The organism is uncultured Vagococcus sp. (genome assembly GCF_963518325.1).
GTDB lineage: Bacteria > Bacillota > Bacilli > Lactobacillales > Vagococcaceae > Vagococcus_D.
Map to the genome: position 1 here is coordinate 1 of NZ_CAUQJB010000036.1, position 46,110 is coordinate 46,110.

47 protein-coding genes and 1 pseudogene are annotated in these 46,110 nt (G+C 38.8%); 32 read left to right on the forward strand and 16 right to left on the reverse strand.

Annotated features, from left to right (window positions below):
• Positions 1-125 precede the first annotated feature (125 nt).
• The 9 genes from RWN13_RS20080 to RWN13_RS20120 form a co-directional block, all read right to left on the reverse strand.
• A complete protein-coding gene (locus tag RWN13_RS20080; RefSeq protein ID WP_314067431.1) occupies positions 126-1,016 on the reverse strand; it encodes a hypothetical protein in 891 nt (296 codons plus the stop codon).
• Positions 1,009-1,566, reverse strand: a complete 558-nt coding sequence (locus tag RWN13_RS20085; RefSeq protein WP_314067434.1) for a DUF6932 family protein — start codon at positions 1,564-1,566, stop codon at positions 1,009-1,011. Before RWN13_RS20085 ends, RWN13_RS20080 begins: the two co-directional genes overlap by 8 nt.
• A 314-nt stretch (positions 1,567-1,880) precedes the next feature.
• On the reverse strand, positions 1,881-2,594 hold the full coding sequence (locus tag RWN13_RS20090; protein ID WP_314067436.1) for a hypothetical protein: 714 nt from the start codon (positions 2,592-2,594) through the stop codon (positions 1,881-1,883).
• Between the two features lie 90 nt (positions 2,595-2,684).
• Entirely contained in the window at positions 2,685-2,945 is a 261-nt protein-coding gene (locus RWN13_RS20095) for a hypothetical protein (RefSeq protein ID WP_314067439.1), read from the reverse strand.
• 10 nt (positions 2,946-2,955) lie between these two features.
• Positions 2,956-3,513 (reverse strand): hypothetical protein, encoded by a 558-nt coding sequence (locus RWN13_RS20100; protein ID WP_314067442.1) that lies wholly within the window; start codon positions 3,511-3,513, stop codon positions 2,956-2,958.
• Between the two features lie 247 nt (positions 3,514-3,760).
• Positions 3,761-4,141: a hypothetical protein gene (locus RWN13_RS20105; protein ID WP_314067444.1), complete on the reverse strand. Its 381-nt coding sequence runs from the start codon at positions 4,139-4,141 to the stop codon at positions 3,761-3,763.
• A gap of 2 nt (positions 4,142-4,143) precedes the next feature.
• The gene (locus RWN13_RS20110) at positions 4,144-5,436 is read right to left on the reverse strand and encodes a Y-family DNA polymerase (protein ID WP_314067446.1); all 1,293 of its coding nucleotides are present in this window, start codon (positions 5,434-5,436) and stop codon (positions 4,144-4,146) included.
• 8 nt (positions 5,437-5,444) lie between these two features.
• Positions 5,445-5,717 (reverse strand): hypothetical protein, encoded by a 273-nt coding sequence (locus RWN13_RS20115; protein WP_314067448.1) that lies wholly within the window; start codon positions 5,715-5,717, stop codon positions 5,445-5,447.
• A 769-nt stretch (positions 5,718-6,486) separates the two neighbouring features.
• On the reverse strand, positions 6,487-7,065 hold the full coding sequence (locus tag RWN13_RS20120; protein WP_314067451.1) for a flavodoxin family protein: 579 nt from the start codon (positions 7,063-7,065) through the stop codon (positions 6,487-6,489).
• 231 nt (positions 7,066-7,296) lie between these two features.
• Between RWN13_RS20120 and RWN13_RS20125 the strand changes: the two genes are divergently transcribed.
• The 17 genes and pseudogenes from RWN13_RS20125 (at position 7,297) to RWN13_RS20210 (ending at position 27,469) form a co-directional block, all read left to right on the forward strand.
• The gene (locus RWN13_RS20125) at positions 7,297-8,163 is read left to right on the forward strand and encodes a metallophosphoesterase family protein (RefSeq protein WP_314067453.1); all 867 of its coding nucleotides are present in this window, start codon (positions 7,297-7,299) and stop codon (positions 8,161-8,163) included.
• 29 nt (positions 8,164-8,192) lie between these two features.
• A complete protein-coding gene (locus RWN13_RS20130; RefSeq protein WP_314067456.1) occupies positions 8,193-11,030 on the forward strand; it encodes a glycoside hydrolase family 2 TIM barrel-domain containing protein in 2,838 nt (945 codons plus the stop codon).
• 27 nt (positions 11,031-11,057) lie between these two features.
• On the forward strand, positions 11,058-11,447 hold the full coding sequence (locus tag RWN13_RS20135) for a hypothetical protein (protein WP_314067458.1): 390 nt from the start codon (positions 11,058-11,060) through the stop codon (positions 11,445-11,447).
• A 23-nt stretch (positions 11,448-11,470) separates the two neighbouring features.
• A pseudogene (locus tag RWN13_RS23720) lies at positions 11,471-12,576 on the forward strand (DUF4091 domain-containing protein).
• Positions 12,577-12,678: 102 nt separating this feature from the next.
• On the forward strand, positions 12,679-13,935 hold the full coding sequence (locus RWN13_RS20150) for an extracellular solute-binding protein (RefSeq protein ID WP_314067465.1): 1,257 nt from the start codon (positions 12,679-12,681) through the stop codon (positions 13,933-13,935).
• A gap of 92 nt (positions 13,936-14,027) precedes the next feature.
• Positions 14,028-14,939, forward strand: coding sequence for a sugar ABC transporter permease (locus RWN13_RS20155; protein WP_314067468.1), 912 nt, complete (start codon positions 14,028-14,030; stop codon positions 14,937-14,939).
• Positions 14,939-15,760 carry a carbohydrate ABC transporter permease gene (locus RWN13_RS20160; RefSeq protein WP_314067471.1) on the forward strand — a complete coding sequence of 274 codons (822 nt, stop codon included), beginning with the start codon at positions 14,939-14,941 and terminating at the stop codon, positions 15,758-15,760. Before RWN13_RS20155 ends, RWN13_RS20160 begins: the two co-directional genes overlap by 1 nt.
• 19 nt (positions 15,761-15,779) lie before the next feature.
• On the forward strand, positions 15,780-16,385 hold the full coding sequence (locus RWN13_RS20165) for a hypothetical protein (RefSeq protein ID WP_314067473.1): 606 nt from the start codon (positions 15,780-15,782) through the stop codon (positions 16,383-16,385).
• A 112-nt stretch (positions 16,386-16,497) separates the two neighbouring features.
• A complete protein-coding gene (locus RWN13_RS20170; protein WP_314067474.1) occupies positions 16,498-19,623 on the forward strand; it encodes an alpha-mannosidase in 3,126 nt (1,041 codons plus the stop codon).
• 28 nt (positions 19,624-19,651) lie between these two features.
• Positions 19,652-20,917, forward strand: a complete 1,266-nt coding sequence (locus RWN13_RS20175; RefSeq protein ID WP_314067476.1) for a glycoside hydrolase family 125 protein — start codon at positions 19,652-19,654, stop codon at positions 20,915-20,917.
• A gap of 225 nt (positions 20,918-21,142) precedes the next feature.
• Positions 21,143-23,176, forward strand: a complete 2,034-nt coding sequence (locus RWN13_RS20180) for a PTS sugar transporter subunit IIA (protein ID WP_314067477.1) — start codon at positions 21,143-21,145, stop codon at positions 23,174-23,176.
• A 12-nt stretch (positions 23,177-23,188) separates the two neighbouring features.
• Positions 23,189-23,506, forward strand: a complete 318-nt coding sequence (locus RWN13_RS20185; protein ID WP_314067478.1) for a PTS lactose/cellobiose transporter subunit IIA — start codon at positions 23,189-23,191, stop codon at positions 23,504-23,506.
• Between the two features lies 1 nt (position 23,507).
• Positions 23,508-23,846: a PTS sugar transporter subunit IIB gene (locus RWN13_RS20190; RefSeq protein WP_314067480.1), complete on the forward strand. Its 339-nt coding sequence runs from the start codon at positions 23,508-23,510 to the stop codon at positions 23,844-23,846.
• Between the two features lie 48 nt (positions 23,847-23,894).
• Complete coding sequence (locus RWN13_RS20195; protein WP_314067482.1) at positions 23,895-25,172, forward strand: PTS transporter subunit EIIC; 1,278 nt, start codon at positions 23,895-23,897, stop codon at positions 25,170-25,172.
• Between the two features lie 28 nt (positions 25,173-25,200).
• The gene (locus RWN13_RS20200) at positions 25,201-26,157 is read left to right on the forward strand and encodes an aldo/keto reductase (protein WP_314067484.1); all 957 of its coding nucleotides are present in this window, start codon (positions 25,201-25,203) and stop codon (positions 26,155-26,157) included.
• A 37-nt stretch (positions 26,158-26,194) separates the two neighbouring features.
• The gene (locus RWN13_RS20205) at positions 26,195-26,992 is read left to right on the forward strand and encodes a TIM barrel protein (RefSeq protein WP_314067486.1); all 798 of its coding nucleotides are present in this window, start codon (positions 26,195-26,197) and stop codon (positions 26,990-26,992) included.
• A gap of 276 nt (positions 26,993-27,268) precedes the next feature.
• Positions 27,269-27,469 (forward strand): cold-shock protein, encoded by a 201-nt coding sequence (locus RWN13_RS20210; protein WP_209530128.1) that lies wholly within the window; start codon positions 27,269-27,271, stop codon positions 27,467-27,469.
• Between the two features lie 331 nt (positions 27,470-27,800).
• On the opposite strand, the gene RWN13_RS20215 is transcribed toward RWN13_RS20210, so the two are convergent.
• Entirely contained in the window at positions 27,801-28,556 is a 756-nt protein-coding gene (locus RWN13_RS20215; RefSeq protein WP_314067487.1) for a MurR/RpiR family transcriptional regulator, read from the reverse strand.
• A 235-nt stretch (positions 28,557-28,791) separates the two neighbouring features.
• Between RWN13_RS20215 and RWN13_RS20220 the strand changes: the two genes are divergently transcribed.
• The 4 genes from RWN13_RS20220 (at position 28,792) to RWN13_RS20235 (ending at position 33,423) form a co-directional block, all read left to right on the forward strand.
• Complete coding sequence (locus tag RWN13_RS20220) at positions 28,792-30,111, forward strand: 6-phospho-beta-glucosidase (RefSeq protein ID WP_314067488.1); 1,320 nt, start codon at positions 28,792-28,794, stop codon at positions 30,109-30,111.
• Between the two features lie 17 nt (positions 30,112-30,128).
• Positions 30,129-30,854: a glucosamine-6-phosphate deaminase gene (locus RWN13_RS20225; protein ID WP_314067489.1), complete on the forward strand. Its 726-nt coding sequence runs from the start codon at positions 30,129-30,131 to the stop codon at positions 30,852-30,854.
• A gap of 76 nt (positions 30,855-30,930) precedes the next feature.
• Positions 30,931-32,202 (forward strand): PTS transporter subunit EIIC, encoded by a 1,272-nt coding sequence (locus RWN13_RS20230; protein ID WP_314067490.1) that lies wholly within the window; start codon positions 30,931-30,933, stop codon positions 32,200-32,202.
• A gap of 195 nt (positions 32,203-32,397) precedes the next feature.
• Positions 32,398-33,423, forward strand: coding sequence for a LacI family DNA-binding transcriptional regulator (locus RWN13_RS20235; protein ID WP_314067491.1), 1,026 nt, complete (start codon positions 32,398-32,400; stop codon positions 33,421-33,423).
• A 262-nt stretch (positions 33,424-33,685) separates the two neighbouring features.
• Here RWN13_RS20235 and RWN13_RS20240 read toward each other — a convergent pair whose 3' ends face one another.
• Complete coding sequence (locus tag RWN13_RS20240; RefSeq protein ID WP_314067492.1) at positions 33,686-33,997, reverse strand: hypothetical protein; 312 nt, start codon at positions 33,995-33,997, stop codon at positions 33,686-33,688.
• A gap of 306 nt (positions 33,998-34,303) precedes the next feature.
• Here RWN13_RS20240 and RWN13_RS20245 point away from each other — a divergent pair, with 306 nt between their 5' ends.
• Positions 34,304-35,452: an aminotransferase class I/II-fold pyridoxal phosphate-dependent enzyme gene (locus RWN13_RS20245; protein WP_314067494.1), complete on the forward strand. Its 1,149-nt coding sequence runs from the start codon at positions 34,304-34,306 to the stop codon at positions 35,450-35,452.
• 210 nt (positions 35,453-35,662) lie between these two features.
• Here the strand turns inward: RWN13_RS20245 and RWN13_RS20250 are convergent, their stop codons facing one another.
• Positions 35,663-36,418 (reverse strand): class I SAM-dependent methyltransferase, encoded by a 756-nt coding sequence (locus tag RWN13_RS20250; RefSeq protein WP_314067496.1) that lies wholly within the window; start codon positions 36,416-36,418, stop codon positions 35,663-35,665.
• A gap of 231 nt (positions 36,419-36,649) precedes the next feature.
• On the opposite strand from RWN13_RS20250, the gene RWN13_RS20255 reads away from it, so the two are divergent.
• Positions 36,650-36,976 (forward strand): helix-turn-helix domain-containing protein, encoded by a 327-nt coding sequence (locus tag RWN13_RS20255; protein ID WP_314067497.1) that lies wholly within the window; start codon positions 36,650-36,652, stop codon positions 36,974-36,976.
• A gap of 252 nt (positions 36,977-37,228) precedes the next feature.
• Here RWN13_RS20255 and RWN13_RS20260 read toward each other — a convergent pair whose 3' ends face one another.
• The 3 genes from RWN13_RS20260 to RWN13_RS20270 all read right to left on the reverse strand — a co-directional run bounded on the left by RWN13_RS20260 (position 37,229) and on the right by RWN13_RS20270 (position 39,807).
• Positions 37,229-38,371 carry a tyrosine-type recombinase/integrase gene (locus RWN13_RS20260; protein WP_314067498.1) on the reverse strand — a complete coding sequence of 381 codons (1,143 nt, stop codon included), beginning with the start codon at positions 38,369-38,371 and terminating at the stop codon, positions 37,229-37,231.
• Positions 38,372-38,423: 52 nt separating this feature from the next.
• Positions 38,424-39,218, reverse strand: coding sequence for a LysM peptidoglycan-binding domain-containing protein (locus RWN13_RS20265; RefSeq protein ID WP_314067499.1), 795 nt, complete (start codon positions 39,216-39,218; stop codon positions 38,424-38,426).
• Between the two features lie 121 nt (positions 39,219-39,339).
• Positions 39,340-39,807, reverse strand: coding sequence for a helix-turn-helix domain-containing protein (locus tag RWN13_RS20270; RefSeq protein WP_314067501.1), 468 nt, complete (start codon positions 39,805-39,807; stop codon positions 39,340-39,342).
• Positions 39,808-39,967: 160 nt separating this feature from the next.
• Between RWN13_RS20270 and RWN13_RS20275 the strand changes: the two genes are divergently transcribed.
• The 3 genes from RWN13_RS20275 (at position 39,968) to RWN13_RS20285 (ending at position 40,876) form a co-directional block, all read left to right on the forward strand.
• Positions 39,968-40,222, forward strand: a complete 255-nt coding sequence (locus RWN13_RS20275) for a DUF739 family protein (protein WP_314067502.1) — start codon at positions 39,968-39,970, stop codon at positions 40,220-40,222.
• Between the two features lie 31 nt (positions 40,223-40,253).
• Positions 40,254-40,547: a hypothetical protein gene (locus RWN13_RS20280; RefSeq protein ID WP_314067503.1), complete on the forward strand. Its 294-nt coding sequence runs from the start codon at positions 40,254-40,256 to the stop codon at positions 40,545-40,547.
• 83 nt (positions 40,548-40,630) lie between these two features.
• Positions 40,631-40,876 carry a hypothetical protein gene (locus tag RWN13_RS20285; RefSeq protein ID WP_314067504.1) on the forward strand — a complete coding sequence of 82 codons (246 nt, stop codon included), beginning with the start codon at positions 40,631-40,633 and terminating at the stop codon, positions 40,874-40,876.
• A 27-nt stretch (positions 40,877-40,903) separates the two neighbouring features.
• Here the strand turns inward: RWN13_RS20285 and RWN13_RS20290 are convergent, their stop codons facing one another.
• On the reverse strand, positions 40,904-41,329 hold the full coding sequence (locus RWN13_RS20290) for a hypothetical protein (protein WP_314067505.1): 426 nt from the start codon (positions 41,327-41,329) through the stop codon (positions 40,904-40,906).
• A 320-nt stretch (positions 41,330-41,649) separates the two neighbouring features.
• Here RWN13_RS20290 and RWN13_RS20295 point away from each other — a divergent pair, with 320 nt between their 5' ends.
• From RWN13_RS20295 to RWN13_RS20320, 6 genes are all read left to right on the forward strand, one after another.
• Positions 41,650-42,489: a tyrosine-type recombinase/integrase gene (locus RWN13_RS20295; RefSeq protein ID WP_314067506.1), complete on the forward strand. Its 840-nt coding sequence runs from the start codon at positions 41,650-41,652 to the stop codon at positions 42,487-42,489.
• Positions 42,490-42,498: 9 nt separating this feature from the next.
• The gene (locus RWN13_RS20300; RefSeq protein WP_314067508.1) at positions 42,499-43,245 is read left to right on the forward strand and encodes a helix-turn-helix domain-containing protein; all 747 of its coding nucleotides are present in this window, start codon (positions 42,499-42,501) and stop codon (positions 43,243-43,245) included.
• Between the two features lie 10 nt (positions 43,246-43,255).
• Positions 43,256-43,654 (forward strand): hypothetical protein, encoded by a 399-nt coding sequence (locus RWN13_RS20305; RefSeq protein ID WP_314067510.1) that lies wholly within the window; start codon positions 43,256-43,258, stop codon positions 43,652-43,654.
• Positions 43,651-44,907: a DnaB-like helicase C-terminal domain-containing protein gene (locus tag RWN13_RS20310; protein ID WP_314067512.1), complete on the forward strand. Its 1,257-nt coding sequence runs from the start codon at positions 43,651-43,653 to the stop codon at positions 44,905-44,907. Before RWN13_RS20305 ends, RWN13_RS20310 begins: the two co-directional genes overlap by 4 nt.
• A 2-nt stretch (positions 44,908-44,909) precedes the next feature.
• The gene (locus RWN13_RS20315; RefSeq protein WP_314067513.1) at positions 44,910-45,158 is read left to right on the forward strand and encodes a hypothetical protein; all 249 of its coding nucleotides are present in this window, start codon (positions 44,910-44,912) and stop codon (positions 45,156-45,158) included.
• A 66-nt stretch (positions 45,159-45,224) separates the two neighbouring features.
• On the forward strand, positions 45,225-46,043 hold the full coding sequence (locus tag RWN13_RS20320) for a site-specific integrase (protein WP_314067516.1): 819 nt from the start codon (positions 45,225-45,227) through the stop codon (positions 46,041-46,043).
• Positions 46,044-46,110 lie beyond the last annotated feature (67 nt).

Consider the following 46,110-nt stretch of genomic DNA (forward strand, 5'->3'; position numbering starts at 1 on the left):
TCCCTTTTTAGTTAATTGTATCACAAAAACACACTATTCTTTCTATTACTTTACAAAATAATAACCTTGACCTTTAGTAGCAAGGTCAAGGTTATTATCACAAATTCTAATAATTAAAAAATGTTCTAGTTATCATCATTTAGGACTAAAGGTGTATCTACTATAGTTGGGATAATATATGAAATATATTCAGTGTAGTTGCTTATCCTTTTTATTTCTCGGATAGATACTTCATATTCTTTATTTATTACTACTTTGTTATGAGATAAAGAATCATTAGAAACGTGTACATCAATTTCGTTGAGATCTTCTAACAGAAATGTTAATGTTTTTTTTATGACGTTAACGCCAGTCAAACGACCTTTAATAGTTACATCAGACTCTTTCTCCTCAGTAATATTAACCGACAATTTCCTTGAAACATCCTTAATTCGAGCTGTTTCAAAATATTGAAATGTATTTTGATCTGCTGGCTTATACTTAAATGAAACCTCATTTGTCGACATATTAGTAAACCATTCTTTTGTGTATTTTAAAGTTCTCAATCCGTAATGTTCTTTTATATATTTAGAAGAGTCTTTCTTATCAAAACTAGAGAATAAATCATTTAATACAGTGAAGTACTCTTCCTGTTCTATTTTGGACTCAAGGTCTATAGAATCTTGAGTAACATCATTTAATGTTGATAGATGTATAATGAAAGAACCTTTATCAACACCAGTAATGACTAATTTAGTTTCGTCTCTAAATAATTTCCTGATTCTACTAGTGTCTGATCCATTACCATGGACCATATTCATGGCGCTTGTAAATGCATTCTGCAGTCCGTTAGTAACTGAATTAAGTGTATCTAAGTCGATTAGACCGGGTTTTAGTTCCGTATCAATTTTTATCATGGGTTTTTCAGTTTCAGCTCGACTGATACTTTCGAAATCATTGATTTGATCACTCATTAATTTGAAGGAATCGTAGAAAGGATTATCTTTAGACATTTCCAAATTGAAAAGTTTACTCATTATCATCACCCCCATTTATATCGCTAGGCAGTATTTGAAAAATACCTTTAGCACACTCATTTCGATCAAAAGTGAACTTGCCTTTCCAGTAATTATACATCAACTCAGCATTTTGAAGCAAGTCGCGAGCGTTACTTAATCCAATACTAGAAACTATATTATCCCAATCATTTTGAATAGGTCCAGGATCTGGAGCAACATAAAAATCAATTTTTAAATTTGAGAATCTTTGAGAATAGGCAATATACTCGCTTATTTCAGAAACTTTTTCATTGATTATACTAGCGTTATCAGATGTGACGTTGATAATTATAACACCATCAATATCATTGGGATTGTTCTTGTTAGTCACGAAACTTCCATCTAACCATATTTTAGAAACAAAGGTCAGTAGCTCAGCCATTTTAGTGTTCCCGAGAAAAGTATTTAAATCAGTATGTATCTGTTGTCTAGTTGATGAATTAGTAAAATCGGTTACGAAAAGCTGTTCAAATTGATCTGGATTGATCGGATGTATACCTTGTGCGTAATTACCATTAGCGTCAAACATATAAGTCTCCTTTTTTTGTTAATAAACATAATATATTATAACGTAAATAAAATAACAAGAGAACGCATGTTTATTCGCTTGACTAGCAACTATCTTAATATATGCTGTTGACTGAACAACTATGGTTTTAGGTGATAGAAAATTCGTATTCTTGCATAAAATAATAAGGTGAACGCAAAAAAATGAGGGCGATCCTATAGATGCCCTCTAACCCGTATTTACTTTGAAGTAAATAAAATCGATTGTAGTTAAACAATCTACCCATGGCACACGAAGTGTACCAAAATTATATCTTAATTATACGGGTAATCCCTTTAATTGTCAATTATGTAGCTAACTATCGCTTCGTCAATCTTATTCATATAGGTGTCAGTGATGATCATTTTACCGAGTGGGTCATAAGCATGTTCCGGCAATAAGATTCTGTGTTTTGATATAGTAGTAACGTTGTCAAGTTTCACAAAACTTTTCTTTTCAAGTGAATTCATGTAGATATTTAGTTGTTTCTTTATTCCTTCGCGAATTTCTTTCTCATTCTCCAGCTTAGTTAAAAATTCTTTTTCGATTTCTTTGGTTTTATCATACGACATCGCGAGAAAAAGCATAGCCATTTCTAAAGGGTCATCTTCTTTGGATGCTATTTCGTATCCTTTTAATGCTAGAAAACCAGCGATTTGCTTCGATATACTGAAATCCAAAGCGTGGTTGTGAGTGCCTGTTTTAGAAGTTAGCGGAATAACCGTTATTTTTTCACTAAGCGGGTTGTCATTTTTTGTAATTGAAATTGCATAGTGCGGTCCAGATAATTCGGTTCCGATATTAAGACCGAAATTCACTTTTATAAGAGTTCCTCTTTGGTACGTATGCCACCTTCTGTCCTTTTTATTTGATGATTTGTAATCATTTTTTAGTGCGTTTGATAGGAAAAGAATTTGGTTTGAGTAGTTGCATCCTTTAAAAAAATTGCGACTTTTATTTTTTACGTATCTAAAATTATTAAAAGATTCCTCAAGTTTAGAGATAGGCATCATTTCACTCCTTTTCGAATTTGTTAAATCTTATTATATTGCACGAAACAAGATTACTCAATGATGACATGCAAATAAGCTAGACCAAAATTAATGGTCTAGCTTATTTTGTCTTTTAAGTAATTCGATAAATTCTGGAATGTTATCTCTTATCTTTGGTTCGTAATATTCTCTAGCAGCGCGTTTGTAGCTTTCTGCGACAGTCTCAGCTTCTTCGGTAGAGCTATAGGTAAGAGTTTCTTTTCTCTCTATCAAATCACCTAAGTACACGGTACTACCTTGTACTTGGACAACTACACTCATGATTAAGTCCAAAGTTTTTTCGACTATTTCTTTTTTGTTAGGTTCCATAGAGTATGCCTTATTTAATCCTGTATGATTGATTTGAAACAAGTTGAGTAATATCAGAAAGACCGTTTAATGATAATAGTTCATCTGTCGTTATACCGTTATTTATGGCGAAACGATAAGCGTTACCTTCGAATACAGCGTATTGAGGTTCATTTGCTTTAGCTTCTTCTTGAGCGATTCTTTCTTTGTTTTCGGCGCTCTTTTGTTCAATAAACTGCTTGTCTTCTTCACTCTGATAGTCAGTTATAGGCTGTTGAGCGACATCCTGGTTAACTTGCGATTGGACACCTTGGACGTTTTGGCCGGTTGTTGTTTCTGCAGCAGTAAGTTCTTTATTTTTCTTCTCTAACTCTTCAATAGATTTCTTTTGTTTTTCCAATTCCTCGGCGTTCTTCTTCGATATGTCAGCTATTTTCTTATTCTCTTCCACAAGCCTATCATTTGTCTTAGACTGACTTTCATACTTATCCTTATAACTAGTCATTAAGTTAAACGCATAGCCTGTAGACGCAACTAAACCACCTAAAACGACGACTAATAAAACAGTTGTAATCGTTGAACGTTTCATGATTAACCCCTCCAAATAATTCTATACCTAAATATTACCACAATAGTGAGAAAAGTGTAAATTAGACCTTAGTCGCACCAGGTGAAATTTGTATTTAATTTTTCACGATCATCAGGATAAAACTCTCCTTTAGATGCATTTAAATAAAAGATATACATATCTTCACCTATTTCTTGAAAAAGAAACCTACCACTAGACCACATAAACTCATGAAACTCCTCATAAGAAATATTCCCCAATTCATACTCTATGATTGTGTCCATTTTTTAAAGTCCTCAATTTCAATATTTCTTATTTCATCCATAAAAACTGTTTGATCCCCAACGTACAATTCATTTTCATCGTACCCTTGAACGAAACCTATAATATCATCGTAGTATTTCCCTTCAAAATCCACCATGTCTAACTGTATGATAATCAGGGCGCTTTTTTGAACGGCTTTCTCAATAACTTCGCTAATTTCTACTTCAGACATTAATGCTTTTTGTTTATTTACTTTACCTGCTACTTTTTTCGCCTGATTAATCATCGCTGTTTGTTCCGATAAATAAAATCCGGCCCATTTTTTCATTCCCCGATCATGATACTTTGAAAAATAACTTTGCAACGACTCCCTCAAATCTTCCAATTTTAATCAATCCCATCTGTCCCGCCAGCATGACCACCAACCAAAGAAGAACGATTGATGGCTGTGGCACCATCTAATAAACTACTTGAGTGTACAAGTGATCTAAAGCCGAATTTGGATCGTACAATATCTACGACATTATCGACGTTTTCTTTAGAAATTTGTTTAACCGGATCCTGAAACAAATCGAGCTGAGTATTCGTGTGGTGCACTAGCTTAGAATAGCTGATAGAAATATGCCGCACAGTATAATTTTCGTAGTTTTCCCTAAAGATATCCAAACAATGTTGTGTGAGTATTTTAGAGTTGGCAGTAGCCGTTATTTTCTTTTGTCTACTAAATCCTCGCTGCCCGTCATCACGAGAATAACCAATGCCCAAAGAAACGCATTCTGTTTGACATCCTTGTCGGCGAATACGTGTAGCCACTTGTTCTGCGATTTCTCTTATGACTATTTCAATTTCTTTTTTATCATTGTAATCCCTCATTAATACCTGGGAGTTCCCATAAGACTTTTCGGCAGGAATGAATACTTGATTCAATCTACTTCGATCTATCCCCCACGCATGAGCAATCAATTGTTCTCCCATAACACCAAGGCGTTCTTTCATAAGAGCAGGGTGAGTTTGGGCTAATTCATAAACCGATGTGATCCCATACCTATTTAACCGTTTCTTCGTACGGCCGCCAATACCCCACATATCCGTTAATTCAGGAATTTTCCAAATCGTGTTCGGTACATCTTTATAACGCCATTCAGCTTTCATGTCTGGTGATTTCTTGGCAGAATTATCTAATGCTAATTTCGCTAAAAGGGGATTATCCCCAATCCCGATAGTACAATATAGCCCAAGTTCATGATAAACATCGAACTGAATCATCCTAGCGATACCATAAGCGTCAGAGTTAAACAGTTTAAGGCTTGCTGTGACGTCCAAAAAGGATTCGTCGACTGAATAGATGTGCAAGTCTGTATCACTCACATATCGCCTGAATATCTCATTAATCTTCATGTTTTCATCTAGATAAAACTTCATTCTTGGTGGAACGATTAATAATCGTGGGTCATCTGGTATCTCGTACTTTCTAGTTACATTAGTGATACCTAATTCTGATTTAGCCATAGGGGAGGCAGCTAAAGCTAATCCGCCGCCACTGTCTGCGTTACTCATAACTATTAATAATGTTTTAAGAGGATCTAAACCTCGGCTAACACATTCAACTGAAGCATAAAAACTCTTTAGATCGACACACAATATATCCCTATGAGGTTCGTTAGAATAATCATATTCCATTTTCACACCTACGCTTTCATGGCAAATTCCATTAGGAATGAGGTTGGGTTTCTAATCGTCATTTTGTCGATAACAAGTTTGTCAGTTTTGCTAATATGGCCGAAGCAAGCAATCTCAGTTTGACCGTTCTCTAAAAAAAGTAACTGCTGAGCTAATTCTTTTTTTGTTACAATACAGTTAATTCGTTCTAATGGGGTAACAAGAGTAAAGCGGACCAGCATATCGGGATAAGTTTTGATTACCCTTATTTTATCTACAATTCCAATTTGATTAGTTTTCATATCCTCACTCCTTTATTAGTTGAATTATACGAACGTACGTTCTTTTTGTCAAGTGATAAATAACATGAAAATATTAATACTACTGGGCAAGAAAAGGGCACCGTTATATATTATCGTAAGATGTTGTGACATAAAAAAAGCTGTAAAGTGTTGTTTATCAATGTGTATAGCTTCTTAAATATTCTATTTTTCGCTCTCTTAATCCGTGGGTCGAGGGTTCGAACCCCCCACAGCCCATTGGGTGCCAAACCCACGAGAATGGTGTCACATCGGCGTCGCAAGACGTTTCGAAGATGTGATACGCATTCTCTTTTTTTTGTGCTTTTTAGTGTTTGGTGGCAGATGGTATCAATTGGTTGAATTGATCACTAGATTCATGGTCTGCGTTTTTTTTTATGAGAAAAAAATAGCCCTCAGCAATAAGCTGAGGGCAGGAGATTTTTATTTACTTTGGAGGAGTAAATAATGAAAAAGTTTTGTTAGGGTTGTTTGTTGGTATATCTATAATATACAGTCTAAATGTGAATTTATTATGACAAAGGTTGAACAATAGAATGAAGATTATGTTAAGGAAAAGTTACTAAATTGAAATGAGCAGTAGGCTTTCCAGAAGAACAAACGTCCTATGTAACAGTTCCAGGAATCCCTATTGCCATGAAATGGTTCTGGTACAGACTATGGCAGTTCTCTGTAGTATGCTAGCAAGAGTTGTCAATCAAGATGTGTCATTTAGATAGCGTGTGTCTTTAAGGCTAAGAGCGCTATTCTTTCAATTTTCATGAACGCTTTTATTATCTAAATAGTGGGTGTTTAAAGTTTCAGCAAGTTCTTTTGCCTGATTCAAAGCCTGGTAATCTTTTTGGGCAGGGGTGACAGCTGTTTTTAGGGAAAAAACTTTGCCAATACAATCGGTCTTAAGGTGGTGAAAGAGAATATCGGCTGAGCGCTCGGCGCTGATTGTGTCGCCATCACCTGCACCCGCTATAATTAAGACGCCTTTTTTGTGTTTAGTGATCAATTCGATATTTCGAAACTGGCGAGCGGTCCAGAAATATTGGAAACGACTGCACATGCTTAATAAGGGGCCGCTAAGCTCTGAAAAATAGAGAGGTGAGACGATAATCACGTTATCATACTCATTTATTTGACTGTAAAGAGTTTGCATCTGATCCGCCATAGGGCACTCGGTTTGTTGCCAGCAATGGCGACAGTCATTGCAAGGGCTAATGAGCTGATCGTAAGCGGAAAAGAGGGTGACCTCACCGATTAAATGCTTTCGCAATGTTTTGAAAATTTTCATAGAATCCCCATTTTTATGAGGTGAACCATTTAAAACTAATGTGTGCATAAAAAACCCTCCTATTATCAATTTAGTGTAACAGAAAAAAAGATAATAAGAAGGGTTGTCTTTTTTTATCGGTATGTTAAACACGAGTAGGCCGGGGGATCAAATTGACTATATAATCTTTTGACATAACGGACTTGGCAAAAATTGTCACTGGGGGAATTGTCTTTCTTTTTCCATTTTGGTAACGTTATAGTAGGTAGAATTAGGTCAAATAGTAGAGGAGTATGTTGAATGATTAATGGAACAGACAGTCTCAAAATTTTACAATTAACTGATATTCATTTGGGAGCCACGCCCTTTAATGAGGAGGATCAGAAAAGTTTGCGCAAAATTGAGGAAAGCTTGGTCTTGGAGCAGCCGGATTTAATTTGTTTGACAGGTGATCAAATCTGGTCAGAAGGAGTGACACAACCAGAGAAAGCTTATTATGCCTTAATCGATGTATTAAATCGATTTGATATTCCGGTTGTTGTTACGTATGGGAATCATGATTCAGAGGAGGGGATCACGCGCCAGGAGTTAAGAGCGATGGAGCTGAGGATCAAAAATTTAGCGGAAAAACAGTTTGTTTTTATCGACCCCCGAGATCGTGAGGCTTTTACGATTGAATTGTTTAAGGGAGAAGCGTTGACCAATGTGCTGTATGTTTTTGACACAGGCTCTATGGCTCCCATGGACTTTGACAGTTACGATTGGGTATCAGCGGAACAAATTGATTGGTACGAAAAAACTTTCAGTCAGTATCGTCAGAAATACGGGGTGACACGAGATCTTGCGTTTATGCATATTCCCTTACCTGAATATGAACAGGCCGCTGAGCAGATCGTTGACGGCTATTTTTGGGAACAAAATCCGCGAATTGCAGCACCTAAGCTAAACACGGGCTTATTTTCGAGGTTGGTCTTTAATCAGCATGTGACTCATATTTTTTGTGGCCATGATCACGATAATAACTTTGAAGGCGCTTTTTTGGGGATTAAGTGCATTTATGGAAATGTTTCCGGTTACAATTGCTATGGTGTTTTACCACGAGGTTATCGCTTAATCTCAGTGGCTAAAGATCGCATTAAGACAGAGCTTAAGCAATATCAGAGGTAGAAGTTAAGTCGAAAAGGAGTGTCGCTGACATGAGAGAACGGAATATGCCGTTGAGAAGTCGTTTTAATTATTATCAAAATTTGGCTAGTGCCTTAGCTTATAATGAGGAGCAGTCTGACTACTACACAACATTAGCTGGGGAGTGGCAGTTTTTATTCTTAAAGAGCCCCCAAGATACCCCGGCTGGGTTTATTCAAGGGGCCTACAACGCACTTGAATGGGACAAGATTCAGGTGCCAAGTCAGCTGGAATTTGCTGGCTATGGTCAGCCGATTTATGCCAATATTGATTATCCTTTTCCCGTAGATCCTCCTTATGTGCCATATGAGAATCCCACAGGGCTCTACTATCGTAAATTTTCTTATAATAAACAATTAGACCAGCAAATACTGAGATTTGATGGTGTTGAATCGACGTTTGAGGTTTGGCTCAACCAGCAGTATCTTGGCAAAGGTCAAGGCAGTCGTTTAATGACTGAATTTGACATTACTGAGATGTTAAAAGAAGGTGAAAATGAATTAGCCGTTAGAGTGAATAAGTGGTCGGTTGGTAGTTATTTAGAGGACCAAGATATGTGGTGGTTGTCGGGAATCATGAGAGATGTCAGCATAGTGGAAGAAGGAGAGATTAATGATTTAAAGATTACCCCTTTTTCAAAAGGTGATAACTGGTTTATCGATGTGGCGATGTCAGTTGAAACGGCCGCTTCTTTTAAAGGCCATCTCTATTTTCAGGGAGAAAGGGTCTCACAGTACAAGTTAGGCCCTCAGGCGGCGATTGAAGTGGTGGATCCTTTATTGTGGAATCAAGAAACCCCTAACTTATATTGTCTAGTGATTGAGTTAAATCAAGAGTTATTTATTCCGATCAGATTTGGCTTAAGAGAGATTCAAATGATCGATCAACTGATGTGTTTAAATGGCTTGCCGATTTTGTTTAATGGTGTTAATCGCCACGAATTTCATCCAAAGAAGGGCCGCTGTTTATCACGAGCCGATATTTGGGCAGAACTGTGCCAAATTAAGCGTTATCACATCAATGCGATCAGAACAGCTCACTACCCTAATACGCCTTACTTCTATGATGTCTGCGATGAGCTAGGCTTATTGGTAATCGACGAATGTGACATTGAGACCCATGGTTTTCCAGAAGAAACGACGCCAGCTAAAGATCCCTTTTGGCAATCGGAATTTATTGCCAGAGGACTGCGGATGGTTCATCGGGATTATAATCATCCGTCAATTGTCATATGGTCTTTAGGGAATGAAAGTCATTTTGGTGAAAATTTTGTGGCAATGGCAGCGGCAATGCGCAAGCTGGATAGCTCGCGCTTACTGCATTACGAGGGAGATCGTCACTGTCAAGTAACCGATATGTACAGCACGATGTACTCCTCTTTGGCTGAGCTGGAAAAACGAGCCAGTCAAAAAATGACCAAAAAACCGCATATTTTATGTGAGTACGCTCATGCCATGGGCAATGGTCCGGGAAATTTACAGGATTATCAAGAGTTGTTTAATTTATACGACAGCCTTCAGGGTGGCTTTATTTGGGAATGGAAAGATCATGGAATTTACAACGAAGAGGAACAAAACTATTTGTATGGTGGCTGCTTTAATGAAAGTGTTCACGATGGTGACTTTGTTTTAGATGGCTTAGTTTTACCTGACGGCACGCCATCGCCAGGGCTATTGGAATATCGTCAAGTGATTCAACCGGTGTCCTTTCATTATAATCAAGGACAGTTGTTAATCCGGAATAAGTATGATCATCAGCCACTAAAAGATCTGCGAGTAAAGATTGAGGTAGTGACTCAACAAGGGGTGGTTTTGACTGAAGAACAGCCCCTTTCGCTTATCGAACCAGGAGGTTATAGTCAGGTTATGGCCATCGATTGTCCGAATGTAGTGACTGGCTACTTGACGGTCTCCCTGATCGTCGATCAAGGAACGGCGATTTTCCCGCAAGAGACAGTCTTTGCCCAAGACCAGTTTGCTTTTTCCAGCAGTCAACCTGTTAAGGATGAGCTGGAAGTAGTGGAGACCAGTCACGATTTGACCATATCTGGAGCTACTTTTACCCTTGGTTTTAATAAAAGTACTGGTAATTTGGCTAGTTTTGTTAAAGGGAACCGAGAATTACTGGCCTCTGAATTGGCCTTTTCCTTATCTAGAATGACGATTAGTAACGATGTTGAGATGCAAAAGAGTTGGCATGATTACTATTTGAATGAGTTATATACCAGAAGCGAGTCTTTCGACTTTGTCGTAGATCGAGGCACTGTCATTCTTTTTGTCAATCAATCCATATGCCCGCCAGTCGCTTCTTGGGGTGTGAAGATTCGCATGGAAATTTGGGTTAACGATCAAGGCATCAGTTATCAAGTCCGTGGCTGGTTTGAAGGCGAGAAACCGGCAGAGCTGCCAAGGATCGGTTGGGAACTGCCTTTGTTAGAGCCAGTGACACAGATTGCATGGTTTGGTAAGGGGCCAGGGGAGTCTTATCCAGATAGTCAGCAACACACTTTGATCGGCCATTACCGTCTCTCTGCTAAAGAATGGCGTTTCCCTTATATTATTCCTCAGGAAACAGGCAATCGTTCTGAAGTGAGTCAGAGCAGGCTAAGCTTGGATAACGGCCAGGAACTTTTGTTAAGTTCTGTCGGCAAGTTTAATCTTAATGTGATTGATTTAGTTAAAGAGCAAAATCAGCGCTATCGATATCTTGAGGAAAAAGCGGTGGAAAACCGTGGCATCAGAGTTGATCTGGCTGTTCGTGGATTAGGCAGTAATAGCTGCGGTCCAGTCCCTTTACGCAAAGATACGGTGTATAGTACGCCGTTTACTGGTCAATTTACCCTCGCTTAAGGGCGGGAAACGAAAGAAGAACTGAGGATGAAGTTAGTGTGTTTAAGTTCTTTTGAAAACGTCTTTTACAGTGGGCCGACAAGTGAGATAGAAACGCTAGAGGGAACGGCTTTACTTGGCGAAAAATATGCCATTCAATTCGCTTTTCAAGGGGAAGAAGAGTATCGGTATCATTTAGCACTTTCTCAAGAAATAGAGGCAAAGGTCTTTGAAGTTAAGCAAATTCCTGCTAAAACGCCGATTAAGGAAGTTTATGATGAGCAAATTTTAACAGGTGCCCCTGGTTATTTTCCAGATCTGTTACAACCAGTTGATACTCAAGGAACCGTCTCTGGAACGGCTCTTCAGTGGCACAGCCTATGGGTGGCGCTTTCTACAGAGAGGCCCTTAAAGTCCGGGAGGTCGACGTTTGTTTAACTTTGGTAAGTGACGAAGAAGAGATGAGCGCTACGTTTACTTTGGAGATTATTCCGACAAGCTTGCCCCAGCAGACCCTGATTCACACCGAGTGGTTACACACGGATTGTTTGGCTGCTTATTATGAGTTGGAGGTTTTTGAGGAACGTTACTGGCAGTTGGTGGAGGCCTACATTACTTTCGGTGTTGAGCACGGTCAAAACATGGTGTTACCCCCTCTTTTTACCCCACCCTTGGATATGCCGGTTGGCGGTGAACTGCCGACGGTTCAATTAGTTGGGGTGACCTATCAGGATGGGCGCTATGCGTTTGATTTTCAGCTTTTGGACAGGTGGTCGGCTATTTGTCGTCAGGCAGGGATTAAATATTTGAAATTTTCCCATCTTTATACTCAGTGGGGGGCGGCAGCCACCCCTAAAATAATCAGGAAACGCCAAGGGAAATCGGGCTTGCTGTTTGGTTGGCAGACGTCTTCGACGGGGAAGCGTATCAGGCCTTTCTGGCCCAATTGGTCCCAGAATTGTTGAAATGGGTTGAGGACAATGGCTGGCAAGAGGCTGTTTATTTTCATCTTTCAGATGAACCGGCTAAGGAGCATTTGGCCACTTATCGCCACCAAGCGACCCCTTTATGGGCATACTACTGCAACGCGCAGAAAATAACCGTATCCAATCGTTTTTTTGATATGCCATCGGCTCGAAATCGCATCATCGGCTATCAACTTTTTCAATATGGCATTAGTGGTTTCTTGCATTGGGGCTACAATTTTTGGTACTCCCAGTACTCCCGTCAGTTGATTAATCCTTTTCAAGTGACGGTTGCCACAGGGACCTTACCCTCAGGGGATGCCTTCTTGGTTTATCCGGGAGCGGAAGGGCCATTGCCCTCTCTGCGACTTAAAGTGTTTCACTATGCCTTACAGGATCAGCGAGCTCTAGCTAAATTGGCTGCTTTGACCAGTTTGACAGAGGTTCAAGCTTGGTTAAGTCAAGAGGCTGGCCAGTTGACCTTTGACAATTATCCAACAGATGCTCGCTGGCAATTGTTGACCAGAGAGAAAATCAATGGGCAAATCAGTTGTTGGATTAAGGGGAAAGCCGAGTTCCACTTGGAAAGAGTGACAGAATAGGTTTTTTTTGACAGGGATGTGACAAAAAATGTTATTAAGGATGTTGGAAGCGGATACTTATTTTGTTAATCTATAGCTAATTCATTGAAAGGGAGTTTTGATATGAAAAAAAGTTTAAAAGTTTGTCTAGGCCTAGGATTAAGCGTTGGGCTTTTAGGAGGATTAGCAGCTTGTGGGAAAAGTGAGGATGAGGCTAGCAGTGGAAAAGTAAAACTAGCAATTAATTTTTATACAGGTGCCATTAGTGAGGAAAGTATAAAAGCGGCAAAGGAAAAGTTTCCTGACTATGAACTGGATTTTAAAACTCTACCTGCAGATGAAAATTTTGATAAAAAACTAAAAACCAGTTTAAATTCAAAATCTGCCCCAGATATTACGGCAATTAATGACAATATAGAAGAATTTTTACCTTATGCAGATAAGTTTGTTAATTTACTGGATTATGGTGCTGAAGATGTGGCCTCAGAGTATGTGAGTTGGAAGTGGGAAAGTGGCTTGACAGCAGATAAATCTCAGTTGATTGCCATGCCGTTAGACATCGGCCCAACAGCCTTGATCTATCATGTGGAGACTTTTGAAAAAGCTGGCTTGCCAACGGATCCAGACAAAGTAGCTGAACAGATTAAAACAGATGAAGATTATATGGCTGCGGCTAAAGCGATTAAGGAAAAAACAGGTAAAGCGGCTTGGATGGCAGGCGATGATTTGCTGGCAACTCAGTTGCGGAAAGCCACGAAAAGTCAGTATAACGAAGAAGGCGAGTTAACCCTTGGAGATGGCGAAACCAGAAAAGCCTGGGATTATGTCGTTGAAGCAGTTGAAAGCGGTTATACCTTAGGGGTGACAGGGAATTCAGTCGACAGCATGGTCGCCCTTTCTGATGCGATGTATACGGCTCATATTGCTGCTTCTTGGGGCGTGACGGACATGAAAGATGATTATGACAAACGGATCGATAAATGGCGAGTTACCACTGCACCTGGCAATCCATCTAACTACGGCGGTTCATTTTTGGCAGTCATCGGCACTACTAGCCATCCAAAAGAAGCGGCTGAGGTGGTTAAATATTTAACCAATAAAGACAGTCAAACAGCTAACTTGAAAGAGCTGAGCTTATTCCCAGCTAATCAAGAAGTCTACGGCGAAGAGGTGATGGTTAACGAGGATGAATTTTTTGGCGGACAAGAAATCAATCAATATTTTATTGATGCAGCGGAACATATTGGATATGTCTACAAAGACAAACGGAATAAAGCCGCCAATGACTGCTTCACTGAACAGATGACCCTTGTGGAATACCAAGGAAAAGACCCAGAAAAAGCCTGGGAAGATGCTGTGGCAAAGGCTGAAAAACTTTAAAGATGAAGGGGTGGAATTAATTAGTGAGTCAGCTATTTAATTCCATCTTAATTATGACAGACGATTAAGCAGAATGGAAAAGAGGAAAGGGTATGGATCCAGAAAGTTCTAGAACAAAAAAACAACGCCTCATGGAGAGAGTTACCCCTTATGTATTTGTCTCACCTTTTTATATTTTATTTCTAATCTTTGGCTTGTTTCCAGTGGTATTTTCCGGAATACTGGCTTTCTCTAAATGGGATGGAATTGGCAAAAGAGAATTTGTGGGAATGGAAAACTTTCAACGGTTAGTTCAGGATACGGAATTTTGGGGAGCTGTTTGGAACACCTTGGTCATCTGGGTATTAAGTACCATTCCCATGTTGGTAATGGCCTTATTATTAGCGTTTACGATCAATCTGAAGTTTATTAAACACAAGGAAATGCTGAAAGCCTTGTATTTTGTGCCGAATGTGACGTCAGTTGTGGCGGTTACTATTTTATTTGGTCTAGCATTTTCAAGTCAAACAGGTTTGGTTAACAGTGTGCTTGAGATGATGGGCAGAGAATCAGTTAATTGGATTCGTGACCCATTTTGGGTAAAGGTGGTAATAGCCTTTGTCGGAACGTGGCAGTATTTGGGCTATAATATGATTATTTATTACACTGGCTTGCAAAAAATTCCCAAGGACTATTATGAGGCGGCCATCATTGATGGAGCGACAACTTTTCAGTTGTTCCGCCTAATCACGATCCCGTTGTTAAAACCGATTATTTTATTTACGGTGATGATGTCTACCATCGGTGGCTTACAAGTCTTTGCTGAAGCGCAAATTTTAGTGCCGAGTAATCCAACGGCAGAGGGTGGCGCTTTGACCATCGTCTATTATTTGTATCAGACCGCTTTTGGTCAAAATGTCTATGGCTATGGTGCGGCAATTGCCTGGGGCTTAGTCATTATTATCTTGTTATTGTCACTATTAAACTGGTACTTAACGACTTATCGAATTAAGGGGGAGAAGTAATGAATAAAGTGTCAGTCTGGCTCGTTAGAATTGTCATTTTTATCGGCGTCATTTTTTCACTCTTTCCCTTTTATTGGATGATTGTGATGGCTTCTCAAGATACGTCAGCAATCTATGCGGTGCCACCGAAGTTAACCTTTGGTCCTAATTTAATCGCCCATATTAAGACGGTGTTTGAGCAGACCACCTTTTTTAGATCGTTTGGTAACAGTATGTTTGTCGCAACAACGACGATGATTCTAATTTTATTTTTTGATTCATTGGCAGGTTTCGCGTTTGCGAAGCTCAAGTTCAAAGGAAAGAATTTCTTATTTGTCTTCCTTTTAGGGACCATGATGATTCCCGGTCAATTAAACATTATTCCCCAGTTTTTAATGATGGATAAAATTGGTTGGATTGGCAGTTATAAAGCCTTGATTATTCCATCGATGGCAAACGCCTTTGGGATTTTTTGGATCAAGCAATATGCGGAAGATGCTATTCCTGATAGTATCATTGAATCCGCACGAATGGACGGTTGTAGCACCTTTAGGGTTTATTGGAATATCGCCTTGCCTATTTTAAAACCGGCCATGGCATTTTTGGCAATCTACTCCTTTATGGGCTCGTGGAATGATTATATGTGGCCCTTAATCGTGCTAAACGACGAAAGTAAATACACCTTGATGTTGGCATTAACCCAATTACAAGGCCTTTATTATACGGATTATTCCTTAGTTATTACAGGTTCACTACTTGCTACATTACCATTACTAGTTGTCTTTGCATTCTTTAGTAAACAAATGATGGCAGGCTTAACAGCAGGGGCCGTTAAAGAGTAAAGAGAGGGGGGAATTGCTGATGAAACAGTGGTTCAATCATTTTTTAGGACAAATCATGAGTGTTGTTATTTTGAGTGCCATCTTGATTATCGGCAGTTTACCAGTTGTTACGTTATTTCCAACGATTGTTTCTTTGGTGGGTGCGACATATTTCTATCATTTGACAGCCGAATGGGCTTCTTCTTTAGGAGCATTCCGTCATTTTTTTAAAACCTATTTTCTCAAAAGTCTTGCTTGCCAACTTCTGTGGATGGCAGTGATGGCGATTGGCGGTTTAAATCTTTCTCTGGCGACGAATCTACCTCATTCCATAAAGATCACCGTCAGTGTCTTGTCCGTCTTTTTTATGGGATTAAGCAGTGTGACCATGGGAAATCTGCTTTTTTCACTGATACTTAATCCCCAGGAGAAAATCGGCGAGCAATTGCGTAAGTCATTGCTTTTGGTCACGATAAAATTACCCCAAACTTTTTTGTTGATTTTAAGTGTTGTGGCCGGAGGCGTTGCCATCTCACTGGTTCCTCAAGGGATGATCATCGTCATCGGTCTCGTCTTTTGGGCCTATCTGACAATCGAAAAAAGTGTTTGGCGGGAATTTCTGGTTTTGGCCTCGCATAATCAGTGACAACTGATTGTCACACTACCGTTTCTCGATGGGGAATACCTGGTTTATAACGGTATGACCGTCGAGAATTTTTTTTTAAGTAACACAATTTAGCAAGACAAAGGAGATAACAATGGATTTCACAAAAAAATTTTGGACGATTGAAAAATTAACCAGTCGCATTAATGAGGTTGGCACAAAGCGCTATCAAAGGATTTTTAGTATTTCCCGCTTTTTGAGTGCCGATGATCCTTTAGGAGAGAATGGTCGTCATCCTGATGACGTTGATTTTAGCGATGAGCTGCCCATTCAGTCAATTTGGCAAGGTCTTGATAAATATCTCTGGCTTAAAGCCACCATTGAGTTGCCCGTTGCTGAAAAGGGGCAACGAGTCGTCGGGCTATTTGATTTTGGTGTGACAGAAGGCGGCAATAATGCTGGTTTTGAAGGTCTCGCCTTTCTTAATAATCAAGTTCTTCAAGGCATTGATACCAATCATCAAGAAGTCATGTTTACCAAAGAACAAGAGAATCAGCGCCATGAACTGGCGTTTCGTCTATGGTCAGGCTTGCCAGGGGACTCGGCTAAAAAGGAAATGATGCACCAACTGAAACAAAGTGATATTTGTTTCTTAGATGAGAAAATCGACGCTTTTTATTATCAATCGTTGGCGATTTTACAAATCATTCAAACCTATGACGATAATCGTTATGAGCGGATTAAGCTAACACAATTATTAAATCAAACCTATTTAAAAATAGAGTGGAATTCTCGAGATCACCAGCAAGAAAGACAATCGATCTATGAAGCGGCAGATTACTTAACCGCTGAAGTGGTTAAACTAAGGCAAACAAATGAGATTACCATTTCGGCCTTTGGCCATGCTCATGTGGATGTGGCTTGGCTTTGGCGTTTGAAACACACCCGGGAAAAAATTGCTCGCACCTTTTCAAGTGTCTTAAAGTTGATGACGGAGTATGACGACTATACGTTTTTACAGTCGATGCCTCAGTTGTATGACTACCTTAAACAAGACTATCCTGATCTTTACCAAAAAATCAAGGAGCAAGTTAAGGCTGGCAAGTGGGAAGTCGAAGGGGGCATGTGGGTCGAAGCGGATTGTAATATTCCTTCTGGTGAATCCCTCGTTCGCCAATTATTAATGGGGCAAGCCTTTTATCAAGAGGAGTTTGCTTATCAATCCAAAACACTGTGGCTGCCAGACGTCTTTGGTTATTCATGGGCGCTACCGCAGATTTTGAAACTGTCGAACATTGAGACCTTTATGACAACTAAACTGGGTTGGAATGAATACAATAGTTTACCAACAGATACCTTTACTTGGCGGGGGATTGATGGCAGTGAGATCTTGACCCATATTATTACCACCCCTGATGATATTGACCAGCCGGGCTTCACTTATAATAGTCAAATGACAGCTGAAGCCATTGTCGGGACTTGGAATAATTACCATGAAAAAGGTCTTAACCAAGATTTGTTGTTTGCCTATGGTTATGGCGATGGCGGCGGTGGGCCTAATCGGGAAATGTTGGAAATGAAATCTGCTTTAGACAGTGTCGGCGATTTTCCCACGATTCAATCAACCTCAATTCGTGATTATTTTTCCAATTTGAAACAACGGTTTGCCGCTACACAAGAGTATCAGCACGTCTGGAATGGCGAATTGTACTTTGAGTTTCATCGTGGCACTTATACCAGCCAAGGGGCAAATAAGAAATTTAATCGTCAGTTCGAACTGGCTTTTAGAACCAATGAAATGTTAAACGTTTTAGCCTCGTTGACAAAGGGGCGGACGATTCCCCAAGTCAGGTTTAATGATATGTGGAAAATCTTATTGAGAAACCAATTCCACGATATTATTCCTGGCTCATCCATTAAAGAAGTTTATGAAGACAGCCTGTTAGAATATGAACAATTGGGCCAAGAAATGACTCAAGTGGCGGATGAGCTCTTTACGGAGCTAGCCCTTAGTCAAGAAGAGCAGTTGACCGTCTTTAATGCCAGTCAGTGGAGTAGCCCACAATTAGTCAAGGCTGTGGCTCCGAAAGGGACAGCTTTCTATCAAGAGGGCAAGAAATTAAACTCCCAACGGATTAATGACACGACCTATTTAGTGGCTTTAGCAAAGTTAACCCCTCTAGCTTATACCACGATTATTGCCAAAAGTGACGAGGAACAAAGGATTGAAACCAAGTCGACCTCGCCAGAAGCACTTGTCCTTGACACGGATTATTACCAGGTCACATTTAATAGCCAAGGCAACATCAAGGCGTTGTATGACAAGGAACAGGAGCGTTTTGTCAACAAAGACGGGGAACGGCTGAATGTTTTACAAGTCTTTACGGACAAGCCGATTCAATTTGATGCTTGGAATATCGATTCCTTTTATCAAGAAAAACACGACGAAATCACGGACTTAATTGCCGTCAACGTAACTGAAGGGGACCTCAGAACGACGGTGAGTCTGAGTTGGACTTTTGGTGGTTCAAAGGTTGATCAACAGATTCATTTTTATCAACAGTCAAAACGGATCGATTTTGAAACGGTCTTAGACTGGCAAGAACCGAGTAAACTGTTAAAAGTCGCGTTTCCGGTTGACCTACATGCGACGGAAGCCAGATATGATATTCAATATGGCAATGTGAAACGGCCTAATCATTGGAATACTAGTTGGGATTTTGCAAAATTTGAAACAGTGGCTCATCAGTGGGTCGACATGTCGGAACGGAATTACGGCGTGGCTCTGTTAAATGATTGCAAGTATGGTCATGATATTAAAGACAATATCATCCGCTTAACCCTTGTCAAAAGTGCGGAATACCCAGATGCTACTCAGGATATTGGCAACCATCAATTTACTTATAGTTTACTACCTCATCAAGGTGATTTTATTGAAGGACAAGTTGTCGAGGAAGCGTGGCATCTCAATAATCCGTTGAAATTTAGCGTGGGACAAGCACGAAATGAGGGGTCTCTGATTATTTTGGAAACAGATCACGTGATGATCGATGCCTTAAAAGTCGCAGAAGATGGCAAAGGATACATCTTGCGGCTCCATGAATACGGTGGGATGACCGACCGTGTTTCGCTAAGAAGTGATTTTACCATAAAAGAGGCTGTTACCAATAACCTGATGGAAGAATTCCTGCCAGATGAAGATCTGACCTTAGCCGATAATGGCGTAAGCTTTAAATTAAAACCTTACGAAATTAAAACCATTAGATTGGATTTTGCTTAAAACTATGGAATAAACGAGGAAAATACGGATGGAAAAAGAATTGCAACAGATTGTACAGAAGGTCAAGGAACAAATTGCTGACCCAGAGGTGCTGAAGCTCTTTGAAACGGCCTTTTTGGACACCTTTAATCGGACTGTTTCGCAACAAGAGGACGGCACTGTTTACATGGTGACAGGCGATATTCCGGCTATGTGGTTAAGAGACTCCAGCTGTCAATTACGCCCGATCTTGCCTTTTTTAAAGGCATCTCCTAAATTAGCTCACTTGGTGAAAGGCATTATCAGAAGGCAACTAGCCTTTATGACCATTGATCCCTATGCCAATGCTTATACCATGGCAGCCCAACCGGAAAGATGGGATGAGGATTTACCTCCTCAAGGGTCCCATGTTTGGGAACAAAAATACGAGATTGACTCCCTTTGTTTTCCTTTTCAGTTAATTTATCAATATTGGCAAACGACGGCGGACACCAGTTTATTTGATGCTAGTTTTGTCGCCAGTGTCGAACAGGTTGTTGACTTATGGATCAGGGAACAAGACCATGAAACTAACTCTGCTTATACCTTTGTGAGACCAGCAAGCGACTATTTATCACGGGAAGGCAAAGGCTCTTTGACAACGTATACAGGAATGACTTGGTCGGGATTTCGCCCAAGTGATGATCCCTGTCAGTATCATTATTTGGTCCCTAGTAATCTGTTTGCCAGTCATATTTTGGCGCGAATGTTGGAGATGTTGGCGATCTGCCCGCTTAAACAAGTCGCCTTAGAAGAGAAGATCAAGGAACTAAAAGGGGCAATTGATCAAGGAGTCGATCGCTATGCCAAATTAGCTGGACCTAAAGGAAATTATTACGCTTATGAAGTGGATGGTTTGGGAAATCAGTTGGTGATGGATGACAGCAATATGCCTAGTTTGTTATCTTTGCCGATGCTGACAGCAATCCCAACTGACGATCCTTGTTACTTAGCCACTCGCCAGATAGTTTTAAGCAATGAAAATCCTTATTACTATCAAGGAACAGAGGCTGCTGGGATTGGAAGTCCTCATACTCCAGCTGGTTATGTTTGGCCAATCGCCATTGCGGTTGAAGGGATCACCGCTCAAACCTCAGCGGAAAAATGGTCCAAGATTCAATTGATTACCCAAACTACAGGGGGCACTGGTCAAGTGCACGAATCCTTTGACCCTAACAAGCCAACCCGTTACACTCGCGAATGGTTTTCTTGGGCCAATGCCATGTTTTGTGAGCTAGTCTTAGATTATTGTGGGTATCAGGTCAAGGCCAAGTAGTTCTGATATCAAACCTTTAATTGCATTTTTGCTTCAAACTAAAATAGTCAGCTGATGTTAGCGTATACAACGGTTTATCTATGCTCTGAAAACCTGTTGTTTGTCTTAGGAGTCAAGGGCTTAGATTACGAAAAGATTCTAGCAAAAGGTTGCCAAAAAGTGTCATAGTACCGTTTGATATCGGCGGTAAGGCGAGATAGAATTTAAGTGAAGGACGGATGTAAAATGAAATTAAGTCATAGAGAACTGGCTATTTTAGACTATTTATTGGAACAAGAGCAATATGTTAATTATAAAGAAATCGCCCATCATCATGGGATTACCGAAAGAATGGTTCGGTATGATATTGAGAAAATCGAAGTTTTTCTTAAAAAAAATCAGTTGGAACCTTTAAATCGCAGTTTAAAAAAAGGCATTATGATTGGCAAGCGAGATGAATTACATCAACTTATTCAAACGTTTAAACAGCGCACAACACCAAAAACCTATAAGTATTCAAAAGACGAAATTGAAGAGTTCATCTTACTAAGTTTATTCTTAGCTCAGGAAACAACGCCAGTCTCCTACTTTGAAGAGGTTTTATTCATTTCTCGAACAACGGTTTTAAACAATATGAAAGTATTGGAAGCGCAATTCCGGGGAAGTTCCTTAGTTCTTAAACATGTCAAACGAAAAGGGTATAAAATCGCAGGAGAATTGTTGGAACGTTGCCTCTCTTTTTCTGATTTATTGTTGAAATCCATTAATCTGCGGGAACTGTACACCTTTATTGAGACAGACGAGGTGGTATTTTCTAAGAAGGCTGAGTTGATCATGTTTAACTTGTTTGACTTGGAGTACTTATCTGATAGTTACTATGCCGTTAAAAAGCTTGAGCAGTATTTGGGAAAAGAATTTGAAGATGCTTATACCACATTGCTGCTGACCTTGATTTACCGCATTCAAGAAGAGTCTGAAGGCTGGGAGTTACGCCAGTTTTTGACGAAGAACAAAGGGGAATTATCCGAAACAGAAACCCTTTTACGGTTGATGATTAACGACTCTACCAGCGTTCGAGCTGCTAAAAATCAACTTGATGTGAAGCAAAGTGTCTATGAGTTAACCGAAATAATTGCTGATTATTTTGATCAAGATATGGCCAGTTTTAGTGCCACTTTTTTTACTCAACTAACGGCTCATGTCTCGAATATGATTGATCGCAATCGCATGGGGATAAAAACCACTAACCCGATTTATAAAGAAATTGTCTTTGATTATCCGGATTTGTTTAAGGTGATCAAAGGAGCAGTTGGGAGGCTGGCAAAGACCTATGACATCGAGATCAGCAATCATGAAATTTCTTTTTTAGTAATTTACTTTGCCTCGGAAATCGAAAATCGGCATGTTGCGCAAAAGAAAAAACCTAATGTCTTAGTCGTCTGTGTCGAAGGATTAGCCGTCTCTAAAATGTTGCAGTCTCAATTAAAAAAGGTGTTTGACTTTAATCGAATTGAGACCTCTTCGCTGAAAAAGTTTTCAGCCAAAGCTTTGGATCAATACGACTTTATTATTAGCACCGTGGAAATACCTGATATAAGGTCACCTAAAATAATCAAAATAAACAACTATTTAACCGCTCGTGATTTAGAGCGTCTTAAGACGTATTTTGATACGAGGTTGTTAAATAGTAAGGACAATGGCTTGAGTCACTTTAATCGAATCATGGAAACTATTCGTGAAAATACCAATGAAATTACGAACTTAAGTAAGTTAGAATTGGATTTGATTAAAATACTAACTAAAAAGAATCGACTGTCGACCAAGGAAGTAATCCCTGACATTCACTTTTCAGTGGCGAATATTTCCATTATGCCACAGCGATTGCGTTGGGAAGAAGCAATCGCCATTGGTACTGACGGTTTAGAAAAAATCAAGGCCACTCAAGCTGCTTATAAAAAAAGAATTATGAGTAATATCAGAAAGCACGGTCCCTACATGGTGATTGCTCCTAAAGTCATGATTGCTCATGCTGGAATGGAAGATGGGGTAAATCACGCCGGTCTGTGGATTACGACTTTAAAAGAAGGGACGAATTTAACCGGCAATTTTCCAGAGGAGGTTCAATTGATTATCACGATTGCCCTTAAGGATCAAACGACTCATCGCGTCATGGAAAATATCGCCAAACTAGCCTTCAATGAAGACAAGATTAACAGCATTTTATCATCGAATCATGCGGCTGACATATACAGCATTGTCACATCCACAATTTATAAGTAGAGGAGAATTAACATGAACGTAGAGCAGGTTTCCTTTGAATTGATTTCAAAAGCTGGAGATGCTTTTGGTTATCTCGTACAGGCTATCAATTATGCAAGAGAAGGTGAATTTGAAGAGGCAAATAAAAAAGTGGCTGAATCAGAAAAAGTGATGAATGATGCCCATAAGGTTCAGACATCCATGATCGTCAAAGAAGCTCAGGGCGAAAAAAATGAGCTATCGGTTTTATTGGTCCACGCTCAAGATACCTTGATGAACACGATTTTAATGTTAACCTTAGCCAAAGAATTTATTCTGTTATATCAACGTTTGGGGAAAGAGGAGAAGTAAGATGAACTTTGAGAAATTACATATTTTATTGGCCTGTAATTTAGGGGCATCGACCGGTGTGATGGTAGGTAAAATGGAAGAGATTGTCAAAAATAGCGAAAAGCTTAAAGGGAAAGATATTCTGATTGAAGCTCATCCAGCTGGAGAGCTACAAGAACATATCGAGGCCTTTGATGTGGTCTTATTAGGGCCACAAATTAGCCATCGTTTTGATGAGTTAGCTGAGATTGCTGCAGCTTACCACAAACCAATTGAAGTGATTAACAGTCAGGACTATGGGACTGTTAATGGCGGAAATATCCTCAAAGCGGCCATTGCGTTACAACTAAATCGCCAATAGAATTGGTTAGTTTACGTCATGTCGATCATTTGAAAAGGGAGATGCTGAATGTCATATGCAACTAAACTATCAACATTACAACGTCGCCTAACACCGTTCTCACAAAAAATTGAAAAGCAACGATTATTATCTTCCATAAAAAAAGGGATGATGGACTTGACCATCGTCCTTTTAGTGGGGTCGATTTTTGCCATGTTGCTTTTTTTTAGTCGACTTAATTGGTTTGGCGCCGCTTTTTTAAGCCAATGGCAGGACCTTTGGCAGTTTTTAATTTTTAGCACTTATGGGATGTTGGCGATTTATCTAGGGGTTTCAGTAAGTTATCATCACAGCAAGCACCTTAACACCCCATTCTTTTATTCGATCTTTCTAAGCGTTGTGGCAGTGGTTGTCAGTCATTTAGTCTTAAGTGGGCAAGTAAACATGGCTGACATGAAATTTGCTAATCTGCTGATCGGATTGGCAGTTCCTTTGTTGACGGTTGAAGTGATTCATCAAGCAGGTAAAAAGAAGGAAAGTACGCGGTTAAAGAGAATACCTCTTGGCAGTCGAAAAACGGCTTATCAATTAGTGGTTTCAAGCACGTATTTGATCCTTATTAGCCTACTATTTTATGTTTGCCGTCTATACGTGGTGGAAAATGGGCTTATACAATGGGGGTGGCGGCTTATCGCTGGTTTTGATACGCCGGTTATGATTTTTTTAATTGTGTTATTGGAAATGTTGTTTTGGTTTATTGGCTTAAATGGTTATTCGATTTTGGCGGCTGTGGTCTTGCCGATCGCCACTAATAATTTGGTGCTGAATACCAATTTACTAGCTGTGGGCAAAGAAGCTATTCACATTTTCACCCCTAACTTTTGGGATTTTTTTGCCGGGATGTCAGGTTCTGGGTTAGTGGGTGCTTTGGCTGTCCTAGCCATTTTCAGCAAAGTAGACAGTCTTCGGACGAAAGGCAAGGTTGCGATTATCCCCAGTATTTTCCATATTTCAGAACCGATTCTTTATGGCTTGCCGATTGCTTATAACCCTTACTTTTTTATTCCCTTTGTGATTGGCACGCCCCTTTTGGCTGTTTGCCAGTGGTTTGTCTTTAAGTGGGGCTGGGTGAACGTGCCAGCTTATCATGTCGCCGATTTGCCGTTGCCTTTGGCCCAAGTCTTAGCGACGCTAGATTGGAGAGCGCTCCTATTGGTCGGTGTCGTTTTTGGCGCATCGATCTTGATGTATTATCCTTTTTTTAAGCTTTATGAGAAAGAAGTCATTGCAACCGAATTAGCAGCTGAAAAGGATCAGCGATTTGATGATTTAGATTTAGATTTTTAATTTATTTCCAAATGAAAAGAGTGAGCAGATGAAAAAAATAGTGATTAAAGGTCAAAAAGAAAAACACGAGATAGAAATTGAATGTACAGCTATTTTTATGGGGTCTAGTGATTTTTTACGTCTCGACAACAAAGAAGAAGCGTGGCATATCTTAGATAACTACCTTGCTTTAGGGGGGACGAGCTTTGATACGGCGCGTCATTATCGGCATAGTGAACGAGCCTTGGGCGCTTGGATGGAGGAGCGGCAAAATCGCGACCATCTCATCATTGAAACCAAGTGTTGCCATCCGATACGGGGCACGAACGAAGCGCCGCGAGTTAACAGTGGCGCGATTGAGGAAGACTTGCTGACAAGTTTGGAGTATTTAAAAACGGATCACGTCGAGCTTTTGGCCTTACATCGTGATGATCCGACACAGCCAGTTGGCGATATTATGGAGGGACTCCATAAACAAGTTAGCTTAGGTCGTGTCTATGGGGTAGGCTTGTCTAACTGGGAATTGCCGAGGATTAAAGAAGCCATGGCCTATGCTGAGGCTCATCACTTAACAACGATATCGTTTAACAGTCCTAACTTGAGTTTGGCTAGTGTTAAACAACCTCGTTGGCCCAACTGCGTGACTGCTAATGCTGAAATGAAGGCCTGGCATGAAACGCTTAAATTGCCGCTAATTGCTTGGTCCTCTCAAGCAGAAGGTTTTTTTGCGGGACGTTTTGACCGTCATAATTTAGATAATCAAGAAATTGTGGATGTTTATTACTCATCTGAGAATTGGGAAAAGTACGACCGAGTGCAGCTGTTGGCACAGCAAAAAGGAGTCTTACCCATCCAAATTTCCTTGGCCTATGTCTTAAATCAGCCATTTCCCACAGGGGCAGTGATCGGGTCAGAAACCTTAAGCGAGCTAAAGACCTCGATTGCTGGGGCGGAAATCAATTTGACGGCAGCTGAAATGGCTTATTTAAATTTACAGGCTGATTAGTTGATGGGAAATTATCACCAGGGAAGGATGAAAATAGATGACATTTAGACAAAAAATTGCCGCTCAAATGTATTCTGTTAGAAAAGAGTTTGAAGCGGATCCAGAGGCGACCTTAAACGAATTAAAGCGCATCGGTTTTACCGCGATTCAAGTGGATGGCATGCGGGGGCATTCAGTCGAAAAAATCAGCCAGTTAGTTAAAAAATATGATTTTGAGATAGCAGGGATGCACATTAAACATGACCGCTTTATGACCAATCTGGATGGGATTATTGAGGAGTGTTATGCCTTTGGTTGCAAAACGATTTACGATAAATACATAGACGATGAGGAACAGCATACTGAAGGGTATCGCCAGACAAAAGCTAAATTAATTGAAGCAGTGGCCAAATTAGCGCCCTTAGGTTTTAGAATAGGTGTTCATAATCCTGAATATGATTACAACAATCAAATCGACGGTCGCAATGTTCTCGACTATCTGACAGACCCAGTCAATGGCTACGGAGTCTATTCGGAGCCTGATACCTATTGGATGACCATTGCGGGGGAAAATCCTCTGGAGTCTTTTAAGAAGTACAGCGGCAGAGCGCCAGTGGTTCATCTAAAAGACTATCGTTCTGGTTTTGAATTGGCAGATATCAAGCAGAACTTAGCAGAAGTTGGCGAAGGGGAAGTCGATATTGAAGGCATTGTTCGCTGGGGTGAAGCTAATAAGGTAGAATATTATTGTGTTGAACAAGATTATTCAAGAATTGGCATCTTTAAAAGTTTAGAAATTGGCTTTAATAATCTTTTAGAGATGGGGGAAAGAATCCAAATGGAAACGAGTCACTGATTAACAATTCGGTGTTGCTAAAGTGTAAGAGTGATTTTGCTTAAGACAAGTGTATGAAAAAGGGTTATCACTTTGTTGAGAGTATTCAGTAAAATGAATGATTGAAATAAGGTTTATCCCAAAAAATTTGCATCTGAACGATATCTGTGTTATATTATATGTAGTGGTAATTTGATTCGAATTAGGACAGATATATAGTAAATATAATTCTCCTTTTATGCGTCACATTTATTGCAATAATAAACGTACATAAGTGCGTATCAGGAGGAATTTAATATGAACAACGGTACAGTAAAATGGTTTAATGCAGACAAAGGTTTTGGTTTCATCACTCAAGAAGACGGAACTGACGTATTTGCTCATTTCTCAGAAATCCAAACAGACGGTTTCAAAAGCTTAGACGAAGGTCAAGCGGTAACGTTTGATGTTGAAGAAGGCCAACGTGGCTTACAAGCTGTTAAAATCTTCAAAGCATAATCAAATTTGATTATTGAAAGGTCACTATCTTAATTGATAGTGGCTTTTTTTTGACTATAGAAAAGTATATTACTTCCCATATATATTAAGCGGTATCTAGCTTAGCTCATCAACCGCTACATAATTGTGGTTGATCAACACTAGGCAAGGCTTCGATTTCAAGAAACTCTGAGTGATCTTCGACCTTCAATGCTCGACGCTTCAGCGTATAACGATTGATGAGATCGGAATGAAGTGTAGTGTCCGTTGTTTCTAATTGCTGAAGCAATTAGAAACAACAGCAGCGATTCGGGAAGCTTTTCTTAATAAACAAAAGAAGCTAAGGGCGACCTTAGCTTCTTTTGTTTTTTTGAAAGGATAAGCGAACTTCCTTTGCTAAGTTCTCAATGGTATAAAGAGCTGGTAATTGTGAGGTGATGTCAGCTCCAGAACTGGTTTCTCGGGCGATGTAATAAGGGATATTAACATCTGCCAGTTGAGCGATTGTTGACTTAGCGCTGTTAGTGATGGAGATAATCGAGCTATTACTAAAATTAAGATGATTCAAATAATTGATAATTTCTTGGGTCTCCCCTGAAACAGATAACGCGATAATACAAATTTTGTCTGACAAGCTTTTTGACAAATAATCGATTGGGTAGTTTGAGGGATCTTCAATCCGCAAGGCCATGTTGAAGATAGAGGAAAAGTATAGGGCCCCGTATTCTGCCATAATATTTGAGGAGCCTAAGCCAATGAAGAGAACCAATTCTTTATCTTGAAGCAAAGAGACTGCTTCTTTCATCTTATCGCGGTAGAGAGGCTGGGAGGTGCGGGCTAGAAAATCCATATAAGCCGTTTCATCGACAGCTGAAAGTTCATCGGGGTGTTGCTCATTTAAAAAGAGCTGGAGCTTAATTCTAAATTCCGCGTAACCGGAGCAATCAAATTTTTTACAAAAGCGGGCAATACTTGTCGTACTAGTATGGGTCGCTTTGGCCAGGTCACGAATCCGCATATAAGAAACCTGTTCTAAATTATCAGAAATGAATTTGTATATTTCCATGTCAAAAGGGGTTAAATCCGGTGTGCGATCGAGAAATAACATAGTCGTAACCTCCTAAAATTACAGATGATGGTGATACCATCTGTTTGTAACTAAGTGTGATTTACAGCTATCATAACACATCCTAGTTCGTTGGCACAAGGTGTGACTTAAATGTCACGAAAAACCAAGTGTAAGACAGGTACCTAGTTCAGGCAAACCCCTTCCATTTATACGGCCACCGTTTATACTAAAAGTGTCAAGAAGAAAACGCTATATTTTGAATGGAGGCAGTCACATGAAAGATGGCTTAAAAATTGCCACAATCGGTGGAGGATCAAGTTACACACCAGAATTGATTGAAGGATTTATTAAACGTTATGATGAGTTACCTGTTTCAGAGATTTGGTTAGTCGATATCGAAGCGGGGAAAGAAAAATTGGAAATTGTCGGTGCCTTAGCTAAACGAATGATTGCTAAAGCCAATTTACCAATTAAAGTGGTCTTAACCTTAGACAGACGGGCCGCTCTAAAAGAGGCTGATTTTGTTACGACTCAATTTCGTGTGGGACAATTAGATGCCAGAGCAAAGGATGAACGTATTCCCTTAAAATATCATACAATAGGACAAGAAACCAATGGACCTGGTGGTTTATTTAAAGGCTTGCGGACTATTCCGGTTATTTTGGAAATCTGTGAAGAAATGTTGGAACTTTGTCCAGATGCTTGGTTAGTTAATTTTACGAATCCAGCTGGGATGGTCACAGAAGCTGTTTTGCGTTACAGCAAACTGACTAAAGTGGTCGGCTTGTGTAATGGCCCAATTGGGATTGAAAAAGGAATCGCAGAAGTCTTGGACGTGGCTCAAGAAAGAATTTACGTGGAGTTTACAGGTCTCAATCACATGGTCTTTGCGAAACGAATTTACCTTGACGGCCAAGATGTGACAGGAAAAGTAATGAGCTTAATGACGACGGAAGCAGGCAATACCGTTTCATTAAAAAACATCGAAGATTTGGGTTGGCAACCAGAGTTTTTGAAAAAATTAGGCATGGTGCCTATAGGTTATTTACGTTACTATTACCAAACGTCTCTGATGCTGGCTGAGCAACTAGCAGCGGCAGAAACAGAAGGGACCCGTGCTGAAGTGGTCAAGCGAGTTGAACATGAATTGTTTGAACTATATAAAGATGAGCACTTGGCGATTAAGCCACCTCAGTTGGAGCAACGAGGAGGCGCTTATTACAGCGAGGCAGCTTGTAATTTAATTTGCTCGATCTACACGGATAAGCGGGATATTCAAACGGTTAATACTCGTAATAATGGCGCCATTGCCGATATTGATCCTGATTCCGCGGTTGAGGTTAATTGTGTCATCACAAAGCAAGGACCGATTCCTTTAGTCACAGGTGAACTACCTGTGCCGATAAAAGGGCTGGTTCAACAAATCAAGTCTTTTGAGCGAACAGCAGCTGAAGCGGCTGTCACGGGTGATTATGAGACTGCCCTGTTGGCAATGACGATTAATCCCTTAGTGCCAAGTGATACAGACGCGAAAGCCATGTTAGATGAATTACTGGAGGCCCACGCTGCTTATTTGCCCCAGTTTAACCAATAAAATGACGGAGGTCTATTATGTACCCATTTCAATTAGAAGTTTGTGAGGATTATCAAGAATTAAGTCAGAGGGCTGCTAACAAAATTATTCAGGTTATGAAAGAGGAGCCAGAGGGCTTATATTGTTTTGCTGGTGGGGATACACCGGTCAAAGCTTTGAATTTATTAGTTGAGGCTCATCAGGCAGGGGAAATTGATTTGAGCAAGGCTCATTATATTGAATTAGACGAATGGGTTGGTTTAGATCAAAGTAATCCAGGAAGTTGCTTAGCTTATTTACAACGAGAGCTGTTTGAACCAGCAGGTGTCTCTTTAGGCCGCGTACATTATTTTGACGCCTTGTCAGAGGATTTACTTGAGGAGTGTCAAAAAGCAGATCAGTTTATAGCTGAGGCAGGAGGCATTACCCTTAGTCTTTTAGGTGTTGGGGTCAACGGTCATTTAGGCTTTAATGAACCTGGTGTTGATTTTGATGGGACAGCCCATGTGGTGGCTTTAGATGAGTCCACTCAGACCGTCGGACAAAAATACTTTACAGGTGAGGTTGATCGCAGTCAGGGAATTACCTTGGGAATCAGTCAGTTATTGGGTTCTAAAACAGTTATTATTGAAGCGAGTGGCTCAAAAAAACAAGCGGCGATTAGTCAATTATTATCGGGTGAGGTAAGTAATAAGTGGCCAGTTACCAGCGTTTACCATCACGCTAATTGTTTTGTGGTCGTTGATCAAGAAGCGATGGCTTAGTTCTTAAGTTCTAGGGGAAGAAAGTCGCCACTGGCGACTTTCTCATACTTAAACCAGATTGAGGGAGATGATTAGGATGATTTTAGATAAATTAGAAAAAAGTTTTTTACCGATATTGTTAAAAGTTGGTGAGAATAAGCGGTTGATCGCGATTCGGAATGGGATAACCTTAACGATTCCATTTACGATTGTAGGGAGTATTTTTTTAATCATTGGCAATTTACCAATTAAAGCTTGGACGGATTTTATTGAACCGATTTCAGCTCAATTAAATGCACCTGTCAGTGTGACCTTTGGCGTTCTTGGGTTAATTTCAGCCATTGGCATAGGCTATAATATGGGGAAAGAGTTTAATGTCGATCCCATTTCAAATACCGTGATTACAACGATTGCCTTTTTATTGGCCACCTTAACAGATGAGTTTGGCATCAACATCGATTCCTTAGGTGCCACCGGGATGTTTACCGCTATTATTGTATCCCTTTTCACGACAGAAGTTTTCCGTTTCTTTGTTAGAAAAAATATCGTGATTAAAATGCCAGATGGTGTTCCACCCTCTGTGGCCCAATCCTTTTCAAGCTTGATTCCAGCTGGTGCGATTATTGCGACGATTTGGGTTATTAGAGTGCTGATGGGAATTGATGTCAATGAAGTCATTCAATTTATCTTCAAACCGCTAGTTTTTGGTTTAAGCACCTTGCCAGGTTTGATGGTTTATACCTTGCTAGTTTGTTTCTTGTGGAGTTGCGGGATTCATGGTGATAATGTGTTATCAGGGATTGCTTCCCCGATCTTTCTAGGGTACTTGGCGGCGAATACCTTGGCCTTCCAAAAAGGCCAACCAATTCCTTATGAAATTGCCGATGGCTTTTGGATTTTATTTATGTGTTTAGGTGGAACAGGATCAACTCTGGGCTTAGTCTTAGCTATGTTGCGTTCGAAAAGTAAGATGTATAAATCCTTGGGTAAGATGGCTTTTCCATCGGCTATCTTTTGTATCAATGAACCTGTCATTTTTGGTTTCCCAATTGTCATGAATCCGATTATGATGATTCCTTTTGTAGCCACACCGATGATACTAGGTTCAGCCACCTTTATTTTAATGAAGATTGGCTTAGTTGGGAAAATTGTCTTTCAAGTGCCTTGGACGATTCCACCGATTATTGGCCCCTACTTAGCAACAAACGGATCTGTTGGCGCTGCTATTTGGTCGGCTTGTACGATTGTTATTGCGTACTTGATTTACCTGCCTTTCTTCAAAATGGCAGAGAAAAAACAAGTTTTGCTTGAAGCTGGTGAAAGTGAGCAGGAAGCCATGGCGGATATCGCTCAAGGTGTTGATGCTTAAAAGGTAAATAGTAACATAAGGGGTCATTTCCAGTGAGGAATGACCCCTTATTTTTTTACTGACTTATTTCGGTAGTTTCCCTTAAGTAGCTATGCTACACTTTAATCAGATGCATACAGAGAAGAATGGGGGAAGAAATTGAAATTTTCTATGAACTCCTAAAGAGGGATTAGGTATTTCAGCTTCGTATTAAGGATGAAAACAACAATTAAAGATATAGCCAGACTGTCAGGGGTTTCGATTACAACCGTCTCACAAGTGTTAAATGGCAAAGGGAAGCGTTTTTCAGAAGACACTCGTCAGAAAGTTTTGAAAGTAGTCGCAGAAACGGAATATCGACCGGATTATTTTGCTAAAAATATGGTCAATCCTCAGTCGAAAACCATTGGCGTGATTGTCCCAGATATTACCGACTTGTTTTTTTCGAAGGTTATTGAGGGGATTGAAACCTATTTAAATGAAAAAGGCTACGTGATTTTATTATGCGATTCTCACCATTCAGATGAGAAAGAAGCCCATTATGTGTCGGAATTAATGGACCGGGCAGTAGAAGGCATTATTTTGGCAACCCCTAACTCAATTGCCTTGGATAAGTTATTGGATGTTAAACAATATCAGTCTTTTCCTTATGTTTTATTAGACCGAGGGATTAATAAACGGGATGGTGGTAATATTTTAGTCGATGAATATGCCGGTGCTTACGAGGCCGTGACTTACCTAATCGAACTAGGTCATCGGCGCATAGGCATGTTAGCGAATGACAGCCGATTTTATAAAATGGATGAGCGAACAGAAGCTTACCGACAGTGTTTAGCGGATCATCAAATAGCGGTGGAAGAGCCTTGGATCGTTAGTAATGCCGTTACGATTGAAGGGGGTTATTTAGCAACGAAGGAGCTATTGGCTAAAACAAATGTCAGCGCTCTATTTTGTGGGAACGACCAAATGGCAATTGGGGCTTATCGAGGGATATTTGAGGCAGGTTTAAAAATTCCCGAAGATATTTCGGTGATTGGCTATGACGGCTTGGACATTACCAACTATCTAACGCCATCCTTAACGACAGTTTACCAGCCGGCAGCAGGAATTGGGCAAGCAGCAGCAGAAATATTAGTCGACGGAATTTTAGGGAACCATCGCAATTATCCCAACAAAAATTTTCCCACAAAGTTGCTTAAGCGGGAAAGTGTGGCAGTAGTGTTAGATGGTATCAGTTTTTAGTTGAATCATTACGCTTAAAGAGGCGTGCTGATGGGGGGCGTTTTGGCTACTGCAAAAAAAATACCCTTGGCAATTGCCAAGGGCGAAAGGAGTTGTGTGTTTACGTAGGAAGTAGGGTACAACTTACGTAAACCATGAAAAAGTTTGTTAGGGTTGTTTGTTGGTATACATATACTATAACGTGGAAATATGAAAAAAATGTGACGAAGATTCAACGATAACGAGAAGATTGTGTTACTAAACGACTAAAGCAACCTCCATCTTATTGATGAGATTGTTTTTCCATATTAGTCACAACGTTTTTTAATTGTTCTGTAATATCAACACATTCAGTTAAATAGTCATATTGTTCACGAGAAATAAGAACCTTGTTAAAGTGTTTGGAATACTTGACGTTAGTAACTTCTTCAAAACGATTATTTGTAATAAAATCACGAATGAAAAACGAATGTTCAAAATTGATCTTGCCTTCAGTGTCCATACCTCTAAAAATGTGCCAATAATAAGTTAAATATTTAGCACTACTTTTTAAATCTTCAAATTCGTCTTTAGAAATTTTGATCATGCCACGCATCACCTTTCTCAATTTCCCTATAGGATACTTCTAGTATAAGAGCTGTTGGGAGGAACTGCAACTTATATGGTGACAATAAGGTTGATTAGAGGATTAATATTTGCAAAGCACCTTCCCTGTAGTAAAGCTCTCTCAAAAGCCTCTCTGTCTTGAATGTGATAGAATGGATGACGGCTAAGAAGTTACTAATAAAATACTTAGAATTAGGGATAAAGGAGTTGACTGGCGTATACTGATAAATGAGAGCGGTTTATCAGGAGAATTAGTTTGCCTGAACTAAAGAATAAGTAAAAGGAGATGGTGTTGATGGATTTAGAAACAAGATTATTACATGGTTATCCAGTATTAGATGAAGTCACAGGGGCTTCTTCCATCCCTAAGTATCAAGCCTCCACCTTTCACCAAGGTGACTTTAGAACGCATCAGGGATATACTTATACACGTTTTGGTAATCCGACGATTGAAGCGGCCGAGACATGTATGGCGGAATTGGAGCATGGCAGCCATGCTTTGGCATTTTCCTCAGGGATGGGAGCGATTAATGCGGTTTTGTTTTTGCTTTCTCAAGGAGATCACATTGTCCTGTGTCGTGACATATACGGTGGGACCTTTCAGACCTTGACGGAAATGCTGGTCAGATTTGGTATCTCGTATACGTTTGTGGAAGGCAATAATCTGGCAAGTTGGGAAAAGGCCCTTAGACCAGAGACCAAGTTTTTTTATTTAGAAACGCCATCGAATCCCTTGTTGCATGTGATTGACATAGAAGGGGTAGTCGCCATTGCTAAAAAACATCAGATTCAGACTATTTGTGATAATACCTTTATGACTCCTTGCTATCAAACTCCCTTAGATTTGGGCGTGGATGTGGTAGTTCAAAGTGCTACTAAGTTTTTAAATGGCCACAGTGATGTTGTAGCAGGCTTCTTGGTGATGAGAGATGATCGTTTATATTCAGCTCTTAAAAAGCATCAAAAGATGTTAGGGGCGATTTTAGGTGTGGAAGAAGCTTGGTTGTTTTTAAGGGGCGTCAAGACGCTGGCTTTACGAATGGAAAAAGCGGTGGCCTCAGCAGCACAGTTAGCCAGTTACCTGATAAGCCATGAGCATGTGACAAAAGTTTATTACCCAGGACTAAAAGACCACCCGGGTTACGACGTTCACCAGAAACAGGCAAATAGTGGGGGCGCGGTATTGTCATTTGAATTGTCGAGTGTGGAAGGCGTATATGAGTTATTTGATGCCATCAGACTGCCAATTGTGGCGGTTAGTCTTGGAGGGGTTGAATCGATCTTGTCCTACCCTTGGAGTATGTCACATGGTTGCATGTCAGAAAAAGATCGCTTAGCCGCGGGGGTGACACCAACGTTAGTCCGCCTATCAGTTGGGATTGAAAGCTTAACCGATTTAAATGCTGATTTGTCTCAAGCTTTGAATAAAGTCAGGGTCACTTAATCAAGCAAAGTGAGTTAAAATAACAAGCTGAGACATAAAGTCGTTTTGCTCCGAGCCTTCAGGTCCGTGTCCCTTATTTCTAAGGGATAAACCGCTAAGAATAACGACAGCATTTAGAATGTGTTGAGATCGAAGCGAGCAGACTTTTGGAGCGGGTCTATCGGACAATGTTCCTAAAAGTATCGGAGGCTGGGACAATTGTCCTAGCCTCTATTTCCGTGCTTCAAAAGTAATGGTTTGATTGCTGTCGACAGGTGCCATCTGGTATTCGTAATCGGCGCTGATCGTAATGTCTTTAAAGCCGACATGTTCCAGCAATAAACGGAATTCTGTTAAACCATACCAACGCAGCAGTAATTGTTGAAGTTCAGTGGCGATTAACTGTCCCTCCTGCCATTTTTCGTATTTTAAGTGTGTAATAGTATGTTGAGCTAGCCAATCGATGGCAATCGTTTTGCGCTCTAAGGTGATGCCTGTGGTTTCCGACAGAACATGAGTCGAGGTTACCACTTCGCCTACTTCTGGGTAAAAAGGAAGGTCCAAATCCAAGATCAATCGCCCATCAGGTAATAAGTGATCGTAAAAACTACGGAGAACCTTAAGTGCCAGCGCTTCTGTTTCCAATAAACAGAAAGTAGCTGTGGGCATAATAATCCCTTGATAGCGGGTATCTAGTTGAAATTGACCTAAGTCAGCTTGGTAAAGCCGACTGCTTAACTGGTGAGACTCAAGGTGCTGGCGACAGATGGCTAACATTTCAGTCGATTGATCCAACCCCTCAATATCGAAGCCTTCTTCTAATAAAGGGAGCAGCATTCGACCAGTCCCGACACCGGCTTCCAGTATTTTGCCTGAAAGACCTCTTAAGCGTTGGCTGTAGTAATCAATGTCGCCGTTTAATGAACTGCCAACAGGTTTTGTTAAGTCATAGACCTGAGTGGCTAGTGGGCCGTAATTTTTAAACATGGAAGATCCCTCTTTTCGTCTGATTTTGCTGCTCATTCAATTATAAGGGAAAGACTGTCAAAAGGGTACTCTAAATCAGTTTAAGGGGGAGTGACCCATGAGAACCTTGATTCCAATCCCTTGTGAAAAAGGCAGAGAGTTTACAAAAGGACTTCCCCCTTATATAATGACTAAAAAGTTCCTAAAATAAAGCAAGGGTATTTTAGATACTAATGGAAGGAGGCGGACCTAGTGACAAAAGCATTACCAGCATGTCCTGTGGAAACCACTTTAAGCTTAATTGGTAATCGCTGGAAAATTATCATTTTACGAGAATTGATGACTGGGACAAAACGCTTTGGCGAATTAAAAAAAGGCGTGGGGGCCATTAGTCAAAAAGTATTAACCTCAAATTTACGAGAAATGGAAGCTGATGGTTTAGTTAGCCGTGAAGTATTTGCTGAAGTTCCACCTCGTGTGGAATACACCTTAACCGAAACCGGTCGCAGCTTGCACAAGGTGTTAGATGCCATGTCTCAGTGGGGCGAGGGTTACCAAGAATCGCTAAACCTTAACTAAAAAGAAGCTGTCGTCAAACATTCATATGATGAATGTTTGCGGCAGCTCCTTTTTAGTTAGTCTATTCGAGTATTTTCAATTTCCTTGCCTAGTTAATAGGGTGACTTCGATTTATGGCTAATAAGGTTTTAAAAGTCTAAATGTAAGTAAATACATATATGTACTCAAAATTCGCAAACTAACGAAAACTAAATAAAACTAAAGATGCGGGGGATATTTAGGGGGATTTTATTAAAAGAAGAAACCCCTGTTTTATTTAACTTGATTTCTAAACAATTCAAGAACAGACTTACCTTGCTCAATACTTGGATGTGTATATCCTTCAGTGGTTCGTAAAGAAGCATGTCCAAGAAAGCGACTATAGCTAAGCGGATCAATCCCAGCCATCGAAGATTGAGTAGCGAAATTGTGCCTCATCATGTGAGGACTTATGTTCATACCAGTAATCCTGTTAACTTTAGTAAACTGATAATTCAAATGAGTAACATGATAAGGTTCATTTGCAACAGGGCTCGTAAAAATAAAATCATCTTGATGGAGTATTTCTCCGAATTTCAATCGTCTTTCCGAAGCTTGTTTCATAGCATACTTTAAGAGAGAGATTGATTTATCATCTACAGGCAGCGTTCTTTCAGAGGAAGTTGTTTTGGTTCCTTTTCCATCTGGAGATTTTAGCGTCCTGGTTAAGCTTATTTTAATGGTAGATTCTTCTAAATTTATCACTCGACTGGTTAACCCCATAACTTCTCCTCGACGTAACCCTAATGTTGTTAAGTAAACCATTGTAAAAGAAAACTTATCAAGAATGTCTTCAGCAACTTTTATCCACTCCCTGTATTGAGATAGAGTGATATCTTTTTTTCTGGGAGCTATTTTGGAGTTACCGATTACAATCTTTTGCAATTTATTCCGATCAATAATCCCCGTGTAAACAGCATCATTAATTAGTCCTATAAAAATTACATGATAAGATTGCACACTACTCTTAGAAAAAGTCTTTAATAGCTCGTTGATCCATTTTTGGTAAGTTATTCTATCGATATCGACCAATTTAGTTTTACCAAACTTTGGTAATATATGAGTCTTAAAACAAGAAATTTTCGCAGAAGCAGTATCCGGGGTCCAAATGTTAGCCGAAATCTTTAGTTCAACGTACTCTTTGTAATAATCGTTTACTGTAACACTATTGCCTAATAGAAGACCGGATTCGTTATTATTGAGTAATCTTTCTGTTTCTGCTAATTTAGATTTGGCAGAAGCAATAGTACTAAAACCTGATTCGTTTATTTCAGGTTTAGAAATTTGACCCGTTTTTTTTCTTATTTGATATCTAGTACCCTTGCTAGTTTGATATTTAAAAATGTTTGGATATTTTGTTTTTTCACGCTTGGACATGTTAGTTTCTCTCCTTCATAGCCGGGCAGGTCTATTAAAAGAGTTTGATATATTATTTGATACGTAAAACTTGGCCAACTTCAGTTTCATTACCACTAAGACCGTTCATTTCTTTTAGTTGCTCAGTAGTTAAACCATTATTGACTGCTATTCGATAAATATTATCCCCACCTTGGACGTTATAATATTCAGGCTTCACTTCTTCTGTTACCACCTCTTTAACTTCTTGTTGAGAATTTTTAGTATTAACAGTGTCAGTTGTTTCAACTTGAGCATTAACTTCTTGATCTGATATAGATATGTTATCCGGCTTAATGTTAGCAGATGCTAAATACGCATCAATTATTTTTTGAGCCTCTTGAGTATAAACATCTATCAATTTTTTTGACCAAGATTCATAGTCAGAATAACTACCGGCGGAAGCGTACATGATCTCTGCCATTTTATAGACACCTTCATTCGAAATGGATGCCAGATTTTCAATCTTTGTATTAGATAATTCAGCTAGTCCATCAACTCCTGTTTGAACAGTAGGATACTCTGCGTTATATTCATTGACAAGAATTGGCGCTTTACCTTCTAATTTCTTCTTATATTCGTTTAGTACGCTTTCGTAAGTGTCACTAGATTTAATATCTTCGTTCACCTTATTGATTTTCGTTTCAGAAGATAATGTTTCAACTTTCTGATTCAGTTTGAGTATAGTCTTCTTACTTTTCTCTGATTTTTTTGATAAAATCCTAACTTCGTTATTTATTTTTTTGTTATTAGATTGAGATATTCCAGCATAAATGAGACTGCCAACGGTTGTAAGAGATAATAATATAATTAACAGTTTACTTTTCATTTTTTTACCTCTCCTTTTAAATTTCACTTTTTATTTAATTAATAAAGGTCTAGCGAGTTAAAGATGGATTAGTCATTGACTTTTTTTCCATTCACGGCTACTAATCTCAAGCAATTCCCTTTTAACCTGCGTCTTGATTGCTGTCGGAAGTTTCCTTTGCAAATATTTTTTGAAGACTTTTCAAATTATCTAAAGCTAGTTCTTTTCCATCGTCATTTAAGGAATTAAATAGCTTGATATAATTATTTAGTGGTTCATCAGATTTAGAATCTTCAAAATCGTGAAGATATTCAAAAAATTGCTGTTTTGTATAGGCAGTTACTTTTTCCTTTTTATTTGTCGGCAATTGATCATACATATAAGATAAAGAGAGTTGTTTCTCCATAGACACGTCTAAACCCATTAACCAAGCTTCATCAACATCTAATGCTGTTGCTAATAGGTATATTTTATCTTGTTTCGCTTCATATTTGCCTGATAACCACTGGCTTATGGAGGATTTACCAATTCCAGTCTTTTCTGAAAGCTCAGAAGCCTTCATATTTCTTACATCCATAGCTTGCTTCAATCGATTTGCGAAGCTTTCCACTATTATCACCTCCTGAAATTAATCTAAGTATAAAGCTAAGTTCAGAAAAAATCAATTATATTTAAAATAAAGTTTAGAAAACTGAATAATGTTGTTGACAGAATTCTTTTTAGAAGTTATACTTTAAGTGAATTCAGATAACTGAACTGGAGGTGAGGAAATGAACAAAGATATATTTTTTGATTATTCTGAATTAAAAGGAAAATTTAGAGGTAAAGGATTAACTCAAGAAGATTTAGCCATTTTATTGGGAATGTCCAAGACGTCATTGAGCAATAAGCTCAACAATAAATCTAGATTTGATTCAGCTGAAATATTGAATTTATCAAAAATTCTAGAAATAACAGATGTGGAAATCTCATATTATTTTTTTAGAATTAAAGTTCAGAAAACTAAACTTAAGCAAGGCGTTTAGATGAAACTCATGGCGAAAGAAGGTATAACATATGAATATCCAATTTGATAAAATGGGAACCAATAATTTTTTCGATTGGTTAGCAGATAAAATGATGGTTTTGATGTTCCCAAAAGTATTAGAGCTTTTCAAAATGGAACTAAGTGACGAAGAACTTTTAACGAAAAAAGAGCTCGCTGAACGAATTTTAAAATGTACGGTTGATACCGCTGAGAAACACTATATTTTTAAAAAAGGTTTTCCATATATCGAGCAAGGCGAAGGTCGAAAATACCCTAAAAAACTTGTGGAAAAATGGATTGCTGAAAACTCGAAGTATAACTAATAGATGCCGGGCAGGTTAAGTTAATTAGTTGCGAGGAATGTCATGTTTTTATTATGTGGAAGAATAGGAAGGAGGTTGTGTAAATGACTATTAAAGAAGAATGGTATGCCGAAATACAGCAAGCAAAAGCAAACGTAGAAGAGACTACTAATGCAGTGGTTACGAATCTTTTTGAAAGTATAATGAGCTTAAACAAAGGTAATTCAGTTTCAGAACTTCAGTCCGCTATTTTGAAAGAAATTAAGGATCAGGAGAATATGCCTGCTGTTGTTGCAGATAGGCTAAAAAGAAGATGTGATGATTATATTAGCAACCTTGAAATTAAATAGGAACTCAAACCTGAGTCCCCATCCTGATTAATCAGCTTGTCCATTAAGTGCAAGGTCTACCCAATAATTATCTGAATCGATATTAAGCAAACCTTTTGCTTCACTAAATTTATTTACAAACGATCGATACTCTATATCAGACCACTGATGACTATGGTCAGTCCTGATATTTGTCAAGAATTCATCATTGTAAATATTAAATTGATCGATTGTATCTGAAAATTCAGATCGACCATCGAATGTATCAAAATTATCTATGAAGAATGTTTGAGCATTCAAAAAATAATTATGAGCTTCTGTCAAATATGCCATAGCAATTGGCAAATCTAGTGATTTATCATTTGATCTATCTTTAAAAAGTAGTTCATGTGCCTGATACGCAGAAGTAAATCCAGAAAAAAATAATTGACCTAAGTAGGTACGCTTGAATTCGAATGATTCATTTTCATCCATATTTTTCACCTCACTTTCCAAGTTAAGTATACCAAAGCGAAAGTAGGTTTAATATAGCGTTACTATTATCCCAAAAACTAACAAGAAGGAGGAAAACACCATGACTAGAGCACTCTCAGCGAATAAAGGTCACATCAAGGAGTTAGAAGCTCAGAATCGACAGCATGAAGAAAATTTACGTAATGTCGATTCTTTATAAAAAAAGACCAACAAAGGTCGCACCCGATGTTGGTCAAAATACTGAACAATATTAAAATCTCTTAAATTATAACATGGAAATACTGTCATTGACAATTTTTCATGAATTAGGGGGTTATCAAATGATTAAAATTCCAGAATATGAAATGTATTTACGCGAAAACGAAATTTCAAAAAAAACAATTAAAAATTACAAAAATACGTTGGAGCATTTAGAACGTTTTTGTGCTGAAAATAATATCACAAAATTGGATAAGAATGCCATATTAGACTACAAAGATTTTATCAAAGATGGCTATCCGATTTATGAAACGGTCTCTAAAACAGGACGCATCATCCCAGCTAAAAAGTATACAGTTGGTACTTATAATCAAAAAGTTGGTGGGTTAAATGCTTATTTAAATTGGGCTGGCCTATCTAACATGACTCTGAAGAAACAAAGGCTACAATCCAGAGCACATAAGGAATTCGCTTCTTATGAGGATTACCAAAATATACTAAAGTGGTTAGACGAAGAGACACAGCTTTTGCTCATACTCATCGTAAACACCGGACTAAGAATATCTGAAGTACAGATGATTAAAAAAAAGCATTTGTATCAGACTTCTTTTGACATAGATAATAAGGGTTCTATCAGGGCAATCGCTTTGAATAGTCCACTTAAAAAAAGATTAAAAAAGTTTTTCGAGTGTATGGATGACGAAGATCAAGTTTTCCAAAGACACGAAACCACTTACAGCCGAAGGTTAAAAAAAGCAGCAGGTAAATCAAAAATTAAGCTTGATAGAATTCATCCTCATGCGTTTAGACATCTATTTTCGGTAACTTTCCTGAAAAATGGTGGAGATTCATTAGTTTTACAACAGTTACTTGGACATAAAGATAGTAAAACAACAGCCATTTATGCAGCCATGTCCAAGGACGATCAAATAGATATATTTGAGAAGATTAATTATTTTTAGGAGGCAAGGATGGAAAAAAAAGGATATTTCGCAGTTATTCCAGCAATTGTCCGATACGACTCAGAACTTAATGCCAACGCCAAACTGCTTTATGGGGAACTAACAGCATTGAGCAATGAAAAAGGATATTGCTGGGCAACAAATCAGTACTTTGCAGATTTATATAGTGTTAGTAAGAGAACCATTAGTACCTGGATCAGTAATTTAGAAGAAAGAGAGTATATAAAAACTAGGCTAAATTATAAAGAAAACTCAAAAGAAGTTGCCAATCGGTTTATATATATTCTACCTTATCCTGTTGAAAATGAGTTCTACACCCCTAGAAAAAATCTTCATGAGGGTATAGAAGAAAGTACGCAATGGGGTAGTGAAGAAAACTTCCAAGATAATACTACACCTATTAATAATACAAATAATAAAGTAACGAAAACACGTAAACAAGTTTACGAGGATTCTTCTGACTACATGAAGTTAGCCAAAATGCTTTATGAAAAAATATTATTAAATAATGAAATTGATCCACCTGTGTTTCAAAATTGGGCAAATGACATTCGTTTAATGATTGAGAAGGATAAACGATCGATTGACGATGTTATGAGAATGATCGCTTTTTCTCAAAAGGACAAGTTCTGGCAGAACAATATTTTAAGTCCAGCAAAATTAAGAAAGCAGTTCATTACACTGAAAGCTCAATCCAAGAGCAAATCCGAATCAAAAACCTCTAATGCGTTTTCTGGAATAGACCTAAATGGTTAGGAGTGGCGAAATGTTAGAAGATGATTTTTTAAATCTTTTGGATCAAATTGGTACTATCTATAATAATTTCATTCCAAAAGATGTCAATAAAAAAAATAGCTTGGCAAAAGTATGGTGGCAAGTGATAAAAGAATGTGACTATAAAGCTTGTTATCAGAGATTGATTATTTATAGTCGCGAAAATCAATTTCCTCCCAAACCTATCGATATATACGTTGAACCAAGAGCGAGGGATTATCAACTTCAAAAAAATAGAGACTTGTTTGAAGGGTGGACCAAAGAGTCGGGCTCAATTAAGAATATTGATATCTTAATTCCAGAGGTTTTCAGAACAGTTGAATTTTCTGAAAAAGATAAATTGGAGAGAATAGAAATTTTGAAAAAGCAAGCCGAGGTGTTAAAAAAATGACAAACATATTAGCTGAGAAAGCAGTGCTAGGTTCAATTTTACTCGAGGGTAAAATGTTAGCAGTTGGGTCATTAGAAGCAAAATATTTCACTGATATAAGAAATAAAATGATTTTTCAAGGTATGGAAAAACTGGAAAGTGAAAATAAAGATATAGATGTGGTCATGCTTAATGAAGCTGTTCCAAATAAAGGTGGAATTTTTGATTATCTAATTGAATTAGCTACAGAAGTTCCTACGTCTCAGAACATAATGAATTATGTAGAAATTTTAAAAAAGGAATATCAAGAACGGAAAATTTTGAGTGCATGCGAGGCTTACTTAAAAAACAGGGACACTGACACACTCGATTCAATTGTACGTTTAGCAAATGAATCAGCGAAGCACAGCAAATCAGATAACTCAATCAGAGCATCGTTAACAAGAATTATTACTAGCCTGGAAAAAGATAAAGAAGTAGGTATCCCAACGTTTAAAAGTTTTGATTATATGATAGGCGGATTATCTCCTGAACGTTTAAACATAATTGCTGCCCGTCCATCGGTTGGTAAAACTGCCCTAGCATTAAATATTATGTCAGAAGCGTGTAAGTCAGACGCAGCCGTTGAGGTGTTTTCTCTAGAAATGAATCAGGATGAGCTGTTAGAGAGAGTGATATCCAGTGAAATTTCTGCAAATAGCATGAAATGGAGAGATCCAAATAATTTAATGAATGAAGGCGAGAAACAAGCCGTAGTTAATTCAACTGGACCAATTGATACATGGGATTTAAAAATTCATGACACCGGTGTGGACATGAGACTTATTCGTGAAAGAGCCAAGGCGATGTTGGTTGAAAAGCCTAACAAAAAAAAGTTAATCATTATTGATTACCTTCAACTTTTACCTAAAAACGATAAGAAATCGACAAACGACAGTGTTGGAGAAATAACACGAGAATTAAAGGTTCTTTCTGGAGAGTGCAAGGTTTCAATCTTGCTTCTTAGCCAGTTATCAAGAGGCGTAGAACAAAGACAGGACAAACGGCCTCAATTATCAGATTTAAGAGATAGCGGTAATATTGAACAAGATGCCGATTCTGTCACATTTCTATACCGTGACGATTATTATGAACAACCAGAAGATGGTGAAGAGAATAATATCATCGAATTAATCATTCGTAAGAATAGGCATGGAAATCGAGGGACTGCCGAACTTTTATTTGTAAAAGAATATCAGAAGTTTTTAGAACTTTCGAAAAGGACTGGTGATTAGTATTGAAAACGCGCAATGAAATAAAAAAATTAATAGAAAAGCATAAAGACTTCTATGAGCACGCTAAAGATTACGTTCATACTTATGGATTAATGGTTGAGGATTTATTTCGTGTAAATGATGAACTAAGAGTTACATGCAAGAATCTCGACAATCAACCAGTGTATTTAAAAGTTGAAAATGAAGAACTTTTTAAAAAGGTTGGTAGCATAACTAAAGATTGGGAATCCGTCCACATCAAAACATTTTAACCTTGAAAACTGAATAATACTTTACTTTTTAATGATCTAAAAATAAAACTTTCAGGAGTGAATATAATGATTATTAATTTTGAAGAGTACAGAAAACACTTGATCCGTAAGGAATGCGCAAATTCAACGATTGCCGGGTATAAAACAACTTTGGGACAACTTGAAAGGTTCGCCGTTGCAAATGGATACACTGAATTGAGTTTTGAATTAATGCTTAACTATAAGCGTTACATGATGGATGACATGAAGTATAAAGACAGTACTGTAAACCACAAAATTATTTCATTTAGTTCCTATTTCAATTTTTTAGAACTGACAAGATGTGACTTTAAAGCAAGTGATTATAAAGTTAAGCGAGTTAAAGTACAGAATACAAATGAACGTGAGTATCTTGTGCAAGAAGAATACGACGCTTTGATGACGTGTTGCATGCATAACGAAACTAGGGTGCTTATGAAGCTGATAGCACATACAGGGTTAAGAATTACTGAGGCGGTCAATCTGACCCGAAATCGGATATTGCCTAATCAAATTAGAATTACTAACAAGGGAAAAACCAGAACGATAGGTATGCCGGTTTGGCTCAAAACTGAACTCAATGTGTTTTTCGAAGGTCGAGGGCCAGACGAAAAGTTGTTTAGTTTTTCTCAGACTACGTATAGAAACAGGATGAATCAAGCTGGGGTGATTGCGGGCATTTCTTTAGATAAGGTGAAGCCTCACGGGTTCCGTCATTTTTTTGCTAAAAGCTTTCTCGAAAAAAATGGTGGTGAGGGCGCAATCGCTAAATTACAGCGGATTCTCGGTCATTCTGATGTCAGCACGACCATGATTTATTTACAATATAATAACAGCGAAATCGCCGAGTTCATGATGGCAGGATAAGTATCTACCGATTTTGCGGAGAAATACCAACTAGGAGGGAATAGCATGACTAAAGATGTTTTTGAAG

Excerpts from the sequence above, each read along its gene's own strand:
- RWN13_RS20245 (WP_314067494.1), top strand. The coding sequence starts at position 34,304 with ATGGATTTAGAAACAAGATTATTACATGGTTATCCAGTATTAGATGAA.
- RWN13_RS20100 (WP_314067442.1), bottom strand. The coding sequence starts at position 3,513 with ATGAAACGTTCAACGATTACAACTGTTTTATTAGTCGTCGTTTTAGGT.
- RWN13_RS20220 (WP_314067488.1), top strand. The coding sequence starts at position 28,792 with ATGAAAGATGGCTTAAAAATTGCCACAATCGGTGGAGGATCAAGTTAC.
- RWN13_RS20285 (WP_314067504.1), top strand. The coding sequence starts at position 40,631 with ATGACTATTAAAGAAGAATGGTATGCCGAAATACAGCAAGCAAAAGCA.
- RWN13_RS20130 (WP_314067456.1), top strand. The coding sequence starts at position 8,193 with ATGAGAGAACGGAATATGCCGTTGAGAAGTCGTTTTAATTATTATCAA.
- RWN13_RS20160 (WP_314067471.1), top strand. The coding sequence starts at position 14,939 with ATGAATAAAGTGTCAGTCTGGCTCGTTAGAATTGTCATTTTTATCGGC.
- RWN13_RS20200 (WP_314067484.1), top strand. The coding sequence starts at position 25,201 with ATGAAAAAAATAGTGATTAAAGGTCAAAAAGAAAAACACGAGATAGAA.
- RWN13_RS20110 (WP_314067446.1), bottom strand. The coding sequence starts at position 5,436 with ATGGAATATGATTATTCTAACGAACCTCATAGGGATATATTGTGTGTC.
- RWN13_RS20080 (WP_314067431.1), bottom strand. The coding sequence starts at position 1,016 with ATGAGTAAACTTTTCAATTTGGAAATGTCTAAAGATAATCCTTTCTAC.
- RWN13_RS20190 (WP_314067480.1), top strand. The coding sequence starts at position 23,508 with ATGAACTTTGAGAAATTACATATTTTATTGGCCTGTAATTTAGGGGCA.
- RWN13_RS20165 (WP_314067473.1), top strand. The coding sequence starts at position 15,780 with ATGAAACAGTGGTTCAATCATTTTTTAGGACAAATCATGAGTGTTGTT.
- RWN13_RS20210 (WP_209530128.1), top strand. The coding sequence starts at position 27,269 with ATGAACAACGGTACAGTAAAATGGTTTAATGCAGACAAAGGTTTTGGT.
- RWN13_RS20090 (WP_314067436.1), bottom strand. The coding sequence starts at position 2,594 with ATGCCTATCTCTAAACTTGAGGAATCTTTTAATAATTTTAGATACGTA.
- RWN13_RS20195 (WP_314067482.1), top strand. The coding sequence starts at position 23,895 with ATGTCATATGCAACTAAACTATCAACATTACAACGTCGCCTAACACCG.
- RWN13_RS20125 (WP_314067453.1), top strand. The coding sequence starts at position 7,297 with ATGATTAATGGAACAGACAGTCTCAAAATTTTACAATTAACTGATATT.
- RWN13_RS20295 (WP_314067506.1), top strand. The coding sequence starts at position 41,650 with ATGATTAAAATTCCAGAATATGAAATGTATTTACGCGAAAACGAAATT.
- RWN13_RS20185 (WP_314067478.1), top strand. The coding sequence starts at position 23,189 with ATGAACGTAGAGCAGGTTTCCTTTGAATTGATTTCAAAAGCTGGAGAT.
- RWN13_RS20180 (WP_314067477.1), top strand. The coding sequence starts at position 21,143 with ATGAAATTAAGTCATAGAGAACTGGCTATTTTAGACTATTTATTGGAA.
- RWN13_RS20120 (WP_314067451.1), bottom strand. The coding sequence starts at position 7,065 with ATGCACACATTAGTTTTAAATGGTTCACCTCATAAAAATGGGGATTCT.
- RWN13_RS20175 (WP_314067476.1), top strand. The coding sequence starts at position 19,652 with ATGGAAAAAGAATTGCAACAGATTGTACAGAAGGTCAAGGAACAAATT.
- RWN13_RS20235 (WP_314067491.1), top strand. The coding sequence starts at position 32,398 with ATGAAAACAACAATTAAAGATATAGCCAGACTGTCAGGGGTTTCGATT.
- RWN13_RS20320 (WP_314067516.1), top strand. The coding sequence starts at position 45,225 with ATGATTATTAATTTTGAAGAGTACAGAAAACACTTGATCCGTAAGGAA.
- RWN13_RS20310 (WP_314067512.1), top strand. The coding sequence starts at position 43,651 with ATGACAAACATATTAGCTGAGAAAGCAGTGCTAGGTTCAATTTTACTC.
- RWN13_RS20280 (WP_314067503.1), top strand. The coding sequence starts at position 40,254 with ATGAATATCCAATTTGATAAAATGGGAACCAATAATTTTTTCGATTGG.
- RWN13_RS20115 (WP_314067448.1), bottom strand. The coding sequence starts at position 5,717 with ATGAAAACTAATCAAATTGGAATTGTAGATAAAATAAGGGTAATCAAA.
- RWN13_RS20225 (WP_314067489.1), top strand. The coding sequence starts at position 30,129 with ATGTACCCATTTCAATTAGAAGTTTGTGAGGATTATCAAGAATTAAGT.
- RWN13_RS20275 (WP_314067502.1), top strand. The coding sequence starts at position 39,968 with ATGAACAAAGATATATTTTTTGATTATTCTGAATTAAAAGGAAAATTT.
- RWN13_RS20085 (WP_314067434.1), bottom strand. The coding sequence starts at position 1,566 with ATGTTTGACGCTAATGGTAATTACGCACAAGGTATACATCCGATCAAT.
- RWN13_RS20155 (WP_314067468.1), top strand. The coding sequence starts at position 14,028 with ATGGATCCAGAAAGTTCTAGAACAAAAAAACAACGCCTCATGGAGAGA.
- RWN13_RS20290 (WP_314067505.1), bottom strand. The coding sequence starts at position 41,329 with ATGGATGAAAATGAATCATTCGAATTCAAGCGTACCTACTTAGGTCAA.
- RWN13_RS20205 (WP_314067486.1), top strand. The coding sequence starts at position 26,195 with ATGACATTTAGACAAAAAATTGCCGCTCAAATGTATTCTGTTAGAAAA.
- RWN13_RS20095 (WP_314067439.1), bottom strand. The coding sequence starts at position 2,945 with ATGGAACCTAACAAAAAAGAAATAGTCGAAAAAACTTTGGACTTAATC.
- RWN13_RS20250 (WP_314067496.1), bottom strand. The coding sequence starts at position 36,418 with ATGTTTAAAAATTACGGCCCACTAGCCACTCAGGTCTATGACTTAACA.
- RWN13_RS20300 (WP_314067508.1), top strand. The coding sequence starts at position 42,499 with ATGGAAAAAAAAGGATATTTCGCAGTTATTCCAGCAATTGTCCGATAC.
- RWN13_RS20265 (WP_314067499.1), bottom strand. The coding sequence starts at position 39,218 with ATGAAAAGTAAACTGTTAATTATATTATTATCTCTTACAACCGTTGGC.
- RWN13_RS20150 (WP_314067465.1), top strand. The coding sequence starts at position 12,679 with ATGAAAAAAAGTTTAAAAGTTTGTCTAGGCCTAGGATTAAGCGTTGGG.
- RWN13_RS20240 (WP_314067492.1), bottom strand. The coding sequence starts at position 33,997 with ATGCGTGGCATGATCAAAATTTCTAAAGACGAATTTGAAGATTTAAAA.
- RWN13_RS20305 (WP_314067510.1), top strand. The coding sequence starts at position 43,256 with ATGTTAGAAGATGATTTTTTAAATCTTTTGGATCAAATTGGTACTATC.
- RWN13_RS20215 (WP_314067487.1), bottom strand. The coding sequence starts at position 28,556 with ATGTTATTTCTCGATCGCACACCGGATTTAACCCCTTTTGACATGGAA.
- RWN13_RS20135 (WP_314067458.1), top strand. The coding sequence starts at position 11,058 with ATGAAGTTAGTGTGTTTAAGTTCTTTTGAAAACGTCTTTTACAGTGGG.
- RWN13_RS20260 (WP_314067498.1), bottom strand. The coding sequence starts at position 38,371 with ATGTCCAAGCGTGAAAAAACAAAATATCCAAACATTTTTAAATATCAA.
- RWN13_RS20230 (WP_314067490.1), top strand. The coding sequence starts at position 30,931 with ATGATTTTAGATAAATTAGAAAAAAGTTTTTTACCGATATTGTTAAAA.
- RWN13_RS20170 (WP_314067474.1), top strand. The coding sequence starts at position 16,498 with ATGGATTTCACAAAAAAATTTTGGACGATTGAAAAATTAACCAGTCGC.